General features: G+C 67.8%; 48 protein-coding genes and 1 pseudogene (1 of these 49 running past the window's edge). 21 read left to right on the top strand and 28 right to left on the bottom strand.

What is annotated here, in order from left to right; all coding sequences use genetic code 11:
• The 14 genes from DT019_RS27235 to DT019_RS27175 all read right to left on the bottom strand — a co-directional run.
• A protein-coding gene (locus DT019_RS27235) for a chromosome segregation protein ParM (protein ID WP_114039573.1) crosses the window boundary here: on the bottom strand, nt 1–970 show its start. 1,148 nt of this gene lie to the left of the window's left edge; the window shows 970 of its 2,118 coding nt (coding positions 1–970); the start codon lies at nt 968–970; its stop codon lies off the left edge, out of view.
• Nucleotides 971–1,076: 106 nt separating this feature from the next.
• Complete coding sequence (locus tag DT019_RS27230; RefSeq protein ID WP_114039572.1) at nt 1,077–1,472, bottom strand: conjugal transfer protein TraB; 396 nt, start codon at nt 1,470–1,472, stop codon at nt 1,077–1,079.
• A gap of 19 nt (nt 1,473–1,491) precedes the next feature.
• Nucleotides 1,492–3,105, bottom strand: coding sequence for an ATP/GTP-binding protein (locus DT019_RS27225; RefSeq protein WP_223279784.1), 1,614 nt, complete (start codon nt 3,103–3,105; stop codon nt 1,492–1,494).
• 597 nt (nt 3,106–3,702) lie between these two features.
• On the bottom strand, nt 3,703–4,011 hold the full coding sequence (locus tag DT019_RS27220; RefSeq protein WP_114039571.1) for a hypothetical protein: 309 nt from the start codon (nt 4,009–4,011) through the stop codon (nt 3,703–3,705).
• Nucleotides 4,008–4,484: a hypothetical protein gene (locus tag DT019_RS27215; RefSeq protein ID WP_114039570.1), complete on the bottom strand. Its 477-nt coding sequence runs from the start codon at nt 4,482–4,484 to the stop codon at nt 4,008–4,010. Before DT019_RS27215 ends, DT019_RS27220 begins: the two co-directional genes overlap by 4 nt.
• A 247-nt stretch (nt 4,485–4,731) precedes the next feature.
• Complete coding sequence (locus DT019_RS27210) at nt 4,732–7,284, bottom strand: hypothetical protein (RefSeq protein WP_114039569.1); 2,553 nt, start codon at nt 7,282–7,284, stop codon at nt 4,732–4,734.
• A gap of 145 nt (nt 7,285–7,429) precedes the next feature.
• Nucleotides 7,430–7,624: a hypothetical protein gene (locus DT019_RS27205; RefSeq protein WP_114039568.1), complete on the bottom strand. Its 195-nt coding sequence runs from the start codon at nt 7,622–7,624 to the stop codon at nt 7,430–7,432.
• 103 nt (nt 7,625–7,727) lie between these two features.
• Nucleotides 7,728–7,916 (bottom strand): DUF5999 family protein, encoded by a 189-nt coding sequence (locus DT019_RS27200; RefSeq protein WP_114039670.1) that lies wholly within the window; start codon nt 7,914–7,916, stop codon nt 7,728–7,730.
• A 203-nt stretch (nt 7,917–8,119) separates the two neighbouring features.
• The gene (locus DT019_RS39785; protein ID WP_189389990.1) at nt 8,120–8,293 is read right to left on the bottom strand and encodes a hypothetical protein; all 174 of its coding nucleotides are present in this window, start codon (nt 8,291–8,293) and stop codon (nt 8,120–8,122) included.
• An 85-nt stretch (nt 8,294–8,378) separates the two neighbouring features.
• Nucleotides 8,379–8,648 carry a WhiB family transcriptional regulator gene (locus DT019_RS27195; protein WP_114039669.1) on the bottom strand — a complete coding sequence of 90 codons (270 nt, stop codon included), beginning with the start codon at nt 8,646–8,648 and terminating at the stop codon, nt 8,379–8,381.
• Between the two features lie 5 nt (nt 8,649–8,653).
• On the bottom strand, nt 8,654–8,851 hold the full coding sequence (locus DT019_RS27190; RefSeq protein ID WP_114039567.1) for a hypothetical protein: 198 nt from the start codon (nt 8,849–8,851) through the stop codon (nt 8,654–8,656).
• Nucleotides 8,848–9,333, bottom strand: a complete 486-nt coding sequence (locus tag DT019_RS27185; RefSeq protein WP_223279783.1) for a WhiB family transcriptional regulator — start codon at nt 9,331–9,333, stop codon at nt 8,848–8,850. Before DT019_RS27185 ends, DT019_RS27190 begins: the two co-directional genes overlap by 4 nt.
• Nucleotides 9,334–9,565: 232 nt before the next feature.
• On the bottom strand, nt 9,566–10,354 hold the full coding sequence (locus tag DT019_RS39780; RefSeq protein WP_189389971.1) for a hypothetical protein: 789 nt from the start codon (nt 10,352–10,354) through the stop codon (nt 9,566–9,568).
• Nucleotides 10,355–10,727: 373 nt separating this feature from the next.
• Entirely contained in the window at nt 10,728–10,931 is a 204-nt protein-coding gene (locus DT019_RS27175; RefSeq protein WP_114039565.1) for a helix-turn-helix domain-containing protein, read from the bottom strand.
• Between the two features lie 160 nt (nt 10,932–11,091).
• Between DT019_RS27175 and DT019_RS27170 the strand changes: the two genes are divergently transcribed.
• A complete protein-coding gene (locus tag DT019_RS27170; protein ID WP_114039564.1) occupies nt 11,092–11,634 on the top strand; it encodes a UTRA domain-containing protein in 543 nt (180 codons plus the stop codon).
• Nucleotides 11,635–12,402 (top strand): GntR family transcriptional regulator, encoded by a 768-nt coding sequence (locus DT019_RS27165; RefSeq protein WP_114039563.1) that lies wholly within the window; start codon nt 11,635–11,637, stop codon nt 12,400–12,402. It begins immediately after the preceding gene.
• Nucleotides 12,403–12,543: 141 nt separating this feature from the next.
• Here the strand turns inward: DT019_RS27165 and DT019_RS27160 are convergent, their stop codons facing one another.
• On the bottom strand, nt 12,544–13,239 hold the full coding sequence (locus tag DT019_RS27160) for an HAD family hydrolase (protein WP_114039562.1): 696 nt from the start codon (nt 13,237–13,239) through the stop codon (nt 12,544–12,546).
• A gap of 108 nt (nt 13,240–13,347) precedes the next feature.
• Between DT019_RS27160 and DT019_RS27155 the strand changes: the two genes are divergently transcribed.
• Both DT019_RS27155 and DT019_RS27150 read left to right on the top strand, forming a co-directional pair.
• On the top strand, nt 13,348–14,097 hold the full coding sequence (locus DT019_RS27155) for a helix-turn-helix domain-containing protein (protein WP_114039561.1): 750 nt from the start codon (nt 13,348–13,350) through the stop codon (nt 14,095–14,097).
• A gap of 14 nt (nt 14,098–14,111) precedes the next feature.
• Nucleotides 14,112–14,582, top strand: coding sequence for an NUDIX hydrolase (locus tag DT019_RS27150; RefSeq protein ID WP_114039560.1), 471 nt, complete (start codon nt 14,112–14,114; stop codon nt 14,580–14,582).
• A 13-nt stretch (nt 14,583–14,595) separates the two neighbouring features.
• Here DT019_RS27150 and DT019_RS27145 read toward each other — a convergent pair whose 3' ends face one another.
• Nucleotides 14,596–15,147, bottom strand: coding sequence for an HD domain-containing protein (locus DT019_RS27145; protein ID WP_114039559.1), 552 nt, complete (start codon nt 15,145–15,147; stop codon nt 14,596–14,598).
• A gap of 1,551 nt (nt 15,148–16,698) precedes the next feature.
• Between DT019_RS27145 and DT019_RS27140 the strand changes: the two genes are divergently transcribed.
• Complete coding sequence (locus DT019_RS27140; RefSeq protein ID WP_189389969.1) at nt 16,699–18,768, top strand: hypothetical protein; 2,070 nt, start codon at nt 16,699–16,701, stop codon at nt 18,766–18,768.
• 211 nt (nt 18,769–18,979) lie between these two features.
• A complete protein-coding gene (locus tag DT019_RS27135; protein ID WP_114039558.1) occupies nt 18,980–19,735 on the top strand; it encodes a DUF5131 family protein in 756 nt (251 codons plus the stop codon).
• Here the strand turns inward: DT019_RS27135 and DT019_RS27130 are convergent.
• Complete coding sequence (locus DT019_RS27130; protein ID WP_223279782.1) at nt 19,722–20,828, bottom strand: three-Cys-motif partner protein TcmP; 1,107 nt, start codon at nt 20,826–20,828, stop codon at nt 19,722–19,724. The two genes, DT019_RS27135 and DT019_RS27130, sit on opposite strands and share 14 nt — an antisense overlap.
• Before the next feature lie 752 nt (nt 20,829–21,580).
• Here DT019_RS27130 and DT019_RS40775 point away from each other — a divergent pair.
• Nucleotides 21,581–24,805: an RHS repeat-associated core domain-containing protein gene (locus DT019_RS40775; protein WP_262985342.1), complete on the top strand. Its 3,225-nt coding sequence runs from the start codon at nt 21,581–21,583 to the stop codon at nt 24,803–24,805.
• Between the two features lie 575 nt (nt 24,806–25,380).
• On the opposite strand, the gene DT019_RS40940 is transcribed toward DT019_RS40775, so the two are convergent.
• The 3 genes from DT019_RS40940 to DT019_RS27115 all read right to left on the bottom strand — a co-directional run bounded on the left by DT019_RS40940 (nt 25,381) and on the right by DT019_RS27115 (nt 27,670).
• Nucleotides 25,381–26,172 carry a hypothetical protein gene (locus DT019_RS40940; RefSeq protein ID WP_317617806.1) on the bottom strand — a complete coding sequence of 264 codons (792 nt, stop codon included), beginning with the start codon at nt 26,170–26,172 and terminating at the stop codon, nt 25,381–25,383.
• A 988-nt stretch (nt 26,173–27,160) separates the two neighbouring features.
• Nucleotides 27,161–27,355 carry a hypothetical protein gene (locus tag DT019_RS39185; RefSeq protein WP_147267356.1) on the bottom strand — a complete coding sequence of 65 codons (195 nt, stop codon included), beginning with the start codon at nt 27,353–27,355 and terminating at the stop codon, nt 27,161–27,163.
• A gap of 21 nt (nt 27,356–27,376) precedes the next feature.
• Nucleotides 27,377–27,670 carry a hypothetical protein gene (locus DT019_RS27115; RefSeq protein WP_114039556.1) on the bottom strand — a complete coding sequence of 98 codons (294 nt, stop codon included), beginning with the start codon at nt 27,668–27,670 and terminating at the stop codon, nt 27,377–27,379.
• A 210-nt stretch (nt 27,671–27,880) separates the two neighbouring features.
• Here DT019_RS27115 and DT019_RS27110 point away from each other — a divergent pair, with 210 nt between their 5' ends.
• The 4 genes and pseudogenes from DT019_RS27110 to DT019_RS27100 all read left to right on the top strand — a co-directional run bounded on the left by DT019_RS27110 (nt 27,881) and on the right by DT019_RS27100 (nt 31,042).
• Nucleotides 27,881–29,662, top strand: a complete 1,782-nt coding sequence (locus tag DT019_RS27110; protein WP_114039555.1) for a hypothetical protein — start codon at nt 27,881–27,883, stop codon at nt 29,660–29,662.
• A gap of 29 nt (nt 29,663–29,691) precedes the next feature.
• On the top strand, nt 29,692–29,850 hold the full coding sequence (locus tag DT019_RS39775; protein WP_411292741.1) for a hypothetical protein: 159 nt from the start codon (nt 29,692–29,694) through the stop codon (nt 29,848–29,850).
• A pseudogene (locus DT019_RS27105) lies at nt 29,847–30,038 on the top strand (hypothetical protein); the annotation flags it as partial. The gene DT019_RS39775 and the pseudogene DT019_RS27105, both read left to right, overlap by 4 nt.
• Nucleotides 30,039–30,280: 242 nt before the next feature.
• Nucleotides 30,281–31,042, top strand: a complete 762-nt coding sequence (locus tag DT019_RS27100; protein ID WP_114039553.1) for a transposase family protein — start codon at nt 30,281–30,283, stop codon at nt 31,040–31,042.
• A 165-nt stretch (nt 31,043–31,207) separates the two neighbouring features.
• On the opposite strand, the gene DT019_RS27095 is transcribed toward DT019_RS27100, so the two are convergent.
• Nucleotides 31,208–31,471, bottom strand: a complete 264-nt coding sequence (locus DT019_RS27095) for a S1 RNA-binding domain-containing protein (RefSeq protein ID WP_189389967.1) — start codon at nt 31,469–31,471, stop codon at nt 31,208–31,210.
• A gap of 2 nt (nt 31,472–31,473) precedes the next feature.
• Entirely contained in the window at nt 31,474–38,226 is a 6,753-nt protein-coding gene (locus DT019_RS27090) for a polymorphic toxin-type HINT domain-containing protein (protein WP_223279781.1), read from the bottom strand.
• Between the two features lie 541 nt (nt 38,227–38,767).
• On the opposite strand from DT019_RS27090, the gene DT019_RS27085 reads away from it, so the two are divergent.
• Nucleotides 38,768–43,051, top strand: coding sequence for an FG-GAP-like repeat-containing protein (locus DT019_RS27085; RefSeq protein WP_189389966.1), 4,284 nt, complete (start codon nt 38,768–38,770; stop codon nt 43,049–43,051).
• 138 nt (nt 43,052–43,189) lie between these two features.
• Here the strand turns inward: DT019_RS27085 and DT019_RS27080 are convergent, their stop codons facing one another.
• Nucleotides 43,190–44,227 (bottom strand): acyltransferase family protein, encoded by a 1,038-nt coding sequence (locus tag DT019_RS27080; protein WP_223279780.1) that lies wholly within the window; start codon nt 44,225–44,227, stop codon nt 43,190–43,192.
• A gap of 569 nt (nt 44,228–44,796) precedes the next feature.
• Between DT019_RS27080 and DT019_RS27075 the strand changes: the two genes are divergently transcribed.
• Nucleotides 44,797–45,042 carry a PadR family transcriptional regulator gene (locus DT019_RS27075; RefSeq protein ID WP_114039548.1) on the top strand — a complete coding sequence of 82 codons (246 nt, stop codon included), beginning with the start codon at nt 44,797–44,799 and terminating at the stop codon, nt 45,040–45,042.
• A gap of 212 nt (nt 45,043–45,254) precedes the next feature.
• Here the strand turns inward: DT019_RS27075 and DT019_RS27070 are convergent, their stop codons facing one another.
• On the bottom strand, nt 45,255–45,659 hold the full coding sequence (locus DT019_RS27070; protein WP_114039547.1) for a hypothetical protein: 405 nt from the start codon (nt 45,657–45,659) through the stop codon (nt 45,255–45,257).
• A gap of 71 nt (nt 45,660–45,730) precedes the next feature.
• Here DT019_RS27070 and DT019_RS27065 point away from each other — a divergent pair, with 71 nt between their 5' ends.
• The gene (locus tag DT019_RS27065; RefSeq protein ID WP_223279779.1) at nt 45,731–45,994 is read left to right on the top strand and encodes a DUF6207 family protein; all 264 of its coding nucleotides are present in this window, start codon (nt 45,731–45,733) and stop codon (nt 45,992–45,994) included.
• Nucleotides 45,995–46,021: 27 nt separating this feature from the next.
• Here DT019_RS27065 and DT019_RS27060 read toward each other — a convergent pair whose 3' ends face one another.
• Nucleotides 46,022–46,279, bottom strand: a complete 258-nt coding sequence (locus tag DT019_RS27060; protein ID WP_147267355.1) for a hypothetical protein — start codon at nt 46,277–46,279, stop codon at nt 46,022–46,024.
• 282 nt (nt 46,280–46,561) lie between these two features.
• Here DT019_RS27060 and DT019_RS40385 point away from each other — a divergent pair, with 282 nt between their 5' ends.
• Both DT019_RS40385 and DT019_RS27050 read left to right on the top strand, forming a co-directional pair.
• A complete protein-coding gene (locus DT019_RS40385; protein WP_114039544.1) occupies nt 46,562–47,299 on the top strand; it encodes a tyrosine-type recombinase/integrase in 738 nt (245 codons plus the stop codon).
• Nucleotides 47,296–47,859, top strand: coding sequence for a hypothetical protein (locus DT019_RS27050; RefSeq protein ID WP_223279778.1), 564 nt, complete (start codon nt 47,296–47,298; stop codon nt 47,857–47,859). The genes DT019_RS40385 and DT019_RS27050 overlap by 4 nt, the downstream gene beginning before the upstream one ends.
• 133 nt (nt 47,860–47,992) lie before the next feature.
• Here the strand turns inward: DT019_RS27050 and DT019_RS27045 are convergent, their stop codons facing one another.
• On the bottom strand, nt 47,993–49,663 hold the full coding sequence (locus tag DT019_RS27045; protein ID WP_114039543.1) for a pentapeptide repeat-containing protein: 1,671 nt from the start codon (nt 49,661–49,663) through the stop codon (nt 47,993–47,995).
• Nucleotides 49,664–49,884: 221 nt separating this feature from the next.
• Here DT019_RS27045 and DT019_RS27040 point away from each other — a divergent pair, with 221 nt between their 5' ends.
• From DT019_RS27040 to DT019_RS27020, 5 genes are all read left to right on the top strand, one after another.
• Entirely contained in the window at nt 49,885–50,481 is a 597-nt protein-coding gene (locus tag DT019_RS27040) for a hypothetical protein (RefSeq protein ID WP_147267354.1), read from the top strand.
• Between the two features lie 81 nt (nt 50,482–50,562).
• Nucleotides 50,563–51,648 carry a dsDNA nuclease domain-containing protein gene (locus tag DT019_RS27035; RefSeq protein WP_114039541.1) on the top strand — a complete coding sequence of 362 codons (1,086 nt, stop codon included), beginning with the start codon at nt 50,563–50,565 and terminating at the stop codon, nt 51,646–51,648.
• Complete coding sequence (locus DT019_RS27030; RefSeq protein WP_114039540.1) at nt 51,638–52,219, top strand: hypothetical protein; 582 nt, start codon at nt 51,638–51,640, stop codon at nt 52,217–52,219. The genes DT019_RS27035 and DT019_RS27030 overlap by 11 nt, the downstream gene beginning before the upstream one ends.
• Nucleotides 52,216–54,153: a hypothetical protein gene (locus tag DT019_RS27025; RefSeq protein ID WP_114039539.1), complete on the top strand. Its 1,938-nt coding sequence runs from the start codon at nt 52,216–52,218 to the stop codon at nt 54,151–54,153. The genes DT019_RS27030 and DT019_RS27025 overlap by 4 nt, the downstream gene beginning before the upstream one ends.
• Before the next feature lie 163 nt (nt 54,154–54,316).
• Nucleotides 54,317–54,787 carry a GNAT family N-acetyltransferase gene (locus DT019_RS27020; RefSeq protein WP_114039538.1) on the top strand — a complete coding sequence of 157 codons (471 nt, stop codon included), beginning with the start codon at nt 54,317–54,319 and terminating at the stop codon, nt 54,785–54,787.
• Between the two features lie 435 nt (nt 54,788–55,222).
• On the opposite strand, the gene DT019_RS27015 is transcribed toward DT019_RS27020, so the two are convergent.
• On the bottom strand, nt 55,223–55,588 hold the full coding sequence (locus DT019_RS27015; RefSeq protein WP_147267353.1) for a hypothetical protein: 366 nt from the start codon (nt 55,586–55,588) through the stop codon (nt 55,223–55,225).
• Nucleotides 55,589–57,147: 1,559 nt separating this feature from the next.
• Nucleotides 57,148–57,486, bottom strand: coding sequence for a hypothetical protein (locus DT019_RS41115; protein ID WP_411292739.1), 339 nt, complete (start codon nt 57,484–57,486; stop codon nt 57,148–57,150).
• Nucleotides 57,487–57,671: the final 185 nt, after the last annotated feature.

Here is a 57,671-nt window from a genome sequence, read left to right as displayed (position 1 = left end):
CGCTGATGAGGAACTCGGTGCCGTCGATGAGGACGAACACGCAGGAGTCGTCTTCCTTGCGGTCCAGGCCGCGGCAGACCTTGGCCAGGTCGATGCGGGGCGTTTCGGTGGAGTCGGCCATCTTGGCCCGGTAGAACGTCACCCCGCGCTCGTCGTCGCGGGTCGTGTGGACCAGGACCGAGCCGGGGGCGCCGCCCGTGGAGCCGGCGACCTTGTCCTTCCAGCGCTCCTGGTCGGTGGGGGCGGTGCGGCGGCGCTGGTTGGCTTCGGGCGTGATGTGGGCCTCCATCCAGCCCGGCCCGCCCTGGCGTCCGGGCTGGATGGCGACCGGGGCCAGGGCCACGTCGTCCTCGTGGACACCGAACGCGGCGGCGACGGCCGCCTCCGTGAGGCCGCTGATGGGCCGTCCCATCTCCGAGGCGCGCAGCAGGATCGTCAGGTCGTGCCGCTGGCCGGGACGGCGGGTCGCGGAGACGATGTGGGTCCGGGCCGGCATCCCCGCGCGCTCCCACAACAGGCGCGTCTGGCGGGTGAGCTGGTCGGCACCGTCGTCCACACGCTCCGGTGCCTGCGCGGCGGGGGCTGCCTGCAGTTGCGGCGCGGGGGCGGCGAGCGCGGGGCGGTGGTGGCGGCGGGCGTGCCGGGCAAAGGGCAGCACCAGGCAGCCGGCCGCTGCCCATCCGGCGGCGAGCAGGCCGTCCAGCCACCACGGGCCCCAGCCCGCCGTGTGCTTGGCGGCGACGTCGACGGCGGCCGCCAGGACCAGGGGTGTCCAGCGCAGGATCTTGCGCCCGGCGCCGCTCTCCTCACTCCTGCCGGCCAGGATCATGCCGCCGATCCCGGCGGCACCGGCCAGCTGCACAACGGAATTGACCGGGCTGTCGGGATACAGGTTCGGGGCCACTGCGAGTACCGGCGCGGCCAGGGTGTAGGCGAGGCGTTCGAGCACGACACTGCGCGGCGTCGACACGGGGACCAGGGCTCCTTCGGGAACGGCCACGGGCGGCCCCGCGGTGTGCGGGGCCGCCCGTGGCGGGGTGAGTTGTCGAGTTGGTCGAGTTGTTGGAACCGGGCGGTCAGCGGGTGAGGAAGCCCGGCCGGGGTGTCTTCTCGCTCCGGTTGGAGCGGATGTCGTCCAGCGCCCCGTACAACCGGGAGTGGGTGTGCTTGGTCTGGTGGGTGAGCGTGGCGGTCTCGTTCGCGGTGTCGCTCAGGCGGCGGGCCTGGACGGCGGCACCGCCCAGGGCGACCGCGACCAGGTTCGTCATCTCCACGAACTTCGGGTCGAGGTCGGCGTTCTCGATGTCGGTGGCCACGCCCTCGGTGCGCGAGGCGTTCGCCCGCATGCTGCGGTGGAGCCCCTCCAGTTCGAGGGTGGCGTCGTCCAGCGTCTTGCCGAGCCGGTCCAGCTTGGCCTGGACAGATTTGTAGCGGTTGTCGCCGTCGGACGGCTTCGCCAGGCTGCTGCTCATCAGCAGTCTCCCTAATTTTCTAGTCGTGGTGGGCGGCGGCGGAGGCGTAGGTGAGACCGGCGTCCTCCTTGGCGTCCATGTCCTGGCCGTAGACCCGGCCGACCGAGGTCGCCGCCAACCGGGCGGCCTCGAAAGCGGTCTGGCATTCCTGCGCGCACCGCAAAGCCTGGGACTTCATGCGGCCGGCCGCGTCAGCGAGGTCGCTGATCAGCTCCGTGACCTCGGTGGAGACGTTGTGGTCACCGACCAGGTCCGCGGCCATCTCCCGCAACGCGTCGGCGACCCTGGCCAGCGATTCGGCCAGCGCCTCCGCCCGCTCCTGGTCGGAGGCGGCCCTGATGGCGATGTTGACCATCTCCATCAGGTACTCGTCGAACGTGATGTCCGTACGGTGACGGACAGCGAGCCCGCCCTGACCGGACGCCTTGGTGACCTTCGTACTCACACCGCTTCCTTCCGTGCTGGTGGGTCGGGTGGTGCCGGGCCGTGAGGTGTGCCGCTCCGGAGCGGGCGGCAGGCCCCTGACGCCCGTCGTCACGGCCGCGGGATCGTCGGGGACGATGACCGCGTCCTCAATGTCCTCCTCGCCGCCGCTGTCGGGACGCGGCCGGCGGGTGGGGCGGTCGGGCCACTCCACCGTGGGGATGGACTCCTCCGGGCCGAACGGGCTGTCCCAGTCCTCCCGGCCCCGGCGCCGCGCACGCCCAGCCCGCCCCGTAGTTCGTCCCGTGCGGCCGGTCCGACCAGTGCGCCCGGTGCGGGTGCCGCCTTTCCGGCCCCGTCCGGCCGGGCCCGTGCCGCTGGCGCGGCGGCGCCGGAAGAAACGTCGGCGCTTCTTCCCGTCCGGCGGCCCGTCCGACGGCTCGTCCTTCTTCGGGGCGTCCTTCAGAGTGCCGGGAGCTGTGCCAGGGGCTTCCCCGGCTGTCTTGTCGACCGGTGCGGGGGAGGCCTCCTTGGCGTCCTTGTCCTTGGACAGGCTCACCTTCTCCGAGCCGTCCTTCGCCTCCTTGGCCTGCTGCGCGGCGGCGCGGCGCCAGTCCCAGCGCTCCTGGGCTTCCTTCGCGACGGCCGCGCCCAGCGTGGTGCGGCCCGGCCCGGCCTTGGCATCCGCGGCTGCGGCTTCCCGCTTCGCCTTCCGCTCCTGCCGCTTCGCCCGCTGCTCCTCCCAGTCCTTCTGCCGGTTGGCGCGGGCCTGGTCACGGTCCTTGGTCCGGTCGGCGATCCCGGCGGCATGCCCGGCGGTGCGCCGCTCCTGGCGGCCCCGGGTCCGCTCCGCGCGGGGGCTGCCCGCCGGGCCGTGTTTGCCGCTGTCGCGGCCGGATCCGCCAGAGCCCGTCTGGGAGCCTTTCGAACCCCCGGGCGCATCCTTGCGCCCGGAACCCGGTGTGCGGCCGCCAGAAGAGCGGTCAGGGCCCTTCGTGCCGCCCTTGTTGCCGGACGGTCCGAGCCCCGAACGCCCGCCGGAGCCAGGGGAGTTGGTGCCGCGCGAGGGGCCGCTGCCGCCCCCGCCGCGCGAAGACCCGCCCCCGCCGCCGGCCTTCGAGCGGCCCTTGTCCGCGCCCAGGCCCGCACTGCTGTGGCCGCCACCGGCCTTTCCCCGCGCGGCCGCGCGGTCACTTTTCGCTTTCATCATCGCGGTGTGGAGTTTTCCGTTCTGCTCCATCATCGCGACGTCCCGCGCGGTGCGGGCCTCGATCAGCGCCGCTTTCCGCGCTATTTCCGCCTCCCGGAAAGGCGCTTCGCTTTCATGGCGGGTCCGCGCCATTTCCAGGCGGAGTTCGATCCAGTCACCGAGACGGTCAGCGAGAGAGCGGGGCTGAACATATTCACCCTCGCCATATTCGCCTTCCCCCTCTTCCTCCTCGGGTTCCGGTGCCGGAATTCCGTCGGACCGCAATGCCGCCGCCGGGTCCGGGGCAGCAGGAACCGGCGGGATCTGCAGCGCCGAGTCATCCGGCAGATTTGCGGCAGGATCTTCCGGCGGATCAACGGTGTCGGAGAAATCCGGGACCGGCGGGGGTGCGTAGGAGGAATCGCTTGCCGGGTCGCTGTTCCGCCAGGGGCCGCGGACCAGGATCCCGTTCGGGTCGTCCACGTCGGACACGCTCGCTCCTTCCAAGGGGGTTGACAGAGCGTGGGGTCTCGTGTGCACGCGTGTGCATGTGCACGTGTGCACGCTTTACGCGCGCGAGGCCCCGCCGGAGCCCGGCGGGGCCTTCACAGGTGACGTTCAGTGACGCGGGCCGTGCTGCTCCAGCACCTGCTGCGCGTACTGCATGAGGTGGTTCCACAGCCGCGTATCGCCCTCGGCCCGCTTGTCCACCGCCAGCATGAACAGGCGGCAGACACTCGTGAATCCGGGAAGGACATCACCGCGACCGGCTTTGACGTCTCGCGTTATTTTCGTGCGCGTCATGCGGAGCCAGAATTCCATCCGGCCGACCTCGCCGCGCGATTCGATCGCCCTGCGCTCTTCTTCCTTCAGCCAGCCATTCCGCCCGCGAATGGAGCGTTCGACACTGCTGAGGGGGCGCGTCACGCCGACTCCCGGTTACCCAGGTCGTAAATCGACGCAGGAGCGCCATAGCCGTAATTCTGGCTCTGCGCACCCCCCTGCGGAGGATTCGGTGCGGCCTGAAGCGGCTGCGGGTTCTTCTTCCGCTGCTTTTCCAGCTCTTTCTCCTTCCGGTCCCGAGCCGTGTTCACGACCACCTCGTCGTGGGCGTGGCGCTTATAGGCGCTCTTTTCCAGCCCTGCGGTCAGGCTGTTGAGGCTCCCGAGCACGTCCTTGAGCGCCCTCTCGACGGGCAGGGCGCGCAGCCGGGCGTGGTAGAAGCGGTCGCCCTCCACGTGCGTCGTGCGCAGGTGCACCCGGGTCTCGCGTGCGAGGGTCTCCAGGTTCTGGCCGATGTCCAGCAGGACCCGCTGGACATCGGCCAGGTACCGGGCGGTCGCCTCCGGGTTCTGCGCCACATCGCGCAGTGGTCCGGGTTCAGGGGCTTCGGTGTTCATGCGAAAAGACCTCCAGGTCTCGGGGGTTGGGGGCGGGGCAGGGGTGCGAGCTGTGTGGTCCGTGTCCCCGAGGCCGTGATGGCGGGGCCGGGGCGGTGCTCGAGTCGGGCCGTGCTGTCCGCGCCCCGCTCGGGGCGGGCGCGGGCGAGCGGGCCTGCCGGCCGTGGCCGCCACCGGTCCGCGCTCAGTGGGCGAGCGCGGACCGGTGGCGACTATGAGCGGCAGGACAGTTGTGCGGGCGGTCCGGTCAGCGGACCGTGTGCTGCTTGAGGGCGACGGCGATCTGCCCGGCGCGGTCCGTGGCGATGGAGCCGCCCTCGGTCCGGACCGCCTTGGCGATGTTGGTCCGGTTCAGCGGCTCGTTCGCGGTCCGGAGCCGGTCCAGCGCGGTCCGCTCCAGGTCCGTGAGCGTGATGACCGTGAGGTCCGGACCGCCGTCCTCGCCATGGTCCGGACCGGAGACGCCTTCCGGGGCTTCCTGGTCGGCCGGTCCGGTGCGGTCCGGCCCCTGCGGTCCGGGGGCGACGTCGGCGGTCCGGACCGTCACCCCCCGACTGGCCGCCGGGCCCTGGGCGGCGGGCACGGTCCGAGGACCACGGTCCGGACCGGGCCCGGTCAGCAGGTCAGCGCCCTGCGGTCCGGCCGGACCGGCCTCCAAGGCGAGCGCCGGTCCGCCGGTCCGGTCCGTGGCCCCTGCGGTCCGGACCGGACCGTGGACCGCGTTCCGGTCGCCCGGACCGGACCGGACCGGATACCCGCCGTGCTGGACCGGGCGGACCGGACCCAGCAGCGGTCCGGGCCGGTCCGTGCGGGTCAGGGTGAGGATGGTGGGGATGGCTGCCGGTCCGTGGTCGTCGGCCGCGAGGCGGGGGACGACGACCCGGTGCAGGGCTAGACCGGTCCGGGCCGCCTTGCGGTCCGCGAGCTCCGCGCCCGCTGCGGTCCAGGCCCGGTCCAGCGTGGTCATGCGCGGGTCGGTGATCGCGAGCGACCATGCGGTGAAGGAGTGGACCGGGTAGCGGAACCAGCGGACCGCCCCGATCGACGGGCGGGCCTTGGCGACCTTGCCGTCCTCACGGAGCTTGCGGCGGTGGATCAGGGAGGCGTACAGCTCCCACAGCACCATCCCCACGATGCTCATGGCGGCGAACGCCACCGCCTTCGGGGTGAAGTGCCAGTAGGTGATCTGCTCCGTCCAGATCTCCTTCTTCGCGTCCCAGACCCGGCTGCCCTCCTTCGGTATCCCGGAGGCGTGCCAGAAGTTCATGACCGCCGCCCCGAGGGCGAAGATCCATGTGCTGACGCGGTAGAGGGTTCCGGCGTCTCCGCCCTGGCGGGCCTGGTGGTACATCCAGCCCACGAACGCCGTCGACAGCTCCCACGCGGCGGCGAACAGGATCGTGAAGGGGACGACCCAGCCGAGGATGTCCTCAGCGAACCCGGCCTGGCCTGTCCACGCGACGGCCATCGGGGCGGTGATCGGACCGATCACCATCAGGCGCTCCGCGTTGACCTTCACGAACTGCTTCACGCGGTCGGCCGCGGCCGGCTTCCCGGCGCGGGATGCGGTCCGCAGCTCACGGGCCTTGGCCTTCCGGGCCTCCTTTGCGTCCCGGCGCTCCCCTTTGGCCTTGAGCTTGAGGCGCTTGCGCTCCAGGGCCCGCTCGGTGCGGTCGGTGGCGCGCTTCATCCGGGCGGCGGCTTCGGCCACCATGTCGTCGGCGGCCTTCAGCGTGACGTCCGCGTCCGCTTCCCGCAGCCGGGCCTGCGCCAGGGCCTGCTCGGCTTCCTTGAGCTGGGCGTCCCGCTTGGTGCGGGCCGCGGCCAGGATGCGGTCGGCCTCCTCGCGGGCGGTGCGGGTCAGCCGGTCGGCGTCCTCGGCCGCCGTCGCCCGCAGCCGGCCGATGTCCTCCTTGGCCAGCGTCCGCGTACGCGCCGCGTCCGCACGGGACGCCTCCCGCTCGCGGGTGACATCCTCACGCAGCTCGGCGGCCGCCTTCTCCGCCCCCGCCTTCACCTGCGCGGCCTGGGCGCCCGCGCTCTCGCGCAGCCGGTCGGCCTCGCCGCGAGCCTGCTCCAGGAGCCGTTCGGCGTCCGTGGTGGCACGGGTGCGGGTCTCCGCCGCGGTGCGCTCGGCTGCCGCGAGCAGCTCGGTGCGCACCGTGTCCGCGTCGGCGAGGGCCTTCGCGGTGGTCTGCGCGGCCTCGGTGCGGACCTGCTCCGCCTGGGTGGCCGCCGTGGCGGCGACCTCGTCCGCCTGGCGGTGCGCGTCGACGAGCAGCTGCTCGGCAGCCGCGTTGGCGTCGGCGAGGACCTGGTCGGCCTCGCTGGCCGCCGTCGTCGTGACGGTGTCGGCGTCGCGGCGCGCGTCGGCGAGCAGTTGCTCCGCTGTGGCTTCGGCGGCGGCGCGGACCTGGTCGGCGTTGGCGGCCGCGGTGATGGCGGCCTCCGTGCGGACCTTGTCGGCGTCCGTCGCGGCGGCGGCCAGGAGGCGGGACTGTTCCGCGGTGGCGGCCTCGGTGAGTGAGGCCGCCTCGGTGCGGGCGCTGTCCAGCAGCTCGGTGGCGCGCACCTTGCCGTGGGTGAGGATCCGCGCGACGTCGTCGGCGGCCTGGTCCCGGAGGTCGGCGGCACGGTCGGCGGCGTCGGCCAGGACCGGGCTGGCCTCCGTGTGCACCAGCGGCACTGTCTCCTCGGGGGCGGCGGAGGCCGGCGCGGCCGGCGCCTTGGCGCGCCCGATGTTGCGGGGCTTCGTGGCCGGGGCGGGCTTCCGCCTGCGCCGGGTGGTGGTGTTGGCCACGGGGGATGTCCTCTCTTACGTTCCGGCGCCTCGTGCAAGAGGCCACCGCGGATCGGCGTCGATCGATAGGGTCGTGACCAGGTCCTCCGGGGCCCCGGCAGCTCCAATGCCGAGGACTCGGAGGACCGTTTGCGCGAGCGGGTGATCAGCGCTGAAGCTGCTGCTGGATGCGCTGAAGGTCGGCGGTGGACATGCCCTCCAGCACCTGCCGGGCCGCGGCCTCGCCGCCGGACGCTGCGGCCTGCACCACCGCATTGGTCTGCGTGTGCGTCACGGCCTGCCGCGCAATGCCGCCGGTGACCTGTGACAGCGCAGCGGCGAACTCGTCGAGGTTCATCATGAGGACTTCCTTGTCTTCGCAGTGGTCCGGGCTGTCCGGCTCCCTGTCACCGCCCGACCCGGCAGCCAAGCTTCGGCGTCGGTGCGGGCGGATCGGGCAACCGTCAGACCGCGACCGCGGGGCGGTGCGGGGCGATGACCTGGCCGTCGGGGAGCAGGTCGCCCGTGTCCTCGAAGACCAGGACGCCGTTGCACAACAGGCTCCAGCCCTGCTCCGGATGGCTGGCCACGGGCTTCGCGGCCTCCCGGTCCGTGCTGAACGCGGTCGGGCACGGCGGCTTGTGCTGGCACATTGAGTTGGGCTGCCGAGCGGTGTCGTCCTGGATGGTGGTGTCGGGGGTGCTGCGGTCCACGGAAATCTCCTGCCATGAACGGGTAGGCCCGAGATGGTCTCCCAGGCCGGCGTACGTGAAAGTCCGGCCGCCCGTGGTGCGGGCGGCGGACTGTGGGAACAGCGTGTGGCGGGCGGCAAGTTGAAGGGCGTCCCGCCGTGCGGTCAGCCTCGCCGTAGCTGGGCGAGGTAGGCGTCCTGGAGCCGGGCGAACGACTCGTACAAACGCTGGCCGTCGCGGCACCGCGCCGTGGTTGACGAGCAGCTGGTACAGGTCTTGCCGTGCGCGCGGTAGGCGGCCTCGGCCTTCATGTAGCGGTCGTACAGGGACTCAGCCACGGTCAGCCACGAGCCCGCCGGGCGTCCTCGGACTGCTTGTTGGCCTTGCGAACCGCGTCCTCCAGGCGTTTCTGGTCGGCGTCGGTCATGCCGTCACCGACTTCCTCGCCTCGAGCCGACGGAGCGCAGCACGGCGTTTGATCAAGCGCCGCTCGTCTGCGGACAGCCCGCCCCACACGCCCTCGTCCTGCCCGGACGCCAGCGCCCAGCGAAGGCACTGCTCCCTGACCGGGCAGCGATAGCGGCAGACGGCCTTGGCTTCCTCGATCTGCACCAGGGCCGGGCCGGTGGTGCCGATCGGGAAGAACAGCTCGGGGTCCTCTTCGCGGCACGAAGCCTGGTGGCGCCAGTCCATGCCGGTCACCGCCCCGGTCCGACGGCGGTCATCTCGACGAGCGTCCGGCGGGCCCGGCGTCCTGCCGTTGCCGCCCGGCGGTCACCGTCGACAACGAGGTGACGCACCAGCTGGTGAAAAGCGGTGTCCGTCTCATCCCGCTCGAAACCACGGCCGTTGTCCCGCTGCTCTTCGTCCTCGATCCATCCGGCACGAGCGTTCATGCCGCCTCACCCCATCCGGTGCGGGCACGGCGGGCGGTGCGGATCTCGTGGATCTGCCCGGCGAGTGCGCGGATCTCCTTGTTGTGCGCGGCCTGCGCGGCATCCGGCCGCCGCTGTCCGTCGATCCGGTCGGCGCCCTGAGCGGCTCTCACAGTGAGGGTGCGCGACAGGCCGACCAGGCGGGTCCACTCGCTGTCCCGGTCCGCTGCGACCGCAGCCCGGATGCTCGCGGACTCCTCCCGGCGTGCAGCCACCAGTTCGCTGTTGGACAACCCGCCCCGGACCATGTCGTCCCGGGTGGTGGCGGGCACGTAGCCGTCGCCGTCGCGCAGGGCGAGCTCCCGGCACGCGGCCCGCGCCGGGCAGGCCGTGCAGACCGCGATCGCCTCGTCCCGATGCTGGCGCCACTCACCGATCGGCTCGTCATCCCCCCGGAAGAAGAAGTCCGGAGCGGGGGAGCCCACGCCAGTACAGCGGGCCATGCAGTCAATGACGGCCTGAAGTACGGCCCGGCGGGTCTGCCGGGCCTGAGCGGATGTCATGCTGGTCCCAGGCATGAAGTCGTCCTTCCACGTGACCTTGATGCCGACTCAGCCCCGGGGATCGCACCCCCGGGGCCCCTTACATTCAGCTACTCGCACGAGCAGCCACGGCCCCGGCCGCCCACATCACAGGCGCGGCCAGGGCCGTGGTCGTTCGTGCAACGCGGGTCGGTCAGCCGGCCGCCCGCTCGTCACGGGCCGGGCATCGTGCCGCGCGTGCGGCGTAGCTCCGGCCCAGGGCGGCCTGCCGGGCATCGTGCGCGGCAACGTCCCGGGGCTGGAGAGGAACCTCGCGGCCCTCCCGCGGCAGCACCGTGCCGACGGGAAGTACGGACCGGCGCCGTTCCGTGTCCCCCGCCCGCCGCAGCAACTCCCTGTTCCTGGCGGCGCTCTCCCGGCGCTGCCCGGCAACCCGGGCCAGGTCGGCCTGTTCCTGGCGCCGCCGCACGGTCTCTTCGTGCTCGCCGCGCACAGTCGCCGTGGCGCGCACCTCGGCCCACCGGTATTCCAGATCAGTGCCCACCGGGCAGCGACGGCGGCCGTCGCACGTCGGGCAAGCCCTTTGGTGGGCGGCCAGCGCGTCATGGGCCGCCGTCAGCAACTCGGGCAGCCGCGAGGTGACGGTGCGCTCCTGCGCGGCCAGGACCTGAGCGAGGCGCCCCACCGGCGTCGGCACCGCCGCCTGCGGCTTGCGGACCACGCGGCCCGGGCCGCGTCGGGACCGCGCGTCCACGCACATCTCGGCCGACCGGCGCTGCCAGTCCTCCACCACCATGTCCATGGCGACGATCTGGTTGCTGCCCCGGCAGCGCTGCCCCTGCAGCCCTCGATCGGAGTGCGGCGAGACCTTCGGCGCGGCCAGGCCCGTGATCGGACACCACGTGGAGCAGTCCGGGCACACCAGCGACTCCTCACCAGGGTGCAGGTTGACCTGCTCGACGGGCAGGCTGCTCAGCGACAACGGGGGTCGGTGGTTCGTGCGTGAAGTCCGGATCTGGGTCGGCCGCTTGCGTTTCGAGACAGTGGGCACGGCAACTCCTCAGCGCAGGAGAGAGCAGGGGGTGGAAGAAGAAGGAGAAGAGCGTCGATGCTTCTCCGCTCGCCAGGCGCAGGGAACAGCCCTGGAGTCCTGGAGCGTGGACAGCGCATCGGCGCTGGTGAGAGCAGCAGGCCGTCGCTCGGTCGGGGGATTTGATGGAGCATCAACCCCGGCCGCCGCATGTAAGCAGCGACGTTCTGCAGTGGTGCGGTCCACCGGGAACCCGGCCCCCCTCTTACGAGGCGGACGACTTCCTGCGGTGGTGCGGTTGGAACTCGGTGCGGATCGAGATCCGCTACACGCCGGTGGCGATGGCAGCCCTCGCAAGGTGCGCTTCGAGCGCCTCGGTCGGAATGCGGATCGCCCCGCCGCGAGTCGTGGTGCCCTGCTTGCGTGGACGGCCGCTGCGGACCGCCTTGAGTTCACCGTCCTCGATCAGTCGGTAGACCGTGGCCGGGTGCACGCCAAGGGCGGCGGCGACTTCTTTCACGCGCAACATGGCAACCTCCCTTCGCTCGGGGGGTGCTCTCTACGAGCACAAACTGACTGTACTCATCAAAGTGGCACAGTTGCAATAGCTTCAGTTGCTTCTCGCTGTACTGACCTAGGTAGCAAGGCGCTAGCCTGGACATACAGGCAGAACTGACGAGGAGGAGCGCATGACAGGGGAGTGGACGAGCAGCGAGTCGTCCTCGTACGTCACGCCTCGTGAGCCGGGCCATGGCGACGCCTGGGCCGAAGAAGCAGCGCAATTGGGAAAGGCCGGCACCCACCGCCTCACCGAGGTCGTCGAATGCATCCCGCCTGAGCCCATCGCCACGGCCCTCAAGCTGGAGCCCGGCGAACTTGCTGTCGTTCGGCGCCGTGTTGTCGAGCTCGACGGAAAACCCATCGAGCTCGCCGACTCCTACTACCCCCTCGGCATCGCCCAGGGCACGGCACTCGCCGAGCACCGCAAGATCCCGGGCGGAGCACCCACCCTCCTCGCCGGGCTTGGTCACGTCGCGGCTGCTGTGGACGAAGACATCTCGTGTCGAGAGGCAACGGCTGCCGAGCGCGCCGCGCTGGGCCTCGGCCATGCTGAATGGGTTCTGCTCCTGGCGCGGCTCACCGTCGATCAAACCGGCCTCCCAGTGGAGGCCATGCTTATGACCATGAAGACGCAGGGGCGACACCTGCACTACCGGATGCGGACCAGCTGAATGGCGAGACCACACGAGGACACCCGGCCCAGCCACAAGCAGATCGCTGCCGAGCTGCGTGCTCTGATTCTGTCCGGCGACATGGCACCGGGCAGCAAGGTCCCGTCCGTCCGCGACCTGATCAGCAAGTACGGCGTCGTCAACCAGACGATCCAGCGCGCGCTGAAGCTCCTCAAGGACGAACAGCTCCTCGTCGGCAAGGCCGGCGCGGGCATCTTCGTCCGGGGCACGACCCAGCAGGTCATCGATCCCGCCTCGTACATGCCGCCTTCCCAAGAAGGCGCGCCGTACAGCTGGATCACCGAGGCCGCTAAACGAAACCAGCAGGGAAGCACCGAGCTCCTCGAGGTCGCCGAGGTCGAGCCACCCGCCCAGGTGGCGGAAGTCTTCGGCCTCTCTCAGGGCGGCACCGTCGTCATGCGCCACCGCCTGATGCGGCTCGATGGCGAACCGGCCGAGCTTGTCCACTCCTACTACCCAGCGGACATCGCCCGCGGCACAGCCCTGACCCACCGGCGCCGCATCAAGGGCGGCTCTCCAACCCTCCTCGCTGAGATGGGTTACGCGCCGAAGGACGCCGTTGACCGGGTGTCCGTACGAGTTCCGACTCCCGAAGAAGTGCGTCTCCTGGAGCTCCCCGAGGACGTACCGGTGTTGCGCACCTTCCGAATCGTCGCCACGGACGCCGATCTGCCGATCGAGGTCTCGGTGATGGTCAAGGCCGGGCACCTGTACGAGCTGCAGTACCGCCTGCCATGCCACCCGTAACCCTGTCGTCCTGCCACCGCGCATCTCGACTCGTCCCACCACCAGGCCGTTTGCCTCATCTGCCTCAAGCCTGATCGTGGTAGCAGTAGCGGGACGGTGGCACCGCCTTAGTGGACGCGGCGAGGACGTCCTGGGACGCCTCTACCGCGCGGTGCTTAGTGACCGGAGATGCGTGAGAAGGGCGTGGGTGTCGGTGAGGTCAGAGAGGACCAAGTCGGCTCTGGCGGAGAGCAGTTGCTGTGCGGAATGGATGCCCGAGGCAACGGCGATGCAGTACGCGTGGGCCTCGTGGGCGGCTCGGACGTCACGGGGAGTATCGCCAATCAGCACCACAGGCGTACCGAGGACGATGCCGTGGGCGGCGTGAATTCGCATGCGGGCGGCGTCGACAAGCTGTGCGCGATCTTCGGCGTCTTCTCCGTACGCGCCGACGTTCATGTCGAGGAGCTCGTCCAGGCCGAAGGCGCCGAGCTTGACGCGCGCGTTGGCGGTGATGTTCCCGGTGAGGACGGATGAGCAGATATCTGGGTCGCTGGCGAGTGCTTCGAGGGCTTCTCGTACGCCAGGGAGGACGTAGCCGCGGTGCCGCAGGGCGGGTTCGCGGCCACGCCCAGCCGCTTCGAGGGCTTGTCTGGCTCCGTCCCAGTCGGGGGCGGGCAGGCCATGCTCGTGGAACATGGCCGGGATGATGGCGCGGTCGGTGCGGCCTTCGGTGGGTGCCGGCCGCTCCGGGGAACGCCCTGCGAGCGCGGTGAAGGCGGCAGCGTAGATCTCCTTGCTGACACCGGAGTTCTCGATGAGGGTGTGGTCAACGTCCCACAGAACGATCAGCGGCATCTGGCCAGCGTAGATAGTCCGAACGCCCAGAGCCGAGTTGGATGTTGAGACGTCCTCGCATACTTCGGTGTCTTGCCGCGTCCCGAAACGTCCTGCGAGGATGTGCTGGTGAATGAACGGCTGCGTACGGTCATGGCACAGAAGCGTGTGAGCCCCGAGGCGCTCGCTGAAGCGTGCGAGGTGGATCCGAAGACGGTGGACCGGTGGGTCACCAAGGGACGGGTTCCGCACAAGAAGCATCGTTGGGCAGCAGCTCAGCACCTCAATGCGGAAGAGTCATACCTGTGGCCGCCCGAAGCAAACGACGCACACCGGCTGGCAACCGCGCAAGCCGAGCTGATTGGGATCTTCCCGAATCGCGCGAGCGTGCCGCAGGCAGCTTGGATGCAGCTACTTACCTCTGCCCGGCAGCAAATCGACGTCCTAGTGTTCTCAGGCACGTTCTTCGCACAGTCGAATCCACACGTCGCGCGGATGCTGGAGGAGCGTGCGCAAGCCGGGGTACAGGTCCGGCTGTGTTTCGGTGATCCGGCTGGCCGGGCGGTATCCATCCGTGACGAGGAAGAAAGAATCGGCGGGACACTCTCCGCGAAGATCCGGGCTTCGTTGACGTACTACCGCAAACTGGCCGGCGTGCCCAGGTGCGAGGTGCGGCTGCACGACACCACACTCTACAACTCGTTATTCCGGTACGACGACGTGCTCATGGTCAACCCGCATATCTGGGGGCAGCCGGCCTCCGCGAATCCGCTACTTCAACTGCGGCGGATGGAGGGAACGGGCTGGTTCGACCACTACAGCGGAAGCTTTGACGCGGTCTGGGAGACTGCAAGGCCCTGGTCCCCCGAGTCGACGTGAGGAGCGTGCCCGCGATGGGTGGACGCATCGAATATTGGTACGCCGCTGATGCACCGAAGCCGAACAGCCTGATCCCGGCGTGCAACATGCTTGTCGCCCGAGAAGACGGGGCGATCCTGCTGCAGCGGCGCCGGGACACGGGCCAGTGGGCACTGCCGGGCGGGGCGATGGAGATCGGGGAGTCGCCATCCCAGTGCGCGGTGCGGGAGTGCAAGGAGGAGACGGGGATCGACGCCGTGGCGACGGGCCTACTGGGGGTGTATTCGCCGCCGGAGCATGTGGTGGCGTACGCAGACGGCGAGATTCGGCAGGCATACGAGGTGACGGTGCTGGGGCGGCCGGTCGGCGGCGAGCCGACTATCAACGATGAGGCTGACGGGGTTCGCTGGGTGCTGCCCAGCGAACTTGGTTCGTACGACATCCATCCGTCGATGCTCCGGCAGATTGGCCATTTCCTTGAGGGCGCGGCCGCGTACGTCGACTGACATCGGCTCCTTCTCAAACGTTGCCGAGCCGGTGCGAGACGCTGCAGACCGCCGAGTAAATGTCGGGAGCGGCCCGGCGGATAAACCGTCCGACGATGCTGTAGTCGCCATAGCGGCTGCGGATCTCTGCGAGCCGAGCGTCGGCGGTAGTGGGTTCGCCGTGCGGGGTGGTGGTCATGTCGCAGTAGATGAGCGCAGCCACCAAATCATCGCGCTCCAGCAGGGGAAACTCGGTCTCCAGCTCGTAGCGCAGGCCCCGCTCCTCGGCTTCAAGTACAGCGCACGAGTGGTTGGCCACCAGCCGGACCAAGTCGAAGGTCGCGCTGGTGTGGTCGCGCAGATAGCGGGCGCCGTCCAAGGGGTGGAAACCGGTGGTCGCCAGCGGCGGCGCGTAGCCGATGTCGTGGAGCATCGCCGCGGCCTGCAGCAGGGTGTCGTCCTGGCCGAGGATCGGTGCCAGGGTGACGGCCTTGGCCGCGACGCCCTGGGAATGTGCCCATCTGCGCGGCAGCGACTCCGCGAGCAGGGACTCAGCCAGGTCGTGCGCCCACGTGGTGAGATCCATATCCAGCAGGCTACGACCCCAATGGGCAGTGACGGGTCGGAACGTCCCAGGACGTCTTGAGGGTGTCCGTTCTGGCGGTGACAGCGTCCTCTCCGACGGTCAACGATGCCCGTACGTACTGCCGCGCTGGTTCCAAAGCAGCACCCCCTCCACTCAGCGGCAGATCGCTTGGTGATCGGATCCAGCCAAGGCTGGGCCGCCTCAAGTTGACCCAGCAGGAAGCACCTGAGGCTATTGCAGCTGTATCGAATTCATGAGTACAGTGATCTGCGCAGCGCGCGGCGCGCGTTTGGCATCACGGAAGATGAGCCCGCAAGTAAGCCCCAGCACTCAAGGGACGACCGATGAGTCGTCCTCCGCCACCGACGTTCGGTGCGCACGTGAGGACTGTCTGGTTCAGCTGTCCTGGCCGCCGCCGATGCCGGAGGAGCCCATCCATGGAGAGTGACGGTGCGTCAATCATGGGCCCGACACGTTGTTACCTGCAGTCACCCCATGGAGTGTCAGGGGAGCAGGCTGACCCCGGACTTGATCCGCAGCAGTACAAGGAAAAGCCCCCGGGACCTTAGGCAAGTCCGTGGGGGCTCTCGACCGGGAGAAGACTCTCGGCCCGGCGACCCACACGAGAAAGGCGGTCACGTGATGCAGGGTACCCGTACCCGCGCGTGGACACACACCACCCCGCCGTTGCAGCGACGCCTGAGCGTCGCTCCAGTGGAGTGCCCGCGCATGTCCGCCTCCGTTTCTCCCTGGCCGGCAGCAATGTTCCGCCGGGTCTCTCATGGCTTCTGCGCTGGAGAGCGGCGCAGCCCGATCTCGCCGTGGGAGGTCGTGACGTTGTAGCTGTCTCAGGCGGCGAGCGTTCCGCTTCAGCCGCCGGGACGCCCAATCTCCGAAGTGTTAGAGCACCTCGGCTGAGCGTCCCCCTTCTGACACCGGACGGAGTTAGCAGCCCCGCCCGAAGGGGTCGTCCTCACGGTTAGCGGCCGATCGGACGCTCGTACCTGGTTCTGGCCGAACCACGAAGCACCACTAGGGGGCTTCGTCATGCCGTCTTGGCGATGCCTCCACGACAGGAGCCATTGTGCAGGACTGCTGTGCCCTTTTCCAGCCTCGCTACGCCCGTTTGCTCCGGTTTCGAGCAGATTGGGCAGGTGATGTGCTGCACACAAGTGCAGCACCAGACACCCCTCTTGGCGCCGAGAGCGGCCCGGCGAGCGCGGTCGTCACGGCGTCGGCAGCCCCTGTCCTGCGCCACCGCCAGGAGGTCGCTGACAAATCTGTCGGCGGCGGCGTCCTCGAGGACGCTGTCCCGTGTGGCGAAGCGGCTTCGAAGATTTTTCCTCAAGGTGCGGGAGCGCCGTGGGGGATCGGTGCTGACCGGCCGCTGTCCACAGGCTGGTCGGCGCAGGGTCAGCGGATGGGTGATCGAACGCAGCCTCTTCCTGCCCCACATGCGGGTGCCCGCTTTGGCGCGGACACCGTCCCCGTGACGACACAGACGCTTCTGGCCTTCGCAGTGTCCGCCAGTCCTGTCGGGGCGGTGGGCCGGTGAGCGCCGTGGCGGCAGCGGCCGTGCTGATCCCGGGCCCCCGCGAGGCCGCTGCCGTTTCCTCGGATGCGGTGCCCTCTGGCGACCGGCGGGTGCGGAGGCAGCGGGTTCGTGTGCCGATGCGGTTGGTGTGGTCTGCGTTTTATGAGGACGTGGCGTTGTCGGTGTACGTGAAGGTGAAGGCGCTCGCGGCGCGGCCGGAGGGGTGCCAGGCGAAGGCGGTAACGATCGCCTCGTATCTGGGGCTGTCGAAGGCGTCGGTGGAGCGTGGTCTGAAGGTGCTGTCGCATCCGGCGCAGGACGGTGTGACCGAGCTCGAGTCGGAGCGGCGGACGTTGCCGGGCGGTAGGGGTACGTCGGCGGTGCGCCGGACGCGCCCCATGGACCGCACGGAGGCGTTCGTGTGGGTGCCGGTGGCGGCTGCGGAGGATCTGACGCCCCGGCAGTTGCGGGTGTACGCGCTGGTCTCGTACGCGCAGGCCCTCGGTGTGGGGCTGACGGAGGCGGAGCTCGCGTCGTACCTGCTCCACCGCTCGGGTAAGAAGGCCGGTCAGGCTCTCTCGGTGACGGCCGCGTCAGCGGTGGTGGATGCGGTGGAAGCGGCACGCTGGATGACGGTGCGGCGGCGGGCGGGGGAGCGCGGCCGGCACGTCTACGTGGCGCACGACCTGCGCGGTGCGGAAACCGGACCGGACGTCGCCGCCGGCGGGTGCAGTGCCGTGGTGAAACCGTCCGAAGCAGCTGTACCGAGCAGTTGTGCAGGGGCGGCCAGTTCCCAAGTTGGTGAGGGATCGGGTTCCCCGGTTGATGAGGGATCCCTCGCGAAGAGGGAATCACCTAGGACTGACTCACCTGATGACGAGGGCGCGTTCTTCCCATCCGCCGTAGGCGAGGTACCGGTTGTAGAGGCTGGGGAAAGCCCGGCTGACGCGGCGGCGCATCCGGACGCGCACGGTGGTCTCGCGCTGCGCGCGGATGAGAACAACCAGCCCGCCCCCACGAAGCCGAACGGCGCACAGCGCAGCAGCGGCAAGGGACCGACCCGGCCGTCGTACACCGGCCCGCAGCTCTCGATGAGGCCGCAGATCTACGCGGTGCTGGAGCCGGTGCGCTGGCTGCTGGAGCGGGTGAACAACCCGTTCGTAGAGCGGCAGATCGTCCGGGAGGTCGGCCGTCAGCTGGACGCCGGGATGGACGCTGAGCGTCTGTATCACCGGCTGACCGCCCGGACCGCCGGGACGTTGCCGTCGGAGATCCGTGACCCGGGCCGGTGGCTGCTCGGGGTGGCACTGCCGCGCTGGGGCTGCGGGCACTTCGACTGCGAGTCCGGGGTGCGCTGGTCGAACGGCGAGCGCTGCGCCGTGTGCCAGGAGATCGTCGCCGACAAGTTCGCCGCTCAGCGACTGGAGCAGGGCTTGTGCCCCGACCGCGGCACCCCTCCCGGCCTCGACGGCTCCTGTGCCGCCTGCCAGCTGGACGACGCGAGCTGCATCCCGGCTCCGGCCCCGGCAGCGCGGCAGCCGGAGGGACCGCCGCGCGGCTCCTGCGGTGACTGCGGCTGTCGGATCCTGCTGACCGGCCGCGCCCTCGAGGACGGACTGTGCAAGCTCTGCCGCGAGGAAGCTGCTGCCCTGGCGTCCGCACCCACCGTGCCCGCAGCCTCCGTCGGCCCGTTCGCCCCCGACAGCGAGCGCCGTACAGCCTTCGCGCAGCAGCTGCACAAGACCGTGACGGCCGAAGCGGGGGTCAAGGCCCGCCGGTGGGAGCGGATCCGGGAGCAGCAAGCCGCCGCTACCAAGACCCGCGCCGAAGCTGCTGCCGCGCAACCGGCCGACATCGTCGCGGACGAGCCGGTGCCCCCGGTCGTCCTGCCTGCTCCGCGCGCGGCCGCCGTCATCGCGCCTGCTCCGCAGCCGGAGCCCGCCGACCTCTCCGGCGAGCAGGAGCTGGTCCTCGAGGACCTCACCCGTGAGCAGGTCCTGGACTGGCGCAACCGCGCCGCCGCCGAACCACTTGATCCCGTTGTCGGCCAGGTAGCGGCCCGCGTTCAGCAGTTGCCGTGGCAGTAGCCCTCCGGCTGGCCGCCCGGATGGGGCGTATTCATCGATCTCGACTGCGTCGAAGGGGAGTTGACGTTTTGCCTGGTGAGCTGGGGGCGGCTGAGGTGGCCTGCGGGAGGGGACGATGGAGTGATTGGATGGCGGCGTGTCGGCGGCCGGGTCCGGGTCGTTGGGCAGGGCGTCGCACGCCGGCCGGAGGGCTGGAGTCGGGGAGGTCGGGATGAGTGACCGGAGCACGATCGAGTGGACCGAGGCCACCTGGAATCCCACCACGGGTTGCGACCGGGTCTCGGCCGGGTGCGACAACTGTTATGCGCTGACGCTGGCCAAGCGGCTGAAGGCGATGGGGTCGGCCAAGTACCAGAACGACGGTGACCCCCGTACTTCGGGCCCGGGGTTCGGGCTGACGGCCCATCCGCAGGCGCTGGCGGTTCCGTACGGGTGGCGCAGTCCGCGGACGGTGTTCGTGAACTCGATGTCGGACCTGTTCCACGCCCGGGTGCCGCTGGACTTCGTGCGGCAGGTGTTCCAGGTCATGGCGGATACCCCGCAGCACACCTATCAGGTGCTGACCAAGCGGGCGCACCGCTTACGGCGGGTCGCCGACCAGCTGGAGTGGCCGGCGAACGTATGGATGGGGGTGTCGGTGGAGAGCATGGAGGAACTCGCGCGGGTGGACGACCTGCGCCGTGTTCCGGCCGCCGTCCGTTTCCTGTCGTGCGAGCCGCTGCTGGGGCCGTTGGACGGCCTGGACGTCACAGGCATCGACTGGGTCATCGCGGGCGGTGAGTCCGGCCCTAGATTCCGTCCGGTGCGCGAGGAATGGGTGACCGGCATCCGTGATGTCTGTACGGATGCCGGGGTGGCGTTCTTCTTCAAGCAGTGGGGCGGGCGCACCCCGAAGTCCCTGGGACGCGAGCTGGAAGGACGGACCTGGGACCAGCTGCCGTTGTCGACGGCAATCAGCGCAGGCTGACCAGGCTCTTGCTGGTGAGCTTCCCGGCGGAGAGCACCACCAGGGCCCCCTCCTGGCGCATCTCCTTCACGGCTCCCAAGGCGTGACTGGCTTTCCAGCGGGAGGTCTCGGTGAGAAGCCACCGGCCGATCTCTTCGACGCTGGCCTGGCCGAGCGTGAGGCGCTGGGTGATGAGTTCGACCAGTTCGGGGTCGGTGCAGCCGGTGCCCTGGAACAGGTCGAGCTGGCCCAGTGGTACGGCGCCGCGGGTGCGGGGATCGCGGAAGCTCATTCCGTCGCTGTCGTCGACTTTCCACATGGCGTCTTTCATGGCTTCCAGGCCTTTGGGGCTGCCGGTGCCGAAGACGAGGTAGAGGTCTTGGCCGGTGCGGGGGACGAGTTTGAACTGGAGCTGATAGCCGAATCCGGCCCGGTGGAGTGCTTCACGGTATGTCCGGGTCCAGACGCGCCAGCGTTCGTCGGGGCGCTGTTCGTCGTCGGCCGGGGTCCAGTGGGCGCGGCCGCCGAAGACCATGTCGAGGATGTCCGCGTTGAGCTCTTCTCGGCGGTTGAACCAGTTCGGTCCGAAGGTGGTGATGACCTCGCTGGACTTGTTCCGGGCGATGCGGGTCATGAGGTCGAGGGGAGTCTGGACGCTGCCCCAGCTGTCGAAGATCCCCAGGATCGGATGCCCCCAGGCCTTGGAACGGGTCAACAGCATCTCGCTGTCGCGTCCCGCCTCGCCGCGGTGGACTTCGACCCGGACGGGCAGGTCGTCCAGCGGACCGAACTGCCCGGTGAGCTCGGTCAACAGGTGCTCGTAGCGGGCGCGGTCCTTCTCGATGAAGATCAGTCTGACGCGTTCGCGGCTGAGGCCCATCCGGTCGACGGCACTGTGGTGGAGCAGGCGGCGCAGGATGAAGACGGGGGAGCCATCCTCACCGCCCTTGTAGCGGCCGGGTCCGGCGAAGGCATCCAGCAGGGTCACGCGCGGGCGGATGTAGCCGTTCGAAGCTTGGAGCAGAATCGGCCACCACGCGTCCAGGTAGCGCTGGTAGAGACGGTGCTTGGCCGCGGTCGCCGGCTCCAGATCCCACAAGACACCCATGCTCATCGCCCCCAGGTGACCGCACTCGAAAGAACCCCTTCCCGAAGTGTCTGACGGGACATCACCCGGCACCAGAGGGCGTCGAAACGGAGTCAGGTGCAACAGCACAGCTCGCCGGCCGACCGACTCGGCGGGCGGGGATCAGGGGGGCATGAGCTGAGGGCGTAGGTCGCCGCACCGCCCACCGCGTCGTTGCGGGAGGCAGACGTGCTGGCACCTCGAGCAGCGCGATTTATAACCGGGTTATACCGCGATGCCCCCTCGGGCCCGTGTTGGGCGGCCGACGCCCCGTGTTCGCTGTGGCAGACACCGCGGTGTTGCTGACCAGGAACCGGCCAGCTGGCGGGGTTCGGGGCCCTTGCCGTGAGCGACGGAGACGGGCGATGGACGGGATGATTCCGGCCGGGGTGTTTACGTCACGTCCAGCGGTGCTCTGGCCTGCACGGACGGCCGCAACGCCTGGTTCGGCGCCGGAAGACGGCCCGCGTTCTGGCGTGAACTGGCAGCAATGAAAGGCAAGTTAGGGGGAAAGGCAGGAGTTTCTGTTCGATTGCTGTGTGAGTGTGTGTGGCTTCCGGGGGCCAGTGGGGCTGCCGGTTTCAACTTTCCGTGGGGGGAAGCTGATGCACACCTCTTCCTTTGGCGAGCCCGCAAGGCGTGCGAGATCCCGTACTCGCCTGTCGGTCATCGCAGCGGTCGCTGTGGTCTCCCTCGCCGGTACCGCGCTGCCGGCCCTGGCCTCGCCGGCTGCCCCGCATGTGGCAGGTTCGGCATGGGGCAAGAAGACCGACATCGCGATACCGCCGCTTGCGGGCGGCAGCAACACCGCCTCCGTCTCCAAACGGGCCGCTCCTCCTGACGCGGGCCGCCAGGCCTGGCACACCCGCCAGCAGACCCGCCCCTCCAGCCCCGCACCCAGCGCACAGACGAAGGCCCGGACCCAACTGTCGTCCGGAACTCCACCGCAGGGCCAGGGCAATGTCCCCTGGCATCAGTTCCACGGTCTGCGCCTGTCGAAGTCCATCGCGGTCAAGGTCGACTACTCCACCGGCAACCTCCTGGTCGCGGCCACTGACTTCGACATCGCCGGCGTCGCCGGGAAGCTGACGTGGACGCGGACCTACAACTCCCTCGACGCACCCTGGGGCGCGGTCTCCAACGCCTGGTGGCTCGGCTACGAGCGCTACCTCGACGTGGACCCGACCAGTTCGGTCGACCTCTACGACCAGTCCGGCGCACGGATCTCCTTCGCGAGGAACACCGACGGAAGCTTCACCACCCCGGCCGGCTATTCCCTCGATCTCAAGAAGAACAGCGACAACACCTACACGCTCACCGATCGCAAATCCGGGTCGAAGGACACCTACGACCAGTACGGCAACCTGACCGGCATCGAGGACCGCAACGGCAATCACCAGAGCGTGGACCGCGACCGCGACGCGGACAACAAGGTGACCGGCCTCAAGGTCACCGATGACGCCTCAGGTCGCTCGATCACTCTGGAGCGCCAGGACGCGGCGCACTGGAACGCCCACGACACCATTGGCCGCACGGTGAAGTACCACCTCGACGGCTCCGGCCGGATCGACGAGACCACGGACGCCGAGGGCAACGTCACCAAGTACAACTGGGACAGCGACGGCCGCCTGGAGAAGATCACTACTTCGGAGAGCCGGGCGATCCTGTTCGGCTACGACGACCACAACCGCCTGACCTCGTACAAGCAGTTCTTCGAGGCGGGCGGCTCCGGCGGAGGCGAGCCCACCTGGACCCTCGGCTACGCCGCTTCGACACCGTACGAGGCCGGCACGACCACGGTCACCGATCCGACGAGCAAGCCGACGACATACGACCACAACAGTGACGGCGAGGTCACCAAGGTCACCGACCCACTGCACCACTCCCAGTCCAAGACGTACACCCAGCACCTCACCCAGACCGCCACCGATGCGCTCGGCACCGGCTCGACCCCGGGCAACGTGACGACGTACGGGTGGGACAACCGCAACAACCCCACCTCCGCCAAGCTCCCCACCGGGGCGCTGGCTTCGTTCACGCCCTGGCTGAACAAGGCAGGCATGGACGTCCCGGACTCCTTCACCACCCCCGACAACACCAAGACCGCCTACGGCTACGACGCGGTCGGCAACACCACCTCGGTGGCCGTGTCCGGCACGGGCGGAGGTACAACGACCTCGACGTACAACCCGTCCACACCGACATGCGGCGGGTTCGTCGGCCAGCGCTGCACCAGCAAAGACGCCCGCGGCAAGACCACCAACTTCACCTACGACGACCACGGCAACCTCACCAAGACGGCCCCGCCCACGCCGCAAGGCGCGACGACCGCGACGTACGACGTGTTGGGCAGACCCACGACCGTCACCGACGGCCGCGGCATCACCTCCGCCTACAGCTACGACAACCTCGACCAGGTCCGCAAGGTGACCACGAGCGGCGGCCTGTCGGTGACGTACGTCTATGACCTGGACGGCAACCTCACCGCCCGCACCGACCAGACCGGCACGGTCAAGCATGCCTACGACGGCCTGGGCCGCGAAACGCTGCGCACGCTCCAGGACAACTCGCAGTCGCTGCTGACCTACACCGCCGACGGCAACGTCGACACCTACCAGGACCCCGCCGGCACCACCGACTACACCTGGGACGATGCCGACCGCCTGGTCGCGCTCAAGGCGCCCGACGGCCAGACGACAACGTACGGCTACGACGCCAACGACCACCGCACCAGCACCACCTACCCGGGCAACACCGTCCAGAGTGTGACCCTGGACCCGGACGGCAAGCCGAAGACCATCAAGGCGACCTCACCCCAGGGCACCCTCGTCGACCTCGCCTACACCTACACCTACCGCCCGGCCGGAGCGAGCGCGGACAAGAACGGCATCAAGATCTACAGCCGCACCGACACCCTCGATGCCACCCACCGCAAAACCACCTACAGCTACAACGACGCCGGCCGCCTCAACCAGGCCCAGGACACCAACAGCACCGGAGCGGCTTCGGGATCGTGGCTGTACTGCTACGACGCCGCGGGCAACCTGACCAACACCGGCACAGGACCCACCTGCAACGACGGAACCGCCTACGGCTACAACGACCCCGGCCAGCTCACCACGAAGGCCGGATCCACGGCAGGCTGGTCCTACGACGCCAACGGCAACGAAACCTCCGCCGCCCCCGCCGGCGGAACCGCCCGCACCGACGAAACGTGGAACGACTTCGGCCAGCAGACCTCGATCACAACGGGGTCGACCACCTACCCGGTGGAGAACGCCGACACCACCAACACCGAACGCATCCGCATCGGCGACACCTGGTTCCACCACACCCAGACCGGACTCGCCGCCTCCACAACCGGCAACCAGGACACCGGATTCGTCCGCGAACCGGCGGGAACCCTCAACTCCATGACGAGGGACGGAAAAAGCTACTACTACCTCACCGACGCCACCGGCAACATCCTCGCCCTCGTCGACCCCACCGGCACCCGCACCCACAGCTACACCTACACCCCCACCGGTCAGCCCCGCACCACCACCGAACAGACCCCGCAGCCCTACCGCTACGCCGGCGCCTACCTCGACCCCACCGGCCTCTACAAAATGGGCGCCCGCTCCTACGACCCCAGTCTCGGCCGCTTCACCAGCACCGACCCCAGCGGACAGGACACCAATCCATACCTCTACGCCGACGGCGACCCCATCAACCGGACTGACCCGACTGGGCTCTTTGATTTTGCCGCCACGCTGGCCGCAGCAGGAGCCGCCACAGCCGGAGCCGTCGTCGGGACGCTGCTTGGCGGGCCCATTCTGGGAGGATTTCTGGGCGGCTGCCTAGGAGGAGCGGTAGGCGAGCGCACGACGGGAGGCTCGCTCAAGGACGCCGGAGAGTCCTGCGCCACGTGGGGGGTCATCGGAGCCATAGGAGGGGCTGCAACGGTCTTTTTGCCCAAGGCATAAGGCCGCGAAGCGCAACCACCATCTACAGAGAACGGAGTCGGCGGTGCACGGACCCTGGCGCGGCCTCGAACGCATCCGATGGGCTGCCATAGCTCTCTCGATCTGCGCAGTGGCAACGATCGTCTGCGTTCTGTGGGTTGATTCCACGTTCGCTCTATGGGTGTTCTACGCCCTGTCAGTGGTATCGATCACGCAGGTCTTCCAAGGGATACGGGAAGCGCAACGAGAGACGCGACCGGACAACCACTGACCGGCTACGCCGATTCAATCGTGCCCGGGGTTCGCGGCCGCCCCTACCAACGCGGCGGTCCCGACCGTTCCGGTTCGGGGCCGCAGCCCGTGCCCGTCACGGGAGCCCATGACGGGACATTCGGAGAAGCCTGCGTCCTCCCTTGCTCCCTTCTACGTCCCGGCCCCGCCAACGTAGCCAGCTGGCAGAGATCCGCGACAACCTGGTCGACCGGGTCGCCGAAGCCCGGTTGGCAGGCTGGTTCGGCGAGATCGAGGGACTCCGCGTCAGCCTGGCCGCGCCCAGTCCAAAACCGGACATGCTGGTCGCCGGAGGTTGCTGTGCCTCATGCCTGGAGGGGGCAGGTGAGCGGGAGGACGCGTTCGGTCAGCTGCCCGGTGAGGTGGACGTCGGTGAGGACGGCGTCGGTGAGCCAGTCTGCTTGCGTCAGCTGGTCGACCAGGCGCTGCAGCTCGCCGGAATCGGCCTGGACCCAGGCGGCGAGAGCGGTCAGGGTGATGCCCCGGCCGCGGAGACCGAGGCGTCCCGAGGCGTCGGACTGGGTGGCCAGTGTCAGGGCGAGCAGCCGGGTTGCGGCGGTGGCCTTGGCCTTGCGGAGCTTCTTGTCCGAGATGACCTTCTGGGCCCAGCCGGAGAGCTTGGGCCGCATCTTCTTGCCGAATGTGAAGGGGCCCGCCGTGTCCTCTCGCGGCATCAGGGAGGGGATGGTAATCGGGGTCGGGTTCTCCGGCCGGGAGGTGAGTAGGTCCTCGGCGGTACCTGGCAGGGTGAGCCAGCCGCAGCCTGTCAGCTTGTCGAGCAGGTCATCCGGGTCGGTCAAGTTCAGCGCGGCGATGTCCTGTCCGACGAGGTTGCCGGTGCCGGTGAGCGCGGTGCGCAGGGTCAGCATGAGCGCCAGGAGCCGTTCGTCCGGGCCGGGCAGCGGACTGTGGTCGGCCACGTAGGCGAGGACGGACCGCGCATGCTTCCACTGGGTTGCCACGGTCAGCAGCCGCGTCACGTCCGGCCTGCCGGTGTCCGCGAGGTCGCCGGTGATGGTGCCGGTGCCGGTGCGCTGCTGGTGCTGGAGGCGGGCGGTGGCGGCGGCCTGTTCGGCGCGCAGGGCCTCCCACCGCAAGGGCCCGTCGCAGGTGACGTCGGCCCAGGTGGTGAAGGCGCGGGCCTTGCGTTCGTGGAGGTCGGCGAGGAGCGCCAGGTCGGGCTGGTCGCGCCGCTGGTAGGCCCGGAAGAGATCGCCGAGTTCGATGAGTTCGTCCCGCAGGGTGACAGGACGCAGGTCGCGGGGGATGACCCGCTGGGCGATCTTCGCCTACGGCGGGTGGCGCCGTGCGGGGGCCGGGCGGGGAGTTGGAAGTGCGGTCGTGGCGGCCTGGTGGTCGGAGAACTGCGGCCCGCTCGGGCCCGCGCCGCTGCTCGTGGGCGCGGGAAGCGGGCGGTCGGTGGTGTGTGGGGTGGGGTGCTGGGAGGTGGCTGCGGTTCTGGCGCCGGGGGTGGCGGCCGCGCATCGGGAGCAGCACTCCATGGCCTGCCACCAGCGTCCTTCCCGGTCTGTGATCACGGCCAGGACGACCGGGCCGCCACACCGCCAGGGTTCGGCACGCGTAGGCCGGCCGGTATCGGGGAGGTGGGTGTGGCAGCCCTCCAGCTTGCATGCGCAGTACGCGGGGCGGGGGCGGCGCGGAGGTGGGCCTTGAGGTGGGCGATGGCGGCCGCACGGCCGGCCGTCGCGGACGGCAGGCGCTGCTCGGTACAGGCAGGACGGCTGCACGAGACGCGCACGGCCGCGCTGCCCCGGCCGGTGGCGTCCAGACGTACTGTCCAACGGCGCCCCGGCACCCGCTCGTCCAGCTCGCTTACAGCGTCCTGCGTCATCCCGATCTTCCTCCCATGACGTGTCTGCGATGCCTGCCGCCGCTTCCCGCGTGCAGGGCGTGTGGGCGGGCGGCGAGGCCACCGTATGCGGCACAAGGGGCGAAGCTGGTGAACTCGCCCTGGTTGCAAGCGCGCAAGAGCACCGACTGCGGGCTCAGGGGTTCACCCGGAAACTCTGGGGGCGACCGTGATGCCGGTACGTCCGGGACGGTGCGCACGGACCGGCATCACGGTTACCGGCCGCCGCGCTCGTAGCGGACGACGGCCTCCCCCAGGCGCTTCTTGAACTCCTCCACCCAGTTGGTGCCCGCGGCGAGCATCGGGATGTAGTCCTGGCCTACGGGGGTCGGTTCCAGGGAGGAGGCGAACTGGTTGTCTGCCTCGCCCCGGAAGTCCTGCCACACCCGTACGACGGTTGCATTCTCCAAGAGCAGGATCGGGGAGGATTCTTACCAGACCTCGGTCTGAGGGTGAACGCCTTCCATGGAGACCAGCAGCCAGCAGCGGTGACGCTCGGCAATCGTGTAGCGCCGGCCGTCGCTGCCGCGGAACCGGCCGAATGCGCACTGCCGCATCTTGCCGAAGATCCCGCCCTTGTACGGGCTCAGCCGCCGGACCGCTTCCTCCAGCAGCTCAGCAGCATCCTTGCGCTCCCGGTCCAGCCGCTCAGCGTGCTGGCGCGGCTGGGAATCCAGTGACTCGGCCCGGAACCGGGCGGCATGTATCGCATCGTCTAGGTCCATGAGGTGAGCGTAGCGAGGAGCACTGACCCATCGGGTCCAACAGCCCACCAGGGCACAGCAGTTCACGGATGTCCGGGCAGGCGGAGGGTCCGGCTGTCCGTCTGGCCCTGCGCCGGGCGCGCCCGGCAGATCCCGGCGGGGCGTAGGCGGGCGCGGACGACTTCCGCCAATCCACCACCAAGGCTAAACACTTCGCTTAGCGTGGGGTGGGTGAACCTACTCCGCTTCCGTACGGCCGACGACGGCCTCCCCTTCGTCTGTACCAGTGCCGACATCGCCCGGCTGACCGGACTGTCCCGCGGCCGGATCACCCAACTGCGATCTGCCGACCCGGCCGTTGCCCTACCTGCCCCGGACGCCGAGGACCGCACCGCCGAACGGCCGCTGTGGTACGGAAAGACGGTGGCCCGCTGGTGCGCGGCCACCGGGCGGCGCCTGCCGGCGCGCACTGCCTCCTGGCTGCTGCCCGGCCCGGACGGCCCCCGCCTGCAGCGCACCGCACACCGCACGGTGCCCCTGCGCCAGGATCCCGGTGCGGACGCCGACGAGCGGCGCCCGCCCATCGACGTGCACCTCGCCTCTTACACCACCCCGTCCCCGAGCGGGCCGTCGGTGTGGCTGGCCACCGTGATGGCGCCCGGCGAGAGCAGCCGGCTGTGGGGCTGGCCCCCGCGCTGGCCGCACGGAAGTCCGCTGCACCACCTCGTGCACGAGGCGCTCGACGGCCTCGAGGTGCGCAGGTTCGCCAGGGGCGCCCTCCTGGGCACCCTGGTGGTGCTGCCGACCGAGGAGGACTCGCACTTCAGCAGGCCGGGCCTCGTGCGACTGCTCGATCTGTACCGATCCGACGCACAGCCGGACGCCTGCGACAACGACCGGCTTCACCGCAGGCTGCGCCAATTTCCTGTCCAGGCGGAGGAGATGAAAGACCTCGCGGCTGCGCTCGGGCACCGGCTGCCGTGGTGGCCGGCGGGCTGCGCGACACCGACGCTGGCCGTCGCTTGGGATCCCGACGTCCAGCTGACCGAGCCGATCCCCCCGCCGCTGGCCGAGGCCGACGCTTTCCGGCGCCGCTGCGCGGCTACCGCCGACCAACTCGACGGTGAGCTCGCAACCTCCGTACGCGCACTCGGCGACGCCCACTGGAACCAAGCCTCCCGACCCTGGCGGCCCGGCTACGCGGGCGGGCGCGCCACACTGCCCGCCGACTGCGATCCTGACGTCTGGCAACTAGCGGTCCACTCCGGCCTGCCCGCCGAACTCCCGGGCCAGCACGGCGACTTCTTCCCCGCTCTGGACTGGCTCATGGAACACGCCCCCTCCCGGCGCCTGGCCCGAGACGCCCACCGCATCTTCGGCGACCCCGACAGCGCGCGCACCGTCCTGCTGAACACCGCCGAGCTCCCCGAGCCGGTGGCCGCGCTGCTGACCGAGACGGTTACCGAGGCGGAGCCGAGCAGCAGCTACCGGGCCGAGCGCGTCCTGGACGAACTCGAGGTACACCCGGACGGTGCCGCGCACGCCCGGCTGGGCACCTGGCCGGCTTCGGCCGGACCCGCCTGGTGCGCCACCGCGGCCGGCACTGCGCTGCTCGCCGTGCACGTGCCCCGCCGTGTGCCGACCCCCGGCCCCGCCGAGGCCGGGGCGTTCCTGGGCGCCGTCGCACTGCGCACGGTCACCTATGGCGACTCCTACGGACTCGCACCGGCCGTCGTACTCGTCACCACCGACCAGGACCGGCTGGTCATCCTGCCCGAGTGCGGTGAGCCCGACCGGCTCGCAGCCGTCATCGAGCACACCGTCTGGCACCCCGGCACCCAGGTGCATCTGGTCGGCCTGGAGCCCAGCATGAACCAGCAACTCATCACCACGATCGAGTCACTGATCACCGCCTCGCCCCGCACCATCCCCTGGGAGCAGCTGGAACGCCTCGTCGGCCCGCACCCGGACCGGGACTACTGCATGTACTGCCGCCTGGAAAGCGCTGCATAGCTCCCGCGCGACGCCCGGCCCCTCGCGACGTGCGGCGGCGGGCCGAGACGCTGCTCACGCCCGCCGAGCGGGCCGAGAAGGCCAAGGCCGCGCTCCAGGAATGGAACGGGTACGCGCCGACCGCGGCCCAGGAAAGCGACTTGGACGCCGAGCTGTACCGCCGCCTCGCGCAGGTGACCAGCCGGTGAGCGAGGCCATGCGCATCGTCGTCCTGAACGAGACCGCGATGGCGGCCGCCGGGCAGGGCAACATCTTGGCCTCGCGCCTGACCCACCGGGCACACGTCGAGCCCGGCTGGTTCCTGTACGCCCCAGCGTGCGCGCTCGTCGAGGCCGACCGCAGACGGGCGCGCACGCCGGAGCCCGGCGTGACTGTGCGGCATGAGTCGGGGCCGGACGTTCGCTGTGGTCACTACCGAGCAGGCCTGGGCATGGCGGCACTCTTCGCCGTGACGTCACCGTAGCCGGGCCTGCCGCTGCCCCGAACGCGCCTTCATATCAGAAGTGAGCTCTTTCCAACCTGCCCGTGGTGACCACGAATTGGACGCCTCGGTAGAACGGCGAAGCTCCTGGTAGACGAGTTGTCGACCAAGACCAACCGTCGTTCCAGGAGCTCCGTGTGCTTGTCTACCCGTCGGCCATTGATCTGTCCACCGCGCACCTGCGCTACCTGAGCCGCGAACTGGCCCATCGCCGCCGGGAGATCGGGACCCGGTGGCGGCGTCTGGCCACGGGACGCCAGGCCCTGCTCGCCCTGGCCCACCTGCGCTGCGGCGATACGTACGCGCAGCTCTCGGCCGGGTTCGGCATCGGGATCGCCACCGTGTATCGCTACGTCCGCGAAGCGGTCGATGTCCTGGCCGTGCTCTCGCCGACGCTCGACGATGCGATGGCAGTGGCCCGCACAAAGGCGTACGTGATCCTGGACGGCACCGTGCTGCCAATCAACCGCGTTGCCGCCGACCGGCCCTACTACTCGGGCAGGAAGCGGCATCACGGCATGAACGTTCAGGTCCTCACCGACCCGTTCGGACGCCTGCTGTGGGCCTCGCCCGCGTTACCCGGGGCCACTCACGATCTGACCGCGGCGCGTGAGCATGGCCTCATCGACGCCCTCGCCGAAGCCAGCCTGAAGTGCTGGGCGGACAAGGCGTACCAGGGCGCGGCCCACAACGTGCGGGTTCCGTTCAAGGGGCGCCGCCTCAAGCGGTGGCAGCACCGGCACAACACCACCCACGCCAGGATCCGCTGCGTGGGTGAGCAGGCCATGGCCACGCTCAAGGGCTGGCGCCTGCTTCGCAAGCTGCGCTGCAGCACCAACCGCATCACCGCAATCGTGCAGGCAGTCCTCGCCCTTCACCTCGCTGTCGCGTCAGGATGAAAAACCCTCCATGATTTCCCTCATTCCAGTGGGAGTGTATGTGGCCGATGGCTCAGCTTGGACTCACATGTCCCACAGCGGCCGTCAAACCGATCTCGGATACGGGCAGGCCCCGCCAGGAGGAAATCTCCGGCGGGGCCTGCCCTGGTGTCGGCAATATTTGGGTTACTCGTTCGTTGCCGATCTCTTCATGCGGGCGGTATTTAGATCAGCGTCGAGGGCGCTGAGTCGGACCGGCTCGCGCTGATCATCAATAACAACGACCTTAATTTCCTCACCGATGATGGAGGATCGGTCGCCCGAAGGCCACATTGGATCCTTCATATTGTCGATCAGCCCTTGTGTGCCGTTTCCAAATTCGACTTCCAGGCCCCAGGGCTGAACTTTCACTACGATGGCGTCAAGCTCTTGATGTAGACGGATACACATACTCACTCCTCTCCGTGAGGCAGCCATGTGCGGTTTTGTGTCAGTGAATTGAATTCGTGGAGTCGGCCAAACGGGACTTCGAATTCAATGCGCGGGCTTCCACCGGGCCCCTGCCAGTCATATCTCTGAGGGGCTTTCTCGAATACACTGAGGAACGATGGATGCATATCGTATCTGATCAATCCGGATGCGTAAGGGCCCCGTCCTTGGTACTCCATGGCGACGCTTTTCTCGCCGAAGTAAATGAATCCATTGCTTCCCTGGGCGTGCTGCATATCTGGATTTGGCCCATGCTCAAGCTCGAAATTCTTATCTGCGGTCTTGGGGGACCTGTAGATTGGAAACGAGTCGCCGCAGTCGTTATGAACCAGTACCGGCGTAGCCCCCGCCAGTACATAGTACGTATGGTCGTCGGTGATGGTCAGGTTGTAGGTGCGCGTGTGCTTGAGGAATGCGCGATTCGCTTGCACGGGGACGGCCGATCCGTCGTCCCTGAGCAGGGTCATGCCCGACTTCAGGTCGCCTGCCCGGACCCAGCGGTGCTCAGACGGAACCCAGAATGGGTGCTCCCGTGTGGCAGTGACCTTCTTGGGGCCGTCTTTGGTGGTGATGGTCAGTTCATTGAGGTGCTTGTCGCCCTCAGTGACGATGAGGGCGGATACCTGACGCTTCGAAGTCTTTCCCGTTTGAGGGTCCGTGGCGGTGACTTCGTCGCCGACCTTGATGTCCTCGATCTTCTTGGTTGACTTGTCACTCATCAACACTTCGGTACCGGCTAGGAAGCAGTTACCCGACTCTCCCCTGCCGCCAGCTGCTTTGGCTCCGAAAACAGCGGCGAAGCCTTCCATCATGGCCTGGCTGCGGTACAAAGATTTACGGAGTGAGCATCTTGAGCTGCTCTCGCTGGGTACGCAGACCCAGTCAAGGCTTTCATCCGAAACCGCAGCTGCCGGTTCATCTCCAACTCCGTGGCCACAAGTACTACCTGCGGCCCAGACGCAGACACCGTTGATGTAGGGGGCTCCGCCTTTGTACGTGACCCCTCCTACACCCTTTCCCTTGTGCTTCCCGCTCCCGCTCCCGCTCCCACTCCCGCTGCCGGTTCCACCGATAGTGCCGCGGATACAGTCGGGGTCATGGCGGCATTCGGTCGAACCAGACGTTTCCCGATCGTCGTCCGTGTTCTTTGTGCCGTCTGTGTTCCAGTCGTCTTCATAACAGGCTGCACCACCTTCACCGCACATCTGCATTTGGCCGGTAGGGTCCGTGTAGACGAGCGGATTGTTGCTGCCGTATGTGTATCCGTGTGCTTGTTGTGGGTCCTTCAGGTCCATGATCGGGTCGACGGATATAAAGCGGCCGGTCGCGGGGTCGTATTCGCGGGCGCCGAGGTGGGTGAGGCCGGTGTCGGTGTCTTTGGTGCCGCCGACGAACCCCTTGTCTCCGGTCCAGGTGGTGGGCTGGTCGCCGCGGGGTGCGCCGAAGATAGTGCTTTTACGTCGGGTGATGGTCTGGGTGGCGTCGGCGGTGATCTGGGTCGTTCCTGTGCCGTGGCTGTCGCTGAGCAGGTAGGTCAGCTTGCTGCCGGTCCGCATTGCGACGGTCTGTCCTGCGGCGCTGTAATAGCGAGTTCCGGTGACGAGGCCGACCTTGTCGACGTGGAGTTCGTTTCCGCCGGGGAGGTAGAGGGTGGTGCCGGTGGAGTCGCGGCGGATGAGGCGCTGTCCGTCGGTGTCGTACAGGTAGTTGGAGGTGTTGGTGCCGTCGGTGAGGGTTTTGAGATGGCCTTCGTCGTCCCAGGTCAGGGTTTGGGTGCTGGGACCGATGGCACGGGTTTTGGTGTTGCCGTCCTGGTCGTAGGTGTAGGTCTCGTCATGGGCGCCGGTGCCGGTCTGGGTGACCTTGGGCAGGTTGTGGGTGCCCAGGTCGGGGGCGGTGTAGGTGCGGGTGGTGTCGGCGGTGGGGCCGCTGGGGGTTTTGTGCTGGATTTCGGTCTTGCGGTTGCCGACCGGGTCGTAGGTGTAGCTGGTCCAGTACGGGTCCTGGCCGCCGATGACCGGGTCGGAGGGGGTGGTTGCGCACTGTTCGCCGGTGTTGGTCCAGGCTTCGGTGATCCGGCGCAGGGCGTCGGTGGTGAAGCACTGGGTGTCGGTGGTGCGGGTGGTGTCCTGGCCGTAGGCGGCGGCGATAGAGGTGAGGTTGCCGGCCGGGTCGTAGGTGTAGTGGGTGTCGTCGATGCGCTTGGGGTTGGTGTCGCGGTCGTTGGTGACGCGGGTGGGCTGGCCGGTGTGGTCGTCGTATTCGGTGGTGGACCACACGTGCTGGTTGAAGGCGCCGTATTCCCGGCGGGTGGGCTTGCCGTAGTGGTCGTAAGTCGTGGCGGAGATCAGCGGGTCGCTGCCCGCGTTGACGAAGTTGACCAGGCCGTGGACCGCCGTGTAGGTGGTCGAGACCTGCTCTTCGGGCAGGTCTCCGATGGCCGGTTGGTAGATGTATTCCTGCTGGCCGCTGTTGGCGTTGTACCCGGCGAACCATTCGTAGGTGTTGGCGAGTTTGCCTTCACTGGCGGGGATGGTGACGACGGTGTCGTTGGGGTTGTAGAGGTCGTCGTAGCCGGTGATCTCGGTGGTGTAGACATCCGATCCGACGTAGCGGGTGGACTTGCCAGGCTTGCCCTTGGCGACGGTGTCGTAGGTCCAGGCTGCGAGGGTGCTGGTGCCGTTCTTCAGGGCAGTTTTGCGGCCGAGGGCGTCGTAGTCGGTGTGGAGGGTGATGCCGCGGGCGTCGGTGGTGTCGGTGACGCGGTCGCCCTGGTCGTAGGCAGTGGTGGAAGCGCCCTTGTCAGCGTCGTCGACGCGGGTCTGGCGGCCGCGAGTGTCGTAGGTGTAGGTCCACTTGGCACCGGACGGATCGGTGACCTGTTCCAGGCGTCCGAGCTTGTTATAGCTGTACAGAGTGGACTGGTAGGTAGTGCGGTCCGCGTCGGTGTACTGCCGCAGCTCGGTGGTGCGGCCAAGGGCGTCAGCCACGGCTGTAGAGCTGGTGCCGCCCTGCGGCGGGATGACGGTGGTGGAGTCGCCGGTGTAGCTGGTGGCGGTGCGTTCCTTCACGTCTCCGAACCGCTTGCTGAGCACGGCGGTGGTGCGGCCTGCGCCGTCGAACTGGGTTTCCGTGGAGGCGGGGTAGTCGGTGGATTCCGCGCCGGTGACCAGGACGGGTTCGGCCTTACCGCTGGTGTAGTAGGTGCCGGAGGTGCGGTTGGCCTCGCCGCGGGTGTTGTAGAACGTTTCGCTGATCAGCCGTCCCGAACGGTCGGGTGACTCGGACTGGGTTTCCCGGGCGCGGAGCAGACCGTCGTAGAAGGTGTAGCTGGCGTCGAGCTGGTTGTCGTGGGTCAGTGTGATGCTGGCCACGACGGTCGGCGCGTCGTTGTGGACCTGGTAGGTGAAGGCGTAGTTCGGCGAGTTGGGGTAGGTGACCGCGGAGCGGGTGGGGATCCACACCTTGGCGATCCGGCCGAGCCCGTCGTACGCGGTGGTGGTGATCTTGCCGTTGGCGTCAGTGACCTGGGTGGGCTGTCCGCGCAGCGGATCGACCATGGTGGTCACGGCGTGGGCGAGTGGGTTGGTGACGACCGTCTTAGTGGGAGATTCACCGGTGGCCGGCGTGTAGGCGGTGGTGGTGATCTTTCCGTACGGGTCGGCTGTGGCGAGGACGCGTCCGTACTGGTCGTAGCAGAGCTGGTTCTTGAGTGGGCCGCAGGTGCTGGGGACTGAGGTGACGGTGTCGTAGCCGGAGCCGTCGCCCTTGATTTTTTCCGTCTTAGTGGCGTTGCCCTTGGCCGGTGCGGCGTTCAGGTCGGTGTTGTTGTCGAAGTAGGTGCGGGTGTCGTCGATGACGCCGTCGTTGAGCGCGCTGCTGGCGGTGCCGCACGCCCCGGCGGTGGTCCTGGTCTCTGCGACCTTGTTCAACACCCAGATGTTGGTGTTACGGACGTAAACGGTGATGGTGCACTGCTCGTCACCGGTCTTGTCGGTGTCGCCGCTCTGCGAGACCGAGTCGACCATGCCGTAGCTGTCGAAGTGCCGGGTCAGCTCGGTGGTCCGGGCACCGCCGGTGATGGTGGTGCGGGTGGATTCCTTCTCGGTCCCGGTCTGGTAGGCCTCCAGGTCCGGCAGCCCGGCGCGGGTGCGGGTGGCGGTCTTGGCGGAGCGCCACGGGGTGTAGGAGGTGCGGGAGATCAGGGCGCCGCCGTCGCCGTTGAAGGTGGAGCTGGAGCGGGCCCTGCCGGCGAACTGCTCGCGGTCGGTGACCGCGGTGCCATCCGCGTCGTCGCTGTCCTTGACCTGGGCCCCGTCGATGCCGCGGAAGTAGCGGGATTCGGAGAGGGTCTTGGGGTCGGTGCCGGTGCCCTTGCGGGTCTGGACGCGTTCGTATCCTCGTGCGATGGAGTAGCCGCGGTCTTCCGGCTTCGTGAACTCGTCCGTGCTTTTGGCCCACTTGGCGCCACTGAGATAGCTGTATTCGGTGACGGTGTCCGGGGTGTTGGCGAGGTTGTCGCCTTCGGTTACCCGTTGGACGACGTAGGAGTTGAACCAGTCCTGCTTGGCAGTGTCGCCCTCGTACGCCCACTTCACTGGGTAGCAGCGGGTGGTGTTCGTCCCGTCGGCCGGCGGCAGGGTGGTGGCGGTGCACTCGGGATCGAGATAGTCGATGCCGATGGTGCCGCCCGACTCGGTGGTGATCTGCGACATGCGCAGTCGGATGAACGGCGCCAAGCCGTCCCCGAGCTTGTCGACCCGGTTGGGCTTCTGTACCCCGGCGAACATCACAGGCGGCAGTGCCACGGTGCCGGAGGACTTGCCGGTGCGGGTGATGGACTGCAGCCACATCGGGGTGGACACACCGTCACCGGCTGCGGGGAACCCTTGCTGCAGCGCCCAGGAGTCGACGTCCTTGTAGGCGCCGCCGGTCAGGGCCTTGGTGGTGATGGTCGTGAGGCGTTTGCGGGACCAGAAGGTAGGCGAGTACTGGTTCTTGCACTCGGTGGCGCCGTCTTTGCAGTACAGGTCGAACGGCACGTCGGGCCAGTTCGTGGCGTTCGTCGTGTCAAAGGTGCCGCAGGTGGTCAGGCACCGTTCAGAGACGTCGAACTTGACCTGGCCCATGGCCTTGGCGCTGTAGACGGTGTCCGAGCGCAGGCCGTAGTCGATGTGGTCGAGCCAGCCGCCCCGAACGTACGAGGTGACGGTGGCTTTGCCGGTGGTCACGGAGACGTTGCGCCCGTAGTTGTTGGACTCAGTGTTCCAGTAGTACGCCATCGCGTTGCCTCGCACGTCGACGACGTAATCGAGCTGCCAGCGCCAGGCCTGCTGGCACCAGGCGGAGGCGAACGAGGCGTTGTAGCAGGGCTCCCCGGACTGGTTGCCGAACACCGGCACAGTCCAAGTGGAGTTGGTAGTCGGGGTGGTGGCGTCCTTCCAGCCCGGCAGGCGGTTCAGCCCGAAGTAGTACTGGGTGCCGTCACTGTCGGTGACCTTCCAGTGCTCACCGTCGTTGTCGCCGTTGTTGGCGCCCGTCAGCTTCTCGATCTTCTCGCCCGAGTCTGCCGCGGGATGCCAGCCAGCCGTGGCGTCGTATACCAGTTCCGTGCTTTTGCCGTTCAACGACATAGTCGCGTTGTCGTTGAACCAACACAGGTCACCGACCTTGGTCGTGTTGGTGCCGCCGGTCTTGTCATCGTTGCATGACTTGTAGCGTCGTTCGATGAAGCCGGGCTCCATCGACCAGCCATCTCCCAGCCAGCTGGACTGATTATTCGACGCCGCCGTCCGGCCATCGACCGACTGCGAGCTGTAGCCCAAGGACATCTTGGGTTGCAGGTCGCCGGGAACGGACGGCACGTTGAGGGGGTAGGACCAGTTGAAGGCACCCATTGACCCGCCCGCACTCCAGGACCCGGAGGACTGCAATGAGGTGGCCTTATAGTCGCCCGTTCCACCGGAGGCGTCTGCGGTAGCCGCCAGAACGGTGGCCCCCGTTGAAGCCCGGGCCATCAACGGCTGCGCCGCCGCCAACGGCACGTTCGCGGCCAGCGTTCCCGTCTTGGTGTTGTTGGTAGTCGAAAGCGGCTTCCCCATACGGCACTTGGCAACTTCGGGGGTGGTCAGGGCGCAGGCAGGGAGTTCGACGAGGTGGAGGCGCGCGGCCCAGTCGCCGCCGTAGGCGCCCTTGAATGCCGAGTAGTCGACCTCAACCTGGGCGGAGCCTGGTTGGGTGACTCGGTCGGTGCGGCTGAGGGACAGGAGAAGTCCGTCGACACCAGCCTTCTGAGAAGCGCCCCGATCGGCGACCGCTACCTTCACCTTTGCAGGCGCGGCCATGGCACCGTCGGTGCCAGTGGCGGCGACGGATACGGGCAGGGAACCTGCCCGCTGCTTCCCGCCCGCAGAGGCGGCCTTGGAAGCCAGCGACATACCGGCGCTCTTGGTGGTGGCTGCCTCGGTCAGGTCGACGTCGGCTGAACCCGCCGCAGGCCAGACAACCTTCGGGCGCTTCCAGGCATTAGCCGCGGCGGCGTCCGCCTTCTTTGCCCCACCGGCCGGTGCCTTCGTCACCGGGACAGCTTTTGGCTGTTTGAGGCCAGGCAACGCCGGCCCTTCGTTGTTAGCTGCCACCGACACGGCAGGTAGCAACCCCACCGTGACCGCAGCGGCTATGGAAACCGCCAACCCACGCACGCCGAAACGGCTCACGCCCCACCCCTCGCCCATTTTCAAAAATGACCGACGGAGCGTAACAGTGCTTGTAAACGAACTGTCAAGCATTTGTTTTCACAGATCGGCATTAATTGATCGAAACGGTCAATCAAGGCTGTCGACCGCCAGGTCCAACCCTCTGAGAGGTTGGGCAAGGTGCAGGTCAAGCCCGCCTGCATATGGTTCAGGTAAGTGAACCCTATGTGTCCGCTATGAGTGTTAGAGGGCGGTAAAGGGTGGCTTGTTGATGTAAAGGACATGTGTAAGGCAGGAACTCTGGAGTATGGGTAGAGTCCGGATTCTGGAGCTATAGAGTCACCTCAAAATTCACCGACGGAAAAGGATGGATGAGGTGCACACGAGACGAGGCGGAAAATGGCCACGGGGGCGCTTCCGCCCACGTGCCATGACCGTGCTTCTGGCCGGCGCGGTCATGGCGCCTGCGTTTGTGGCACTGCCGGCGACGGCTGCTTCCGCTCACAGCGCGGCTCCGGCCATCGCTGATCCGCAGCCCTCTGACCCGGTGGCGCGGGGAGTCATGAGTGAGGAGGACTACGCGCTGCAGCAGGCCAAGTCGATTGGAAACCCATACGAGTTGGTCTCGGCCCGCACCGAGGCCACGGACACGTGGGCGCAGCCGGACGGCACGTTCACAGTGCGGCAGTACGGGCAGGCCGTGCGGGTATGGCGTGACGGCGCATGGGTCCCTACTGACCCGACTTTGGGTTTCGCTGCGGATGGTTCGGTTGTGCCGAAGGCGGCCACGGTGCCGGTGAAGTTCTCCGGGGGCGGCTCGGGGCCGATGCTGTCCGGCATCAAGGACGGGCGCACCCTGTCACTGACCTGGCCCAAGCCGCTGCCCAAGCCGACGCTCAACGGAAACGTCGCCACCTATCCCGAGGTGCTGCCGGGGGTGGATCTGCAGCTCAAGGCCGAAGTCGAGGGCTTCTCACAGCTGTTGGTGGTCAAGTCGGCCGAGGCGGCGAAGAATCCGGAGCTGGCCACGCTCAACTTCACCACCAGCACTGTTGGCCTGGACATCGCCAAGGACGACGACACCGAGTCGCTGGTGGCGACCGATCCGGCCGGTCAGACGGTCTTCACCAGCCCGGCCCCGATGATGTGGGATTCCACGCCGCCTCCGGCACCCGCCGGTGCTGCCAAGGCAACCATGGCGGCCAAGAGTGTGCTGGCGGCCGGGGAGGGCGCCAGCGCACCCGCCGACGGGTTCGAGCCCGGCGCCGGTGCCAAGGACGCGGTGATGGGCACGGCGCTGAGTGCCAACTCTCTGGCTCTCACTCCGGATCAGAAGCTGCTGACCGGTTCGGACACCACGTACCCGGTGTACATCGACCCGACCTGGGGCTGGGGCGACCGGCAGAAGTGGAGCTGGACCCGCGTCTACCAGAAGTACCCCACGCAGAGATTCTGGAACACCGACAACGTGGTCCGCGTCGGCTACGAGAACGAGACCTACGGCCTGTCCCGCTCCTTCTTCCGCCTCGACACCAGCTACGTGGGCGGAGCGCAGATCCAGTCCGCCACCTTCCGCATCCGCAATACCTGGTCCTGGTCGTGCCAGAAGAGGCCCATCGAACTGTGGCGGGTCGGGGACATCTCGTCGAAGACGGACTGGAACAACCAGCCGTCCAAGGTCGGCAGTGTGCTGGACACGGTGAACGACGCGAAGGGCTGGAGCAGCTCGCAGTGCGGGGCGGGGAACCTGGAGTTCAACGCGACCTCCGCGCTTCGTGACAGCGTGTCGGCCGGCCAGAACAGCCTGACCCTCGGTCTCTACGCCGGTGACGAGTCCGACACCTTCGGCTGGAAGAAGTTCGACCCGAAGACGGCCGTGCTGGAGGTGAAGTACAACCACCCGCCCAAGAAGCCCGACAAGCTCGGCACCAGCCCGCAGACCAGTTGCAGCGCGGGCGGCGCCATCGGCAACAGCCCCATCAGCGTGTACGCACACGTCGACGACGCGGACGCGGGCGACCTCACCGCACACTTCCAGGTCTTCAAGTCCGGCACCGCCAACGCCGTTGTGGACACCAGCATCCCGGCCCTCAAGGACCGCTACGCCACCCTCGCCCTGCCGGGCACTTCAACGCCCAGCGGCGACTACACCTGGCGGGTCCAGACCGAAGACGGGGATCACGCCACCTCGCCCTGGAGCGAGACCTGCAAGTTCACCATCGACCGTGACCGCCCCAGCCAGCCGCCGACCATCACCTCCACCGTGTTCCCCAACGGTGACAAGGGCTGGCCCGACGAGCCCAACGGCAACGTCAACGACAATGGACACTTCACCTTCGGCGCCAACGGCGTAACCGACGTCACCTCGTACAACTGGTGGACCGACTACGACCCCCAGGTCAACAAGGTCGACGCCGGCACGCCGTGGACCGATGAGATCAAACCCCCGGTGGCAGGCCCGCACCTCGTCTACGCCTACAGCGTGGACAAGGCCGGTAACCGCTCCGACACCGCCACCTACCTCTACTACGCCGACGGAACCGGCGTCCGCGACGTGCCTGGTGACCTCAATGGCGATGGCTTCAAGGACATCTGGAGCGTGGACTCCAACGGCACCCTGCTCACCTACGCAGGCCACGGCAACAAGCAGTTCTCCGTCGCCACCAACGGCGGCGGTGCCTTCCCCGGACAGCAAGTCGCCACCAGCGGAGACTGGGGCCAGGACGGCAAGAACGACCTGGTCTCCCTCGAGCACAGCGACATAGCCCAGCAGAACGTCCTGCGCGTCTACCCCAACAACGGCCGAGGTCTCATCAACCGCGACGGATACAGCTCCTTCGACCTCAAGGTCACCTGCCCCAAGCCCACCACCGGGGGCCTGTGCAAGGGAGTCACCGACGACCACTGGTCGAATGCCGACCAGATCCTCACCGGTGACTTCAACGGCGACAGCAAGGCTGACGTCCTCGTCAAGCAGGGCAAGCAGCTCTGGGTCTACTTCGGCGACAGGTCTGACTACCTCACTCGCGGACGCAGCCACCCCGTGCTGATGGGCGGCTCCGACTGGGACCAGTTCACCCTCATCAGCCCCGGTGACCTCAACAAGGACGGCCTGCCGGACCTGCTCATGCGCAAGGACGACACCGGCGACATCTACCGCTCCTACGGCGAAGCCGACCCCAACGGAGCCCTCAATGCCGCAACTTGGGGCACCGCCCTACGCCGCACCAAACTCACCGGGCTCACCCTCAAAAAGAGCGACTACCCCGTCATCGGCTCCTCCGGCGACTTCGACAACGACGGCATCGCCGACCTGTGGGGCCGCAAGGCCGACAACACCGTGACAGGCTGGCCCGGCCAGGCCACCGGCAACGACTTCACCGGCTTCGGCCAGCCGTTCACCATCGACGGCTCTGTCGGCGGCCGGCGCATCACCCCCGGCACCCGCCTCACCTCAGGCCAGTCCATCACCTCCAACTCGGCCAAGCTGACCATGCAGGCCGACGGCAACCTCACCATCACCTCCAACGCAAACAGGACCATCTGGTCGACCAATACCACCGGAAACCCGGGCGCTACCGCCCTCATCCAGAGCGACGGCAACATCACCGTCAACAAGGCCGGTGACGACTCCACGTCCCTGTGGAGCACCAACCAAGCGACTACGAGCAAGCCGGAACACCTGGGCGACGGCTACGCCCTGCTCCAGGACCGCGGCAACCTCGTCATCTACAACGCCAAGGGCCAGGCCCTGTGGTCCAGCGGAACCACCATCCGCCACGACTACAACGGCGACGGCCGCAGTGACGTCGCCGACTGGTACAACTACGCCGACGGCCACGACGCAATCCACACCCTGCTCACCAACTCGGACGGCACGTTCAAGGCCCCCTTCGAAGGCGCCGTCTTCCCCAACGGGTACTTCGACGCCACCAAGGCGCGGTTCGCGACCGGCGACTACAACGGCGACGGACGCGGCGACGTGGCGTTCCTGTACGACTACGGCGGCGGCAAGGTCAAGCTGTTCACCGCGCTCAGCAAGCCCGACGGCACCTACCAGACCCCGTTCATCGAATCGTGGTCCAGCCCCAGCGGCTGGTGGGCCAACGACCTCAAGCTGGAGTCCGGTGACTTCAACGGCGACGGACGCGACGACCTGGCCGCCTGGTACTCCTACGCCGACGGCAGCGACCGCCTGTTCACCTTCACCGCCGACATCCGCGGCGGCTTCAACCCGCCCTTCGACTCCTACTACATGAACGCCGGCAACTGGGACATCAACAAGAGCAAGTTCGTCACCGGTGACTTCAACGGCGACGGCCGCGACGACATCGCCGCCCTGTACGGGTATCCCGACGGCTCGGTGAAGATGCATACCTTCGCCGCCACCCCCACCGGCGCCTTCCAGGCCAGCATTCAGTCCTGGGGCGACACCGCCACCGGCTGGGGCGACTGGAACCGCACCTCCATCCAGGCCGGCGACTTCAACGGCGACGGCATCGACGACGTGGTGGCCTGGTACGACTACGCCGACGGCCACGACGGTCTCCACACCATGATCGCCAGCGGCAGTCACACCGGCGAGTTCGCCAAACCGATCCCCGCGCTGAACATGCCCGCCGGCTGGTGGGACGTGAACCGGAGCAAACTCGTCACCGGTGACTTCGACGGCGACGGACGCGACGACCTCGCCTCCCTCTACGGCTATCCCGACGGCAGCGTGCGCATGTTCACCTTCACCGCCAAGACCGACAACAGCGGAACCTTCAACGCCGGCGTCGGCAGCTGGACCGCGCCCACCGGCTGGAACCTCAACGAAGCCAACGTCATCCGCCCCTACAACTAACCGGCCGAGCTAGAGGCGATGGCCTCGTGCGGAGCACCTGCTCCGTGCGAGGCCACTGGCATAAGAAGATCGCGACCCGTGCGTGACCGCCGCACCCGTCGAGGCGAGGCCAAGCCCGGGCCGTGCCGGGGATCAGTTTCAGACGGGTGCGAGCCCTTGCTTAAGCTTCCGGCCCAGGGGCCGCTCGACGTACCGGTGTACCAGCCAGGCTAGGAGCACCATGCCGCCGGTGACCAGGGCGAGCAGGGGATAGGTCGGGATGCGGGGCGAGAAGGTGTGGAAGAGTTCCCAGCCGATCATCTGGTGCATCAGATACAGCGGGTAGGTGACGGCCCCCGCGTACGTCAGCCACCGCCACCGGATCCACGACAACTGCCCCGTGGCGACCAGTGCGAGCAGGGCGAAGGACACCGCCAGGATGAGGACGACGGGCCAGGCCGGTACCAGGCGGCCCACGTAGGCCTCAGTGCTGCGCCACATCTTGAGGGTGGCGGGCAGACCCGCGCCGAAGCAGAGCAGCACCACGCCGGTGAGCATCAGGTTCGGGCGGAAGTGGTACATCAGGTAGAAGGCGATACCCGCGATGAAGTACCAGCTGTACTCGGGCATTACCAACAGCCGCAGCGGGCCCGGTTCGGCCTTCGCGAACAGCATGCTGGCGGTGGCCCACAGGCAGCAGAAGACCAGGACTCTGCGGTAGGTCAGTCCCCACCAGGCCACCACCGCGAACAGTAGATAGAAGCGCAGCTCGGCGAAGAGCGACCAGTACGCGCCATCCACCGACGGCACACCGAGCGGCTCCTGCAACATGGTCAGGTTGGTGATCACCGACGTCCACGGCAGCGGATGATTTCCCTTCGGGAACACCGCCAGCGTCACCGTCGTGGCAAGCACCCCGAACCAGTACGCCGGATACAGCCGCACCACCCGGGAGACGAAGAAGTCCCGCAGCGGTTTGCCCCAGCAGCTCATGCAGATCACGAAGCCACTGATCAGGAAGAACAGGTGCACGCCGAGCCAGCCATAAGCGGTCATGGGGAACAGCGCCGGGAAGATTGCCTCGGACTTCTTGGGCCAGCTGCCGACCCGTGCCGTGTAGTGGTACGCCACCACCGACAACGCCGCGAGCAACCGCAGCCCGTCCAGCGCGAACACCCGCCCCGGACGGGCCGGCACGGGCTCGGCGTGGGTTCGTCGCCGGTGCCCGGCACGCTCCCGCCGCGTGGATATCGCCGTCAGACCATGGTCAAGCACGCTGAAACCCCCACCTGAGATTCGACCGGACCCTTGAAGCCCGCTGACCAGGAGGAGCATCGACCTACCTGAACGACCTCAGAGCATAGAAGTCGTCCACACACTTCCAACACATCGCCCCCCTCGAACCGCCCCGGATCCTTCCGTGTGCGGACTCCTCGCGCCGTGCGAGCGGGATATTTGAGAAGAAATGCGGCTTTTGTCTTGACCTCGGCGATCTTGGCGATGCCCCTGGTGGCCTTTTCGGCAGTGGGCCGCGCTGCTGTGGATGCGCAGCTCGCTTCTACCCTCGGCGCGGACGGAGAGCCCTCATTTGGCCGGAGCAGAAGCGTAGCTACCGGTAGTTCGTTAAACCCGGCATCGTCGCAGGTGGGCGGCCGCACCTCTTCGGTAGACGATTGGCAGGAGATCGCGCCTCCGCTGCAGGTCAATGCCCTGCTCGAAGCTCAACGGCCGTTCGCTACCGCCGGGTTTAACGAACTACCGGTAAGGTGCTGTTGGCATCCACCGCAGAGGCACCCGCCTGGGGACTGAGCATCTCCCAGGGGGCCGAGCTCGGATCGGGCACCGTGTACCCGATCCTGGAACGGCTCGTCGATCACGGCTGGATCACCGGCCGTGAAGAAACGGGACCTCACCCAGGCCGCCCCGCCCGCCGCTACTACGAACTCACCAGCGCAGGCCGCGCGCAGGCCGCGGAAGCGTTCAACAAGCGCCGGTCCCTCTTCGGGAAGTGAGGACGCTCCGGACGGCCCGCGCATGCCCATGCTCAGGACCCTCCCTCGCCCGGATCACGGAAGCGGCCGGTCCGGGAGCGACGGCTCGATCCAAGCGCTGCGCATCAGCCAACGGCACACCCGCCCCCGTCCGGCGAGTCCTTTGGCTCTGCTGGTTCTCGGGAGGCGCCGACTACCCCGCTGGGCACGTCAGTTACAGCCATCGGACAGTTTCAGCGGAGCGGGCCAGTCACCCGGTCTCGGTAGTTCTGGAAGGCGTGCCAGCCCGCGGGGCCTTGGGCAGTAAGCAGGTCTCCGGTGGAGCAGTCCAAGGCCTTGCAGTCCAGGGCCTCTGCGAGGCGGGCGACGGAGGTCAGTACGTCGTCGCCGGATCCGCGGATGTGGAGCATGATCGAGTCCACTGGATCGCGGGAGCCGATGTTGAGCTCGATCGACCAGGTGGCTCCGGACAGTTCGCCCCAGGCCGGGTCCGAGAGGTCGGCTTCGGGGGTGGCCCGTGCCACGGCGGCGAGGATGTCCTGCTGCTGGCCGAGTGGCGGAGGGGTGTAGCCGTCGGGTATGTCCCGCACCGAGACGATGTCATCGGGCAGGTGGAGGAGGAGCACGTCCCAGCTCATGGAGGGCCTTTCAGATAGGGGAGTGGCGGGCCGCGGGAGCGGCCAGGGCCACTCGATCCGGTGGTGTCGACGTGCCCGCCCGGGGGCGCCGGGCGTCGCCCGGGGTATGGAACCGATCAGCAGTACAGAGTGCGTGCGAGCCCGGACTCGTGGTCCTGGACATCACCGCTGCGGACGAGGCGACCGCCGTTGCTGGCCAGGCCGAGCTGGAGCGGTGGTGGGCGACGTCGGGCACCGCTCCGGTACGCAGGGTGCCCGGCAGGCCCGGGGTGAGTGTCCGCGTCTCCGCGGACCTGCGGCGCCCCGGCACCGGCTGCGACGGCGCGCCGAGCTGAGAGGCGGGGCGGCACAGGCCCCGCCTCTCAGGCTGCTTCGGACACTCCCGTACGCAGCTCCTCGAGGACGGCCTCGGGCACGGACGCGCCCATCGGGACCGGTACGATCCGCACCACGGCTCCGGCCGCTTCCAGCCGGACCCGCTCGTCCTCGGCGCTCGCCGCGTCGTAGGACACGACCGACACCCGCACCCGGCCCTCCACTGTTCTCGACACCACTTTGAAGTTCTCCACCAGGGCCTCCTGCCATGCCTGCATCGGCGCCCCGTCAGGGCGGCTGATCACGACGTAACCTTCGCAGAGACCACTGACAACACCGGCCTTGCCGGTCCGGAGGGGGCGCCTGACGATGGGACGACTCCTGTGGGGACCGGCGCCGCGGTTCGCCGTCCGGGGGCTGCGCGACCCCTTCTTCCATGTCCTGCACCCGGCAACCGGCACCCTGCTGTGCCGTCACCGGCCCGCCGGATACCGTCTGCCCCGTCGGCACATGCTGGCTGTCCCGCCCGGCGAGCGGTGCGACGACACCCGGGCCTGGCCCCCGGGCAAGGCCTGCCGCTCAGCGGGATGCACCGCGAGTGGATCAACGTCCTGCCGGAGTTCCACCTGGACGACGGCACCGTCTTCTATAAGGAGGAGGTCTTCCCCTACGCCTACCGGCACTCCTTCGCCCAGCGCCACGCGGACGCCGGCGTCTCCATTGAGGTTCTGTCACCCTTGATGGATCACGACTCCTACCAGTCGACCCGCTGCTACTACCGGGTCAAGGAAGTACGACTGCGTGAAGCCGTCGACAAGGTCACCACCATGCAGTTCGACCGCCACGGACAGCGCGTCTGGGGAGCGGTCACCACCTTGCTGGACGCCGAGCGCATCCGCCTGGCCATCGGGTCGGTGCAAGTCCCCTTCGGGACCTGCTCCGAGCCCTCCAACGTCGCCGCCGGCGGCGGTGCTTGCCCCTTGCGGTTCCGCTGCATGGGCTGCGACCACTACTCCACCGACATCTCCTACCTTCCCGAGCTCGCCGCCTACCTCGACGGTCTGCTGCGGCAACGCGAGAGGCTGCGGTCGATGACCGAGGCCGACGACTGGGCCCGCGCCGAGGCCACCCCGTCCGAGGAGGAGATCTCCCGCGTCCGGCGGCTGATCCGTCGCGTCACCGAGGACGTCGACCAGCTCACCGACGACGAACGCGCCGAGATCCAGCAGGCCGCCGCCATGGTCCGCAAGACCCGCCAGGGCTTCCTCGGCATGCCCCGCATCCCTCAGCCCCTGCCCGACCTGAGACCGGAGCGACCCGCGTGACCGCACCCGAGCCAAGCGTCCAGGCGATGCTGGAAGGCCGCCGCGCCGACACCGGCCGACGTCGCCAGCGGGTCCTCGCCGCCTTGGCCGAAGCCGCGAAAGACGGCTCCGAGACCAGCGTCGCGGCGATCGCCCGCCGCGCGGGCGTCGACCGCACCTTCCTCTACCGCCACCGCGACCTCCTGGGCCAGGTCCACGCCCAGGCCGCCGCGCCGCCCACGGTCCCCGGCGGCCGGGGCCCGGCCGTCAGCCGGGCGTCGCTCCAAGCCGACCTGGTGGCCGCCGAGGCCCGCACCGCCCGCCTCGCCGCGCACATCCGGCGCCTCGAAGGCCGCCTCAGCCAGGCTCTGGGCGAGCAGGTCTGGCGCGAGGTCGGCATCAGCGGCCCGGACGACACCGAGCAGCTCAAGGCGCGCATCACCACCCTCGAACAACAGGTGGTCGACCTGGAACTCAGGCTCCAAGACCGCGACGACGACCTCTCCGCTGCCCGCGCCGCCAACCGCGAGCTCATGGCCCAGCTCAACCGCGGACGCGACACGCCCCTGCATCTCGGATGAAACACCAGGTGGCAGGTGCCTTGGGCGAAAGGAAGCCATCGCGTCCCTCTCCTCTCAACGAGGTCGGGGACTGGAAACGGAACCTTCACAGGCCACCGTGCCAGTCCCCGACCTTACTGAGACAGGGACGCGGCTACCGCTTGACCCGGCCACGAACGGCCAGTACAGCGAGGCCAAGCAGGGCCGGTTCGCATATTCGGGCAACCATTTCTGTGTAGGTGCCGACGGTGGTCAGGTTTTGGCCTGAGGAGCGGAAGACCACCGAGTTGATCACCACGCGCAATGACTTCTCGAAACGCTGGGAGGTCAGACGTCCCGTCAGCGGGCCGCCAGGGTTAACGGGAGCAGGAGTGTCGGTGCGGAGAGTGAGATGCTGGCCAGCGAGTGTGCCGGTGCTCTGCGGCGTGGGATCGTCCTTGGGCAGGCCCCACAGCATCATTAACAGCACGGTGGCGGTTATGGCAGCTAGCAGCCAGCCCAGGGCGCGAGAGGCCCGCAGTCCGTAGCCGGAAAGCGCCCAGTACGCGGCCAACAAATGCCGTTCGCCGCGGGGACGCGCCGGGTCAAGGCGCCGCATCTCCATCTCGCCGTAGTAGAAGTCCGCGGCATCCGGCTCGTTCTTTCCGTCCTCAAGCGACTTGCGTAATTGCCGATAGACCCGTGTCAGATCTGCTGGCCCCACCCCCTGCCGCTCGCTCCCAGAACTGAGGGCGGTCCAGCCGACCTGCCCGCGGTCTGCGCGCCAGTGGTGCTCTTCGGCCAGTGCCTGGCGCGGTGTCCACCGCGTCAGCCGTGCTCCGAGACGCCAGATGCCGCCGGGCGCCGAGGCGAAGGAGCAATCCCCGTCCATCTGAAGCTGATCGAGGTTGAAGGTGCCTGTGAACTTGCACCCGGACAGATCCACATCGCTTAGCTCCAGGTGGGCCGCATCGGTCCCGCTGACCGAGGCCACCCGGACCCGAGGGTCCAAGCCCATCAGCCGCGCCTCATAGACGATGCTGCCCGAGGACCTGCCGAAAGCGGTGCGGGCGGACGCGATCTTGAGCGGGTAATCAAACACGGCATCGGTGAGGTCCACCGTGGCGTAGCGCAGCCGTAGAGTGGCGGTGGCCGCCCACCGTGTACGCATGCACAGCACCCTGTGTGCCGCCAGCTCGGCAGTCACCGGGCTGCGAAACACCGTGGCCGACAGATTCACGCTCCCAGCGCAGACCAACGGACCGAGCTCCGTCGCCTCCTCGAAGACAGACCCCCGGAAGTCCACGCCCCGATGGAACGTCGCCCGACCGAACCAGGCTTTGCCGACGAATGTCGCGCTGAACAGAGCGTCTGCGATGAACCTCGCGCCGTGGAAAGAGGCAACACCGGCGAACGCCACCCTGTCAAAGGCCGCCTTGCCGGTGAACGTCACTCCATGAAACGCGGCCCGGTCCTCGAATCTCGCCATGCTGAACAGAGCCCGCCCGGTGAACGTCGCATCGACGAACCAGGCTTCGCCGGTGAACGATGCCATGGCGAACCAGGCGTCGCCGATCCGGAGTTGGCCAGTAGCGGGGTCCCGGAGTGCGGCGAGTAACTCCTTGAGCAAGGCCGGGCTGAAGGTGGTGCCGCGGTGATCGATGTCGCTGCCTGGGGACAGGCTCGCGAGGTAGGCGCTCCGGTCAGCACCATCCAGATGCTGCAGGCATCGGCCGTATGGGGCGACCGCGCTCCCGCGGCATCCGACCGGTTCCCCGGCTTCGTTCGCGTAATCGCAGTACAGCCAGCGAGGCGGAGCGGAGGACGGAGTGCTGGAGGAAGCCATGCCTATGGAGACGGCCGGGACGGAGTGCCGGTTGCTGAAGTCTCGCGCTGCCGTGGCGATCCCACTCCCACCGCGAAGAAGCCGAACGCCGCGCGATCCGTGAGTGCCTGAGTCGACGCCTCTGACCGCGGACGGCCTCCCATCGAGTGGAATCTTGCGCAGGGCTCCATGTACGACATCTGTTGCACACGCTATGGTCGTTCTGACCGCTTCTGAGCTGCGTGAACTCCAACCGCACGCTCGTGGCGCCCCGGAGAAACATCGGTGACTTCGACTGCTCAGGCGAGGACATCGAGCGGGACTGGGGGGCGCGCACGGGCTGTTGGCGCCACACCGAGCGGGTGCTGCTGACCTACGAGCAGGTGCGCGCCTACGAGCTGCCCGCGACTGAGGGCAAGCACGGCGATCCGAGGTGGCCAGCCTTCGCCCGCCGCTACGGCTTCGACCCCCGCCGCCCGGTGCAGTGGGAGGTGGAGGCGCTGAGGCCGGCCGAACTCCGGCACCTGGTCCTCGCCGCCGTCGACCCGTACATCGACCGTGACGTCTGGAGTGAAGGAGGAAGGGACGGGCGGGATGGGCGGCGCGGCCGCGGCCGGGGATCGGGGCGTGCTCAGCCGATTGCGCGTCGGCCGGGGCCACCGCGCCTCGCCGCCGTCAGCCCGGCGGCGGAGGACGGGACGGAAGTCGCATGCGCCTCGGTGAGGTTCTCCCGGCCACCGAGCCCCATCAAGGGCAGTGGGGTGGGTGACTTTGTCGCTGAGCGTCAGGCGTATTGCCACACTCTGTTACTCGGTGGTGTACTGGGCCGCCTTGGGTGATCTAGGGGGTGTGGGTGCGAGCCACAGGGTCGTCAGCCAGTTGTGCGTCGCCTTACGGGCGCCTGACTCATCGGGGCGCCGATGTCTGCAGCGCCGGCTGACGGCGGACGCCGAAGTCGGCGCGGCTTCGCCTACCAAGACGCGGTGACACTTTTGGACTGCCTGGACATGCATGAGGGCATGTGGACTCAGGTCTCTTGGGAGGACCTGGAAGACATCGTCTGTAGAAACGGTAATGCGCCCGCATACCGCCAGGTGAAGACCATCGAGGAAGCCGGTAAGCGGCACAGTGTCGCCAAAGTGTGTACACCGGACATTCCGAAGAAGCCGGAGACCAGCTACCTGGGAAAGCTGTTCCTCGGGAAATCTCTCCCAGCCGAGACTCGGTTCACCTTCATCGTCAACGAGAGTCCACAGGCCGACTTCCATGTATTCGTCGTCGACCGCGGACAGCAGCGTGGTCGTGTCCCGTCGCACATTCGTGATGACATCATTGTTCGGCTCAAAGGAGTGGACCTTCCCGAAGGCCGCGACATCGGCTGGTGCGTCGACCGTTTAGAGGTCCTTGTTGAGGGCCGCACGATTGAGCAGGTTGAGGACAGGGCTCTACGTCGGCTCGGACCGATCGTGGCGAAGATCTTGGGGCAGCCGCCCTTGACTACTGACATCGAAGACGTCCTGATCTGGCTCGGAGTTCGCATCGCACGCGACGCGCTTGCTCCAGTGCCACGCCAGGTGGGCACCCGTGACTTCCAAGACATGCTCCATGACGCGATCACACGGGCCACCGGGCGAAGGCCGGACGGAAGCACTGCGCCTCTCACGAAACTCACTGAGAAGCTCGCGGTCGCCGGAGTTCCGGCAGACGAGGCGGCAGGGCATCTCGACAACGCGCTGAAGTACCGTCGTGCCTGGCGTGAAAGCCTCGGTCCAGCCCGCGAGGAGATGGACGCCTTCGCCGACGAAGTCCACGCCATCTGCTCACGCGTCATGGCTGAACGACGCGCCGGACGCATCCCCGCCGGCTCAGAGGCATACTTCGAGACCCTGACCCGCGTAGAAGGCCTCCCTGCGGTGAGTAGCGGCACCGTGTCCCTCGCTCGGGCTCACGCCGTACTTGCGGACATCACCGCTCGCTGCCAGAACCGGTACGCCGATGTTTCATAACATCGGCGCGAGCGCCATCCCGCCACCCCACCGGCCATGGGACCCCGACGACTCGCCAGACTTCCACGCCTCCCGGCTACTGCTCCTGGTTGCCGAGTGCGGCAGCGACCCCGGTCCTCATATCGCTGGCCGAACCAAGCTCGCGAAGCTCGACTTCTTCCTGCGCTACCCGGCTTTCCTCGAGCGCGCACACACGGAACTCGCCGACACCCTGAGCGGACAGGCCGCCTTCCGCGCATCGATGCCCGAGGAAGTAGAGGCCCCGATGATCCGGTACCGGTTCGGTCCCTGGGATCCCCGCTATCGCCAGTTCCTGGCCTTCCTCATGGCCCGCGGTCTCATCACGATCACCACCAGCCATAGACCAGAGCGCGTCCGATTGACCTCGGTCGGAAAGCGAGCGGCTGCAGCGCTGGCGGACATGGACGAGTTCCACCCCATCGTCACTCGATGCCGCGCGATGAGGGACAACCTGGCGCAGTGGTCCGGGACCGATCTCAAGAACCTCGTCTACCAACTCTTCCCCGAGGAAGTGGCGGACCTCGCCTACCACCAGGAGATCAGGCCATGACGACGCCCCCGACACCCTCCCGTAAAGGGCTACGAGTCGAGTCGGTCACGCTGGTGCACACGTCGGGCGAGATGGATACGTACGCTTTAAACACCGCTGGCCTCAGCATTCTGTCTGGCGTCAGGAACAGCTCGAAGACCACCACGCTCAAGGCCATTGACTACTGTCTCGGCAACCGGGACAGCCCGACCGAGGCCCTGAAGGCGGCCGTCGCCGACGAATACGTAGAGGTCAGCGTCGAACTGACCCTGGACGGCACTCCAACGGAAATCCGGCGCAGCCTCCAGTACGGGCGCCAGAACAAGGTCGTACTGGGCGGCGACGAATTCCCTGTCGGAGAGTTCTCCGACCGCATCCTGCACAAGCTTGGCTGGCCGATCCTTAGCATTCCCAAAGGCATCCAGGCCACCACCGCCACCGAGCTCACACCTCTGACGTTCCGCAGCGTGCTGCGGCACATCTACCGCAACGAGGACTCGTGGACTCAGTTCGCTGACAAAGAACAAGAGTTTCTGAGGCGAGCCGTCATCAGCTACCTCCTGGGGTTCGCCCCCACCAGGTACAGCAACCACGACTTCGAGCTTGCGGCAGCACAACGCCGACTCGCACAGGCGCAGGCGGCCGAACGAGAGGTGCATGACAGCACAGACCGAGCCGTAGCAGCCGTCTGCGAGAACCTGCATTTGCCGACCCCCAGGAGCGAGCAGGAGGTCAACTCCATCAGAACCGACTTGCAGGCCGAACTCGACGCGGTTGTCAGGCAACGTTCCCAGCTGACCAGCGAAGTGGAGCAGCTTGTTGCCGGACGACGCCAAGAAGGCGACGCCGGGGCAGTGAGCCATGGCTACGACGCCACTCTGTCGCAGCAGTACGAGCAGGCGACCCAGAACCTCACGAGCACCGCCGAAACCGTCGCCGGCCTACAGCAGGTCCTGACTGCCCACATGCAGTCTCACAACACCGTCCGAGCAGAGATCGCTCGTATGGAACGCCTTCTCGCCTCCGTCGACATCTTCGACAGCCTGCCGGTGCGCCTGTGTCCTGCCTGCGAGCAGAAGATCGACATCCATCGCGATCACCCAGAGGGCACTTGCTACGTCTGCACCCAGCCAGTAACCGAGGACCAGCGCAGACGACGCGGAGAACTGGAGAAGCGGTCCCTGGCCGCAGAGGCCGACGACCTCCAGGAAGTCATCGCCCGAACCAGCCACGACCTCGACCAAGCAAAAACCGACCACCGCCACGCCCAGAGCACCCACCAAGAGATCGCCAGGCAGCTGAACGTCGACCGGGCCGCTCGCCTCGCACCGTTCATGGCCAGACTCGAAGAGATGGCTGCCCAGACCGCTGCCCTGGAACAAAAACTCATGGCGCTGCCCGCCATCGAGCAGATGCTCACCCGCAAGACTGCCGCCACGCAGACGAGCCAGGCGGCCGAAAGTAGACGGAACCGACTGAAGCAGCAACTCGATGAAACCTCCACCTCAGGGAGAACGCCCATCGACCGCTGCGCCCTGTTCGCTGACCGGATGAACGAATTCCTCAACCGCCACCGCGACGATGTCTGGGTGGCAGGGAATGTGGCGATCAGCGCGGACGACCTGACCTTCTACGTCGGGACCCGCCCCTGGAACCAAGTCCTCGGGGCCGAAGCCCGAGTGCTGTTCTTCCTCGCCTACAGCAGGGCCCTACTATTCCTGGCCAGGGATCTGGGGGACGACTGCCCTTACCCGGGACTCCTCATGCTCGACAACCCCTTCCAGCAGGGAATCGGAAGCGACGTCGTTCACGAAGTTCTCCGTGACATCACCGATGCCGCCCAAGCCACCGGCGCACAGGTGATCTCCACGCAGGCCGTACCAGTACCACGTCTCTCCCCTGGCATCGAACAGATCACTATGCCGAACACCTACATTGGCGAACCCGAGAACTGACGGCCACATCTGGACAGGGAGGGGCAGGCCGCCTGGAGCCCCACGACCGGCTTCCTCCCGTCCTGTTCCTGGGCACGGGGCATACAAGCTATCGAGCATGGCTACCGTGTCTGATGATGCACCCACGCAAAGTCCACTTGATCGACCGGCTTATGGTTCCTGGATGACGACCACACTGTGTCTGCGAGAGATCACCCCAGCCAACTTCGATGCGGCGATCGGTCTGCGGGTTCGTCCGGATCAAGAGCACTTGGTCGCGCCGGTCGTGAGATCTCTGGCCGAGGCGTACATCTATCCCGGCATTGCTTGGCCTCGCCTCATCCTTGACGGTGACCGTCCTGTCGGTTTCCTCATGGCCTTCTTCGGCCCCGACTGGAGGGGCGACGGCACAGGCACCGACGTCCGTTCCGGCCTATGGCGGCTCAACGTCGCGGATGGCGAACAGGGTCGAGGTTACGGTCGCTTCGCGGTCGAGGCCGTTGCTGCTGAGATCCGCGGTCGCGGCGGCACTCGCCTGACCACCACGTGGCATCCGGGCACGGGCGGCCCCGAAGGTTTCTACCTCGGGCTGGGATTCCGTCTGACGGGTGAGACCAGCGGAGGCCAAACAGTCGGCGAGCTGGACTTGCGCTAGGACTCGACCTATCGGACAGGCCCTAGGGTTCCGGTGGTGTGTTGTCGGGGTGGTCCGGTTCGGGTGTGCCTGCGAGGAGGTCGGTGACTTCGGTGAGGTCCAGGATGCGTTCAGGGCCCACCGGTCATCGGAGAGATCGCTGTCATACGCTCGGCGATTGCCCATACTCTTGGCGTACCGCGTTGCGGAACCCTCCGCCAGGGGCGGGAAGGGCACCTGCCGCTTCCCGGGCGAGACCGGGCTTTCACGAATGAGACAGACTCCGATGCTGATCCCGGGGCGAAAAGCGCATACTGCACCGCCACCTTGACGTCGCCATGCCGCGCCTGTCACTGATGACACGTAAGTCACGCAGGCCCCCTATCAAAACCAGGGCACTTAAGGAGCTTTCGAGATGAAACCTCCTCTAAGAGGCCGAACCGTCAAGCGATCTCGTCAATCCACGGGAAGGTAGGTCGGTGGCGGCGACCAGAGCGGGGGCAGCTCCTGACCGGGCTCGCCGATGACTCGGAGCGGGTAGCGGTCATGCCACCAGCGGCCATCCTGCCGAACGGATGCACCCGGGTTCTGCTTTGGTGCCGTGGCGGCCCTGAACCGCTCATCCCAACGGTTAAGGACCGGGTGCCATCTCGTCCGCTCCTGCTCACTCAACAGCGGCCACATCTCGTGCAGTCGGTCACGGTGGTGCAGCTCGTTACTCCACTCGTAGACCCACTGCAGGTCGAAGCCTGCCTCAATGCTCTTCACGGTCCCTCGCCAGAGCGACAGCACGGCGGTCACATGCGGGTCATTGTCGTCCACGGAACCCCTCTCCAGTGGAACCGTAATCCACCGACGCCCAGGACACTGAGCTTGTTACTCAACGTCTGAGGCATCTGCGGCGCTGGTGATGCTCAGCAGCGCGCGTCCAGGCCCCATGAGGCCGAGGACCAGGCTGGGCCAACCCCCAGACGCCCTAGGGACAGAGCGGGAATGCGGATCCCCCGAAACTTTTCCGCGAAGGAAGCACTATGACCTCCTCTCCATCACACCCACCCACTCGCAGAACCGCGGGTACAGTAGTGGAGTCGGCGGATACGCAGATCAACTGGAGCGGCGCGCAGCTTCAAAGACAGCCGGCGCCGATGACCGGCCCCCACCAGGAGTGACCAGCCGGCTCGGGACACCGCACAGTGCATCCAGCACTCATCGAGCACCGGCGCGGCCTGCGAGGGTCGTGGGCGATCTTCGAGAACTTACATGCTGCATCACCTGTAGCCTGGGTATGGCATCTCCACATCGACCTGGGCGGCACACCGCGAGGGTCGTCCGGGGTGACGGTCGAAGGATGTCAGGGGGTGCGTGACATCGCTGCTCCTGGGCTTTGTCGCCGGTGCCGAAGCCCCGCTTGTCATTTGTGAACGTGTAGCCCTTGTCGTTGCGGTCTGCGTCCGGCGGCGACCGGGGTTCGTGCGCGTCGAAGGTTGTCTGGCGTCTTTGGCGGGGCGGTGTTGCTTTTGCCGTGGTGTCTGTTCTTGAGGTTCTTGATGGCGATCTCGATGGCGGTCTCGGTGAAGACCTTGCCTCCGGGGGCGCGCTCGAGATGGTTGTTGATGTATTTCGGACGTTCTGGATCACGGTAGGGAGAGCGCGGCCGGTGTGCCGGTACTTGAGGTCCGGTGTGCACAACGCGCACATCTACAGGAACTGCAGGACCAGCCAGCGGGGCCGAGGAGCCTCGGTGTTGATCAGCCGGGCTCGGGTGCCAGGCCGTCATGACCGCCTGGGGTTCGACCTTATTTCGGACGACCTTCTTGGCCGGGGAGCCCGCCCGGTGAGGGCGGGAAGCTTCTTGCGTGGGCGCGCGAGGTCTCGTCCAAGGAGGGTCGGGGCCTGCCCCCACGTCTTTATAGGCGTAGGGGCAGACCCCGCCAGGAGGCCTAGCGGTGGTGCCACCAGTAGGCGATCAGAGCGAATACGCCGGACACCGTGGCTTTGGCGGCGTTGCGGGTCAGTTCGTCGCCGGCGGATTCGATGAGGCGGCGAAAGTGGCGCCTGGCCGGTCCTGCAGGGGTGCGGCTGAGGCTGTTCCCGAGGGCAGGGCCCTCCAGGCGCTCGTCGGCGGAGTTGTCTTCGAGGGGGTTGTGGCCCGTAGGCTCGTTGGCGGTGGGAATTTGTGGCCTCCTTGGTCGATGGTTTCTTCCGTGGTCGGGTGGCCTCCTGTTGCGAGCAGGGGGCCACCGCCATGCGTGGCGGCGGCCCGTTAGGCCATCCGTGGTTCATTGTGGCGGGTGCTCCCGACAGCGTTGTAACGCCACCCTCCGTCAACTCACCTGTGATCAGACCAGGTTGGCCCCTATGGGAATCAAGGAGATACGTGGTCAGAGCCCGGTTCCAGTTGTGTTGTGGCTGCTGGGAGACCGTGGCCGCGATGGGTGTCCGAACTTGCTGCCGACGCGCACTGTGGTCGGAGGTCGCACAGGCTCAGCCCGTGCCCCGGCATGGTCCAGCTTGATGTACATGCCGGGCGACGTGCGGAGAGGTCTTATCCCGGCGGGTCGTAGAAGGTTCGGGGAGGGCAGTAGGGAGTCGACGAGGAACGGCATGTCATGCGTGACGACCTCGGCCACCAGATGCGGCTCGCGGAGCGGGCCAGGGGCTTGGAGGCGAAGCCGGAAAGCCCGGGTGGGAGAGCGCAGCGAGCCCGCCAGGCCGAGCATCGCGAGGCCAAGTCCTAAGCGAAGCGCAGGACTTCAGCTCCCGAAGGGAGCAGCCGAACAAAGCGAGGCAACTGCATTGCGCAGCAATGCAGTTCACCAGGGAGCGCAGCGAGCTGGTGACCGCCCCCGCGAAGCGGGGGCGGTTCTCTGCTCAGCGCGCAGCGCTGAGGGACCCGCTCCGCGGG

Source organism: Streptomyces sp. SDr-06 (assembly GCF_003324565.1).
Taxonomy (GTDB): domain Bacteria; phylum Actinomycetota; class Actinomycetes; order Streptomycetales; family Streptomycetaceae; genus Streptomyces.
This window is presented reverse-complemented; position numbering and strand designations above follow the sequence as displayed.

Bases quoted from the DNA above. Each gene is read 5' to 3' on its own strand.
- DT019_RS27115 (WP_114039556.1), bottom strand. From the start codon at position 27,670: ATGGACCTAGACGATGCGATACATGCCGCCCGGTTCCGGGCCGAGTCA.
- DT019_RS40385 (WP_114039544.1), top strand. From the start codon at position 46,562: ATGCACCGCGAGTGGATCAACGTCCTGCCGGAGTTCCACCTGGACGAC.
- DT019_RS27150 (WP_114039560.1), top strand. From the start codon at position 14,112: ATGGGTGGACGCATCGAATATTGGTACGCCGCTGATGCACCGAAGCCG.
- DT019_RS27145 (WP_114039559.1), bottom strand. From the start codon at position 15,147: ATGGATCTCACCACGTGGGCGCACGACCTGGCTGAGTCCCTGCTCGCG.
- DT019_RS27205 (WP_114039568.1), bottom strand. From the start codon at position 7,624: ATGATGAACCTCGACGAGTTCGCCGCTGCGCTGTCACAGGTCACCGGC.
- DT019_RS27135 (WP_114039558.1), top strand. From the start codon at position 18,980: ATGAGTGACCGGAGCACGATCGAGTGGACCGAGGCCACCTGGAATCCC.
- DT019_RS27190 (WP_114039567.1), bottom strand. From the start codon at position 8,851: ATGAACGCTCGTGCCGGATGGATCGAGGACGAAGAGCAGCGGGACAAC.
- DT019_RS27045 (WP_114039543.1), bottom strand. From the start codon at position 49,663: ATGGCTTCCTCCAGCACTCCGTCCTCCGCTCCGCCTCGCTGGCTGTAC.
- DT019_RS27215 (WP_114039570.1), bottom strand. From the start codon at position 4,484: ATGAACACCGAAGCCCCTGAACCCGGACCACTGCGCGATGTGGCGCAG.
- DT019_RS27225 (WP_223279784.1), bottom strand. From the start codon at position 3,105: ATGATGAAAGCGAAAAGTGACCGCGCGGCCGCGCGGGGAAAGGCCGGT.
- DT019_RS27230 (WP_114039572.1), bottom strand. From the start codon at position 1,472: ATGAGCAGCAGCCTGGCGAAGCCGTCCGACGGCGACAACCGCTACAAA.
- DT019_RS27035 (WP_114039541.1), top strand. From the start codon at position 50,563: ATGTCTGCAGCGCCGGCTGACGGCGGACGCCGAAGTCGGCGCGGCTTC.
- DT019_RS27200 (WP_114039670.1), bottom strand. From the start codon at position 7,916: ATGTGCCAGCACAAGCCGCCGTGCCCGACCGCGTTCAGCACGGACCGG.
- DT019_RS27185 (WP_223279783.1), bottom strand. From the start codon at position 9,333: ATGGCCCGCTGTACTGGCGTGGGCTCCCCCGCTCCGGACTTCTTCTTC.
- DT019_RS27165 (WP_114039563.1), top strand. From the start codon at position 11,635: ATGGCGAGACCACACGAGGACACCCGGCCCAGCCACAAGCAGATCGCT.
- DT019_RS27170 (WP_114039564.1), top strand. From the start codon at position 11,092: ATGACAGGGGAGTGGACGAGCAGCGAGTCGTCCTCGTACGTCACGCCT.
- DT019_RS27085 (WP_189389966.1), top strand. From the start codon at position 38,768: ATGAGTGAGGAGGACTACGCGCTGCAGCAGGCCAAGTCGATTGGAAAC.
- DT019_RS27195 (WP_114039669.1), bottom strand. From the start codon at position 8,648: ATGGACTGGCGCCACCAGGCTTCGTGCCGCGAAGAGGACCCCGAGCTG.
- DT019_RS27030 (WP_114039540.1), top strand. From the start codon at position 51,638: ATGTTTCATAACATCGGCGCGAGCGCCATCCCGCCACCCCACCGGCCA.
- DT019_RS41115 (WP_411292739.1), bottom strand. From the start codon at position 57,486: ATGCTCGGCCTGGCGGGCTCGCTGCGCTCTCCCACCCGGGCTTTCCGG.
- DT019_RS27095 (WP_189389967.1), bottom strand. From the start codon at position 31,471: ATGTGTATCCGTCTACATCAAGAGCTTGACGCCATCGTAGTGAAAGTT.
- DT019_RS27175 (WP_114039565.1), bottom strand. From the start codon at position 10,931: ATGTTGCGCGTGAAAGAAGTCGCCGCCGCCCTTGGCGTGCACCCGGCC.
- DT019_RS27160 (WP_114039562.1), bottom strand. From the start codon at position 13,239: ATGCCGCTGATCGTTCTGTGGGACGTTGACCACACCCTCATCGAGAAC.
- DT019_RS27025 (WP_114039539.1), top strand. From the start codon at position 52,216: ATGACGACGCCCCCGACACCCTCCCGTAAAGGGCTACGAGTCGAGTCG.
- DT019_RS27020 (WP_114039538.1), top strand. From the start codon at position 54,317: ATGACGACCACACTGTGTCTGCGAGAGATCACCCCAGCCAACTTCGAT.
- DT019_RS27130 (WP_223279782.1), bottom strand. From the start codon at position 20,828: ATGAGCATGGGTGTCTTGTGGGATCTGGAGCCGGCGACCGCGGCCAAG.
- DT019_RS27070 (WP_114039547.1), bottom strand. From the start codon at position 45,659: ATGAGCTGGGACGTGCTCCTCCTCCACCTGCCCGATGACATCGTCTCG.